This is a genomic window from Methanosarcina sp. UBA411 (genome assembly GCF_002495725.1).
In the GTDB taxonomy this organism is placed as follows: domain Archaea; phylum Halobacteriota; class Methanosarcinia; order Methanosarcinales; family Methanosarcinaceae; genus Methanosarcina.
The window spans coordinates 1-57,671 of record NZ_DAGK01000035.1 but is presented as its reverse complement, the minus strand read 5'-3'; the positions used below and the strand labels follow the sequence as shown (position 1 = coordinate 57,671).

General features: G+C 40.9%; 50 protein-coding genes, 2 tRNA genes and 1 CRISPR repeat array. Of the genes, 21 read left to right on the top strand and 31 right to left on the bottom strand.

The features are described from left to right. Positions 1–208: 208 nt before the first annotated feature. Positions 209–1,778: direct repeats of the CRISPR family, unit length 37 nt; unit sequence GTTTCAATCCTTGTTTTAGTGGATCTTGCTCACGAAT. A 609-nt stretch (positions 1,779–2,387) separates the two neighbouring features. The 6 genes from BP861_RS15160 to BP861_RS15135 all read left to right on the top strand — a co-directional run bounded on the left by BP861_RS15160 (position 2,388) and on the right by BP861_RS15135 (position 10,064). Beyond that, positions 2,388–3,983, top strand: a complete 1,596-nt coding sequence (locus BP861_RS15160) for an ABC transporter substrate-binding protein (RefSeq protein ID WP_292376848.1) — start codon at positions 2,388–2,390, stop codon at positions 3,981–3,983. 511 nt (positions 3,984–4,494) lie between these two features. Beyond that, a complete protein-coding gene (locus BP861_RS15155) occupies positions 4,495–6,114 on the top strand; it encodes an ABC transporter substrate-binding protein (RefSeq protein ID WP_292376847.1) in 1,620 nt (539 codons plus the stop codon). A gap of 353 nt (positions 6,115–6,467) precedes the next feature. Then, positions 6,468–7,460: an ABC transporter permease gene (locus tag BP861_RS15150; RefSeq protein WP_292376846.1), complete on the top strand. Its 993-nt coding sequence runs from the start codon at positions 6,468–6,470 to the stop codon at positions 7,458–7,460. Further along, on the top strand, positions 7,457–8,314 hold the full coding sequence (locus BP861_RS15145; protein WP_292376845.1) for an ABC transporter permease: 858 nt from the start codon (positions 7,457–7,459) through the stop codon (positions 8,312–8,314). Before BP861_RS15150 ends, BP861_RS15145 begins: the two co-directional genes overlap by 4 nt. A 117-nt stretch (positions 8,315–8,431) precedes the next feature. After that, positions 8,432–9,463 carry an ABC transporter ATP-binding protein gene (locus BP861_RS15140; RefSeq protein ID WP_292376844.1) on the top strand — a complete coding sequence of 344 codons (1,032 nt, stop codon included), beginning with the start codon at positions 8,432–8,434 and terminating at the stop codon, positions 9,461–9,463. Continuing rightward, complete coding sequence (locus BP861_RS15135; RefSeq protein ID WP_292376843.1) at positions 9,453–10,064, top strand: ABC transporter ATP-binding protein; 612 nt, start codon at positions 9,453–9,455, stop codon at positions 10,062–10,064. The genes BP861_RS15140 and BP861_RS15135 overlap by 11 nt, the downstream gene beginning before the upstream one ends. A gap of 307 nt (positions 10,065–10,371) precedes the next feature. Here BP861_RS15135 and BP861_RS15130 read toward each other — a convergent pair whose 3' ends face one another. The 3 genes from BP861_RS15130 to BP861_RS15120 form a co-directional block, all read right to left on the bottom strand. Next, complete coding sequence (locus BP861_RS15130) at positions 10,372–11,499, bottom strand: isocitrate/isopropylmalate dehydrogenase family protein (protein ID WP_292376842.1); 1,128 nt, start codon at positions 11,497–11,499, stop codon at positions 10,372–10,374. Between the two features lie 93 nt (positions 11,500–11,592). Then, entirely contained in the window at positions 11,593–12,081 is a 489-nt protein-coding gene (locus BP861_RS15125; RefSeq protein WP_292376841.1) for a 3-isopropylmalate dehydratase small subunit, read from the bottom strand. A gap of 290 nt (positions 12,082–12,371) precedes the next feature. Then, positions 12,372–12,587 carry a hypothetical protein gene (locus BP861_RS15120; RefSeq protein WP_292376840.1) on the bottom strand — a complete coding sequence of 72 codons (216 nt, stop codon included), beginning with the start codon at positions 12,585–12,587 and terminating at the stop codon, positions 12,372–12,374. A gap of 278 nt (positions 12,588–12,865) precedes the next feature. Between BP861_RS15120 and BP861_RS15115 the strand changes: the two genes are divergently transcribed. Then, positions 12,866–13,959 (top strand): IS1 family transposase gene (locus tag BP861_RS15115; RefSeq protein ID WP_292376839.1). Its coding sequence is split into 2 segments (ribosomal slippage): positions 12,866–13,289 and positions 13,289–13,959, totalling 1,095 coding nucleotides; the frame shifts between segments, so codons are not numbered across the junction. 160 nt (positions 13,960–14,119) lie between these two features. On the opposite strand, the gene BP861_RS15110 is transcribed toward BP861_RS15115, so the two are convergent. Next, on the bottom strand, positions 14,120–15,190 hold the full coding sequence (locus BP861_RS15110; RefSeq protein WP_292376838.1) for a formate--phosphoribosylaminoimidazolecarboxamide ligase: 1,071 nt from the start codon (positions 15,188–15,190) through the stop codon (positions 14,120–14,122). A gap of 188 nt (positions 15,191–15,378) precedes the next feature. Between BP861_RS15110 and BP861_RS15105 the strand changes: the two genes are divergently transcribed. Both BP861_RS15105 and truA read left to right on the top strand, forming a co-directional pair. Next, on the top strand, positions 15,379–16,296 hold the full coding sequence (locus tag BP861_RS15105) for an ArsR/SmtB family transcription factor (protein WP_292376837.1): 918 nt from the start codon (positions 15,379–15,381) through the stop codon (positions 16,294–16,296). Between the two features lie 8 nt (positions 16,297–16,304). Further along, complete coding sequence (gene truA / locus BP861_RS15100) at positions 16,305–17,114, top strand: tRNA pseudouridine(38-40) synthase TruA (protein WP_292376836.1); 810 nt, start codon at positions 16,305–16,307, stop codon at positions 17,112–17,114. A 121-nt stretch (positions 17,115–17,235) separates the two neighbouring features. Here truA and BP861_RS15095 read toward each other — a convergent pair whose 3' ends face one another. The 10 genes from BP861_RS15095 to BP861_RS15050 form a co-directional block, all read right to left on the bottom strand. Further along, complete coding sequence (locus BP861_RS15095; RefSeq protein ID WP_292376835.1) at positions 17,236–18,303, bottom strand: TRM11 family SAM-dependent methyltransferase; 1,068 nt, start codon at positions 18,301–18,303, stop codon at positions 17,236–17,238. Positions 18,304–18,813: 510 nt separating this feature from the next. Then, positions 18,814–19,095, bottom strand: a complete 282-nt coding sequence (locus BP861_RS15090) for a hypothetical protein (RefSeq protein WP_292376834.1) — start codon at positions 19,093–19,095, stop codon at positions 18,814–18,816. Between the two features lie 102 nt (positions 19,096–19,197). Beyond that, on the bottom strand, positions 19,198–19,485 hold the full coding sequence (locus tag BP861_RS15085) for a YunC family protein (RefSeq protein WP_292376833.1): 288 nt from the start codon (positions 19,483–19,485) through the stop codon (positions 19,198–19,200). 26 nt (positions 19,486–19,511) lie between these two features. Then, positions 19,512–20,315 (bottom strand): hypothetical protein, encoded by an 804-nt coding sequence (locus BP861_RS15080; protein ID WP_292376832.1) that lies wholly within the window; start codon positions 20,313–20,315, stop codon positions 19,512–19,514. Positions 20,316–20,433: 118 nt separating this feature from the next. Then, positions 20,434–21,324 (bottom strand): type II methionyl aminopeptidase, encoded by an 891-nt coding sequence (map, locus tag BP861_RS15075; RefSeq protein WP_292376831.1) that lies wholly within the window; start codon positions 21,322–21,324, stop codon positions 20,434–20,436. Between the two features lie 171 nt (positions 21,325–21,495). Next, the gene (locus tag BP861_RS15070) at positions 21,496–22,665 is read right to left on the bottom strand and encodes a M24 family metallopeptidase (protein ID WP_292376830.1); all 1,170 of its coding nucleotides are present in this window, start codon (positions 22,663–22,665) and stop codon (positions 21,496–21,498) included. Between the two features lie 38 nt (positions 22,666–22,703). Continuing rightward, positions 22,704–23,264 (bottom strand): hypothetical protein, encoded by a 561-nt coding sequence (locus tag BP861_RS15065; protein WP_292376829.1) that lies wholly within the window; start codon positions 23,262–23,264, stop codon positions 22,704–22,706. A gap of 537 nt (positions 23,265–23,801) precedes the next feature. Continuing rightward, positions 23,802–23,874 (bottom strand) — tRNA-Asp (locus BP861_RS15060). 113 nt (positions 23,875–23,987) lie between these two features. Next, positions 23,988–24,103, bottom strand: a tRNA-Tyr gene (locus BP861_RS15055). Positions 24,104–24,354: 251 nt separating this feature from the next. Continuing rightward, positions 24,355–25,551: a methionine adenosyltransferase gene (locus tag BP861_RS15050; protein ID WP_292376828.1), complete on the bottom strand. Its 1,197-nt coding sequence runs from the start codon at positions 25,549–25,551 to the stop codon at positions 24,355–24,357. A gap of 477 nt (positions 25,552–26,028) precedes the next feature. On the opposite strand from BP861_RS15050, the gene hisG reads away from it, so the two are divergent. From hisG to BP861_RS15015, 7 genes are all read left to right on the top strand, one after another. After that, positions 26,029–26,898, top strand: a complete 870-nt coding sequence (gene hisG / locus BP861_RS15045) for an ATP phosphoribosyltransferase (protein WP_292376827.1) — start codon at positions 26,029–26,031, stop codon at positions 26,896–26,898. A 77-nt stretch (positions 26,899–26,975) separates the two neighbouring features. Then, the gene (hisA, locus tag BP861_RS15040; RefSeq protein ID WP_292376826.1) at positions 26,976–27,713 is read left to right on the top strand and encodes a 1-(5-phosphoribosyl)-5-[(5-phosphoribosylamino)methylideneamino]imidazole-4-carboxamide isomerase; all 738 of its coding nucleotides are present in this window, start codon (positions 26,976–26,978) and stop codon (positions 27,711–27,713) included. Between the two features lie 149 nt (positions 27,714–27,862). Beyond that, positions 27,863–28,438 carry an imidazoleglycerol-phosphate dehydratase HisB gene (hisB, locus tag BP861_RS15035; protein WP_292376825.1) on the top strand — a complete coding sequence of 192 codons (576 nt, stop codon included), beginning with the start codon at positions 27,863–27,865 and terminating at the stop codon, positions 28,436–28,438. A gap of 380 nt (positions 28,439–28,818) precedes the next feature. Continuing rightward, entirely contained in the window at positions 28,819–30,411 is a 1,593-nt protein-coding gene (gene dgt / locus BP861_RS15030) for a dGTP triphosphohydrolase (RefSeq protein ID WP_292376824.1), read from the top strand. 187 nt (positions 30,412–30,598) lie between these two features. Continuing rightward, entirely contained in the window at positions 30,599–31,240 is a 642-nt protein-coding gene (locus BP861_RS15025) for an NAD(P)H-dependent oxidoreductase (protein ID WP_292376823.1), read from the top strand. A gap of 211 nt (positions 31,241–31,451) precedes the next feature. Further along, entirely contained in the window at positions 31,452–32,243 is a 792-nt protein-coding gene (locus tag BP861_RS15020; protein ID WP_292376822.1) for a nicotinate-nucleotide pyrophosphorylase, read from the top strand. Between the two features lie 85 nt (positions 32,244–32,328). Next, positions 32,329–33,120: a Rossmann-like domain-containing protein gene (locus BP861_RS15015; protein ID WP_292376821.1), complete on the top strand. Its 792-nt coding sequence runs from the start codon at positions 32,329–32,331 to the stop codon at positions 33,118–33,120. Positions 33,121–33,316: 196 nt separating this feature from the next. On the opposite strand, the gene BP861_RS15010 is transcribed toward BP861_RS15015, so the two are convergent. Then, the gene (locus BP861_RS15010; RefSeq protein ID WP_292376820.1) at positions 33,317–33,472 is read right to left on the bottom strand and encodes a hypothetical protein; all 156 of its coding nucleotides are present in this window, start codon (positions 33,470–33,472) and stop codon (positions 33,317–33,319) included. Between the two features lie 269 nt (positions 33,473–33,741). Here BP861_RS15010 and BP861_RS15005 point away from each other — a divergent pair, with 269 nt between their 5' ends. The 3 genes from BP861_RS15005 to BP861_RS14995 all read left to right on the top strand — a co-directional run bounded on the left by BP861_RS15005 (position 33,742) and on the right by BP861_RS14995 (position 36,214). Continuing rightward, positions 33,742–34,245 (top strand): hypothetical protein, encoded by a 504-nt coding sequence (locus BP861_RS15005; RefSeq protein ID WP_292376819.1) that lies wholly within the window; start codon positions 33,742–33,744, stop codon positions 34,243–34,245. 307 nt (positions 34,246–34,552) lie between these two features. After that, positions 34,553–34,996, top strand: a complete 444-nt coding sequence (locus tag BP861_RS15000) for a cytochrome b5 domain-containing protein (RefSeq protein WP_292376818.1) — start codon at positions 34,553–34,555, stop codon at positions 34,994–34,996. 483 nt (positions 34,997–35,479) lie between these two features. Then, the gene (locus tag BP861_RS14995) at positions 35,480–36,214 is read left to right on the top strand and encodes a class I SAM-dependent methyltransferase (protein WP_292376817.1); all 735 of its coding nucleotides are present in this window, start codon (positions 35,480–35,482) and stop codon (positions 36,212–36,214) included. A 311-nt stretch (positions 36,215–36,525) separates the two neighbouring features. Here BP861_RS14995 and BP861_RS14990 read toward each other — a convergent pair whose 3' ends face one another. The 7 genes from BP861_RS14990 to BP861_RS14960 form a co-directional block, all read right to left on the bottom strand. After that, on the bottom strand, positions 36,526–36,861 hold the full coding sequence (locus BP861_RS14990) for a PKD domain-containing protein (RefSeq protein WP_292376816.1): 336 nt from the start codon (positions 36,859–36,861) through the stop codon (positions 36,526–36,528). A gap of 877 nt (positions 36,862–37,738) precedes the next feature. Then, positions 37,739–39,040 carry a formylmethanofuran dehydrogenase subunit B gene (locus BP861_RS14985; protein WP_292376815.1) on the bottom strand — a complete coding sequence of 434 codons (1,302 nt, stop codon included), beginning with the start codon at positions 39,038–39,040 and terminating at the stop codon, positions 37,739–37,741. A gap of 2 nt (positions 39,041–39,042) precedes the next feature. Continuing rightward, positions 39,043–39,432: a molybdopterin dinucleotide binding domain-containing protein gene (locus BP861_RS14980; protein WP_292376814.1), complete on the bottom strand. Its 390-nt coding sequence runs from the start codon at positions 39,430–39,432 to the stop codon at positions 39,043–39,045. Positions 39,433–39,442: 10 nt separating this feature from the next. Further along, complete coding sequence (locus tag BP861_RS14975; protein ID WP_349681032.1) at positions 39,443–40,348, bottom strand: formylmethanofuran dehydrogenase subunit C; 906 nt, start codon at positions 40,346–40,348, stop codon at positions 39,443–39,445. A gap of 4 nt (positions 40,349–40,352) precedes the next feature. Further along, the gene (locus BP861_RS14970) at positions 40,353–42,107 is read right to left on the bottom strand and encodes a formylmethanofuran dehydrogenase subunit A (protein WP_292376813.1); all 1,755 of its coding nucleotides are present in this window, start codon (positions 42,105–42,107) and stop codon (positions 40,353–40,355) included. Further along, positions 42,108–43,148: a 4Fe-4S dicluster domain-containing protein gene (locus BP861_RS14965; RefSeq protein WP_292376812.1), complete on the bottom strand. Its 1,041-nt coding sequence runs from the start codon at positions 43,146–43,148 to the stop codon at positions 42,108–42,110. Positions 43,149–43,166: 18 nt separating this feature from the next. Then, the gene (locus BP861_RS14960; RefSeq protein WP_292377013.1) at positions 43,167–43,778 is read right to left on the bottom strand and encodes an FmdE family protein; all 612 of its coding nucleotides are present in this window, start codon (positions 43,776–43,778) and stop codon (positions 43,167–43,169) included. Between the two features lie 999 nt (positions 43,779–44,777). Between BP861_RS14960 and BP861_RS14955 the strand changes: the two genes are divergently transcribed. Beyond that, the gene (locus BP861_RS14955) at positions 44,778–45,017 is read left to right on the top strand and encodes an MTH865 family protein (RefSeq protein ID WP_292376811.1); all 240 of its coding nucleotides are present in this window, start codon (positions 44,778–44,780) and stop codon (positions 45,015–45,017) included. A 111-nt stretch (positions 45,018–45,128) separates the two neighbouring features. Here BP861_RS14955 and BP861_RS14950 read toward each other — a convergent pair whose 3' ends face one another. The 7 genes from BP861_RS14950 to BP861_RS14920 form a co-directional block, all read right to left on the bottom strand. Further along, the gene (locus BP861_RS14950) at positions 45,129–45,764 is read right to left on the bottom strand and encodes a type IV pilin (RefSeq protein WP_292376810.1); all 636 of its coding nucleotides are present in this window, start codon (positions 45,762–45,764) and stop codon (positions 45,129–45,131) included. 146 nt (positions 45,765–45,910) lie between these two features. Then, complete coding sequence (locus tag BP861_RS14945) at positions 45,911–46,768, bottom strand: DUF5803 family protein (protein ID WP_292377011.1); 858 nt, start codon at positions 46,766–46,768, stop codon at positions 45,911–45,913. Positions 46,769–47,153: 385 nt separating this feature from the next. Continuing rightward, on the bottom strand, positions 47,154–48,650 hold the full coding sequence (locus BP861_RS14940) for an HsdM family class I SAM-dependent methyltransferase (protein WP_292376809.1): 1,497 nt from the start codon (positions 48,648–48,650) through the stop codon (positions 47,154–47,156). Next, on the bottom strand, positions 48,643–50,106 hold the full coding sequence (locus BP861_RS14935) for an RNA-binding domain-containing protein (RefSeq protein WP_292376808.1): 1,464 nt from the start codon (positions 50,104–50,106) through the stop codon (positions 48,643–48,645). The genes BP861_RS14940 and BP861_RS14935 overlap by 8 nt, the downstream gene beginning before the upstream one ends. Next, the gene (locus BP861_RS14930) at positions 50,103–51,590 is read right to left on the bottom strand and encodes a restriction endonuclease subunit S (RefSeq protein WP_292377009.1); all 1,488 of its coding nucleotides are present in this window, start codon (positions 51,588–51,590) and stop codon (positions 50,103–50,105) included. The genes BP861_RS14935 and BP861_RS14930 overlap by 4 nt, the downstream gene beginning before the upstream one ends. 156 nt (positions 51,591–51,746) lie before the next feature. Continuing rightward, complete coding sequence (locus tag BP861_RS14925; RefSeq protein WP_292376807.1) at positions 51,747–54,500, bottom strand: DEAD/DEAH box helicase family protein; 2,754 nt, start codon at positions 54,498–54,500, stop codon at positions 51,747–51,749. A gap of 709 nt (positions 54,501–55,209) precedes the next feature. Beyond that, complete coding sequence (locus tag BP861_RS14920) at positions 55,210–55,455, bottom strand: hypothetical protein (RefSeq protein WP_292376806.1); 246 nt, start codon at positions 55,453–55,455, stop codon at positions 55,210–55,212. A gap of 162 nt (positions 55,456–55,617) precedes the next feature. Between BP861_RS14920 and BP861_RS14915 the strand changes: the two genes are divergently transcribed. Further along, positions 55,618–55,923, top strand: a complete 306-nt coding sequence (locus BP861_RS14915; RefSeq protein WP_292377007.1) for a signal recognition particle protein Srp19 — start codon at positions 55,618–55,620, stop codon at positions 55,921–55,923. A gap of 139 nt (positions 55,924–56,062) precedes the next feature. Here BP861_RS14915 and BP861_RS14910 read toward each other — a convergent pair whose 3' ends face one another. Both BP861_RS14910 and BP861_RS14905 read right to left on the bottom strand, forming a co-directional pair. After that, complete coding sequence (locus BP861_RS14910) at positions 56,063–56,386, bottom strand: ribonuclease P protein component 4 (protein ID WP_292377005.1); 324 nt, start codon at positions 56,384–56,386, stop codon at positions 56,063–56,065. A 63-nt stretch (positions 56,387–56,449) separates the two neighbouring features. After that, a complete protein-coding gene (locus tag BP861_RS14905; RefSeq protein WP_292376805.1) occupies positions 56,450–57,112 on the bottom strand; it encodes an MBL fold metallo-hydrolase in 663 nt (220 codons plus the stop codon). Positions 57,113–57,671 lie beyond the last annotated feature (559 nt).

The following is a 57,671-nucleotide window of genomic DNA, read 5'->3' as shown; positions in this document are numbered from 1 at the left end:
ACAGCTGTAATAGTTCCACTTCTAAACCTACGGTATTATGGCATTTTTCAAAATTAAACGGCTATGCTTCAATTCTTATTTTTGTGGGGTTTGTTTTTGAATCCATGTAGATTACAAAATATATGATACATTAGTTGAGCCTCATTCCTTTTATTGGATCTTGCTCACGAATAACTCTCATTTTAAAGGAACGTGTGGACTTGGCATTGTTTCAATCCTTGTTTTATTGGATCTTGCTCACGAATGTAGGTATATTTTAGGATTTGAAGATTCGAATGGATCTTTAGTTTCAATCCTTGTTTTAGTGGATCTTGCTCACGAATTGGTTGGAGCTGTCGGGTTTAATACCTATTCATCGAATAGTTTCAATCCTTGTTTTAGTGGATCTTGCTCACGAATTGAGGAGGCACTGGAGGAACATAATCAGAACCAACCTGGTTTCAATCCTTGTTTTAGTGGATCTTGCTCACGAATGATACACGCGGAAGATTTTCCAGCGTGTGCCAAATTGTTTCAATCCTTGTTTTAGTGGATCTTGCTCACGAATGTTAGCAACTTGCAACACTTACGTTTCAACATCTATGTTTCAATCCTTGTTTTAGTGGATCTTGCTCACGAATTCTCCGGTTTCGCCTCCTGGTGCCTGAGCCTTCTGTTTCAATCCTTGTTTTAGTGGATCTTGCTCACGAATAATTCTTCGAGGCTGTAAACAAACCAATGAAAAAGTTTCAATCCTTGTTTTAGTGGATCTTGCTCACGAATCGTTCATTTTGGACGCCGAGCCCCATTAATTTTACCGAGTTTCAATCCTTGTTTTAGTGGATCTTGCTCACGAATGCATTCCCCTTTTACCAGGAATTGTGATGGTTTTTTGTTTCAATCCTTGTTTTAGTGGATCTTGCTCACGAATACATCCCTCGATTGCAAAAATTGTGGACTTCTAGTGTTTCAATCCTTGTTTTAGTGGATCTTGCTCACGAATGGCGACATTCGAAAACAAGATTCGTAGCACCATGTTTCAATCCTTGTTTTAGTGGATCTTGCTCACGAATGGATTTCCCATGTTATGGACCATTGTGTTCGAGAGAGTTTCAATCCTTGTTTTAGTGGATCTTGCTCACGAATATAGTCAAATCTCTTCTGTAAAGATCATCCTCTATGGTTTCAATCCTTGTTTTAGTGGATCTTGCTCACGAATCCTCAGCTAGCGCCGGAAGAGTCAATACGGACAAAATGTTTCAATCCTTGTTTTAGTGGATCTTGCTCACGAATCTTACTTCGGTGAACGTCTTGCCCTCGACAAATCCAGTTTCAATCCTTGTTTTAGTGGATCTTGCTCACGAATCCTCGAAGCTTTCCAGGAATACCCGACAGCGCGCTGTAGTTTCAATCCTTGTTTTAGTGGATCTTGCTCACGAATACATCACTGCAATCCCGAAAGCATTATGGTACAAAATGTTTCAATCCTTGTTTTAGTGGATCTTGCTCACGAATTCCTTGAAGCTGTTGATAGCAAGGGCTCTGGAGGTTTCAATCCTTGTTTTAGTGGATCTTGCTCACGAATGTCTGGAATTATCAAAGAGGTTAAAGATGCAATTGGGTTTCAATCCTTGTTTTAGTGGATCTTGCTCACGAATCCGTCACCGAGGCTGTTATTGAATTCCAGATTGGTTTCAATCCTTGTTTTAGTGGATCTTGCTCACGAATCTTTTGACGTTTCATAGTACCTTATTTTGTTCTCGTTTCAATCCTTGTTTTAGTGGATCTTGCTCACGAATAGGGCAAAAATTTCCTTTATTTAGCTAGAAAAGGCCTGAAATGAACTAAATTTTAGGACTAAAAATCTTGTTGGAAAATTATCAAACCCTTTATAAATACAAGAAAAACAGGGCTTCTAGCGGTTTGGAAACATTCTATTATATGCCTTTCTTTCTATTTAACTTTTATATTTTAAGGAGTTTTAAGTAAATCTAAAGGCCGGTTTAATTCAATAATGTTTTTGCTATTTTTAAAACATCGAGTTTAAACTATTTTCTTTACCCAGAAAAATCTATTCAATCCAAAACTAACAAACGAATGATAATAATATTTTGTACTATTTAATTCTATACAATCACCATATTAGTGTTACATACATTTAGGAATGTATTTATAATAAAAAGAGTTTAGTTTAGTTCATCTTAATTTTTGTAAAAAAAGTATTACTATTGCACTATATTTTCTTCGAAACATGTTATTTTTACGGATTTGAGATTACTGAAAGCACTATTGTAGTAGTACTATTTCAATTTTAATATTATGAGAAAGGAGGAGTTTAGATTAAGAAAAACCAGCAATATTTCTTAATAGGGGCAATAACCATAATTGTTGCGGCCGCTTTTGTTTTTATGTCGACTGGTGAGCCAGACAACCCGAATTATCAGGTCTCTGATGAATCTGTTTCCGGGGGTTCGGATGAATTAATTTCTGAGGGCTCGGATGAGCTGGTGGCTGCAGTAGGAACCCACGGCGGGGAGCCGGAAACCGGTTTTAACCCAATTACTGGATGGGGCTCTAGTCGCGAACCGTTAGTTCAAAGCACTCTCTTTAAAAAAGATAGTAATGGCTCTCTGATCCACGATTTAGCAACAGGATATTCTGTTAGTGAGGATGGGTTGACCTGGACTGTTAAAATCAGAGATGATGTTAAGTTCCATGATGGGGTACCTTTAACGGCCAGCGATGTAGCATTCACTTTTAATAAAGCGGCAAATTCCAGTGGAAAACTTGATCTCTCCATGCTGGACAATGCGGTAGCCCTCGATAATTACACGATTGAATTCAAATTAAATGATCCGCAGACAACTTTCATTCACAAGCTTGCCGTGCTCGGAATTGTGCCGGAACATGCTTACAATGAGAGTTACGGAGATAATCCAATAGGGTCGGGCCCATACAAATTCATACAATGGGATAAAGGCCAGCAGGCAATCTTTGAGGCAAATCCGGATTATTATGGCCAGAAACCATACTTTAAAAAATTGACTTTACTCTTCATGCAGTCCGACACAGCTTTTGCGGCGGCGAAATCAGGACAGGTTGACCTTGCCGAAATTCCTTCTTCTTACGCTAATCAAAAAGTAGATGGAATGAAAATGATATCCTTTGATTCCGTTGATGCGCGGGGAGTAAGCTTCCCAATGCAGCCCGATACAGGCAAGAAAACGGAAAATGGCTACTCAATCGGAAATAATGTAACTTCCGATCCTGCGATAAGAAAAGCCCTGAGCATTGGAATAGACAGGCAGGCTTTAATCAATGGTGCATTAAACGGACAAGGTGAAGAGGAATTTACGGGTGTGGATAAATTACCGTTCGGAAATAAGGAAGCTGCTTTTGAAGATGGAAATATCGATGAAGCAAAGAAGATTTTAGCGGATAGTGGTTGGAAAGACACCGACGGTGATGGAATCCTTGAAAAGAACGGGTTGAAAGCCGAATTTACTTTATTGTATTATTCAAATGCACAGGATAGACAGGCATTAGCCGTTTCATTGAGCGAGGAAGCCCGAAAACTTGGCATAAACATTAAAATCGAGGGCAAGAGCTGGAATGAAATCGATACTCTGGCGCATTCAACTCCGATAGTTTTCGGTTTCGGTTCACTTGACCCGACTGATTTATACCTGAAATACTACAGCAAAAGCTACAATCCTTCAAACTACAACAATATAATAATGTACAACAATTCGATCGTGGATAATTATCTAAGGACAGCCATAACCAGTACTGATCAGGATACTGCCAATAAAAACTGGCAGCTGGCTGCCTGGGACGGAACAACAGGCTTTTCTGCAAAAGGAGATGCTACTTGGCTCTGGATTGCAACTGTTAATTACCTGTATGTTATGGATGAGGATTTGGATATCGGGACTCCGAAAATCCAGCCTCATGGTGCTGATGCCTTCGGTAATATCCTGGAATGGAAACGCACAGCAAACTAAACCCAAAGCTGGATTTCAGCAAAGCTGAGGAGCAAAACTCCTCAGGTACTTTTTTGACGAATTTGCTTAAACTAGTATTTGTCAGTTTTTAGATTACTGTTCTCTTTTTCTATAAATTCGTCAGCTTGCAAGGGGCGCGTCAACGCATCAACTACTTTAATATGCAGAAAAACACGTAGAATTCTTTATTTAGTATTACTAAACTCCTTAAAACTACGAATTAGTAACACATAAATTTCGGAATGTATTTATAGTAAATTGTTTTTAATTAATTTGTCTTAATTTTACTACTAAAAGTATTACTTTATTGCCATCATTAGTTAAAAAAATCTTATCTAATATATAAAACTCTGAATCATATGAATAAGTCAAAAATCCTTGCTTTACAGTTCAACTCTTGCTTAAATGTTCATGACTCTGGTAAAATAGAGGAGGTATCTAAATTAAGAAAAACCAACAGTATCTACTGGTAGGGACAATAGCCGTAATTCTTGTGGTCGCTTTTGTTTTTATGTCAACTGGTGAGCCAGACAATCCCATTTCCCAGGTTTCTGATGAATCAGTCTCCGGCGGTTCGGATAAATTGGTTTCTCAGGGCTCGGATGAATTAGTGGTGAATGTAAATTCGCATACTGGTGAACCAAAAACAGGATTTGATCCGCTTCTGGGATGGGGGTGCGGGCATGTAAATTTTGAGCCACTGATACAAAGTACTCTTTTTAAATCAGCTGACGATGGAAGCATAATAAACGATCTTGCTACAAATTATTCTGTCAGTGAGGATGGGAAAACTTGGACTGTGCATATAAGAGATGATGTCAGGTTCACTGACGGTGAAAATTTAACCGCAGAAGATGTAGCATTTACGTTTAATACCGCAATTGAAAGCAACTCCGAACTGGACATGAGTAATCTCGAAAAAGCCACGGCAACAAATAATACTGCAGTTGAATTCCAATTGAAAGAACCTCAATCCAGCTTCATATGGAGACTCAGATACGTTGGGATTGTGCCAGAACATGTATACAAAAAAGAAACCTACGGATCGAATCCGATCGGATCGGGACCTTATAAATTCGTACAATGGGATAAGGGGCAGCAGGCAATCTTAGAATTAAACGAAGATTATTATGGCGAAAAGCCGTACTTCAAAAAAATAACCATGCTATTTTTAGACAAAGATACTGCGTTTGCAGCGGTAAAATCCGGGGATGTGGACGTAGCTGAGATTGAAATTAGCCATGCTAACCAGACCGTAGAAGGATATAAGTTAGTAGCTCTTCCGGCAGCAAGGGCACAGGGACTTTCCTTCCCTATGCAGAATAACACTGGTCAAAAAAGCCTTCAGGGAGATCCGATAGGCAATAATGTCACAGCCGACATAGCAATTCGAAAAGCCTTGAACGTCGGCATCGACAGAAAAGCCCTGCTTGAAGGAGTAATTTATGGAAAAGGGGCCGTAGAATATACTGGAGTAGACCAGCGGGACTTCGGAAACCCTGAAGCCAAAGTCAATGATTCAAATCTCGAAGAAGCCCGAGAAATATTGGAAAACGCAGGCTGGAAAGATACCGATGGCGACGGAATCCGGGAGAAGGACGGAACTAAAGCCGAATTTAAACTATACTATTCTGCTTCTGATCAAACAAGGCAGGCTCTATCGGTAGCTGTAAGTGAACAGGCCCGGAAATTAGGTATAAAAATAGACCTTGTAGGCGCAAGCTGGGACGAAATATATGCTAATCAATACAGTTCCGCTGTCCTATACGCTTACAGCAGTATAGATACCTTTAATCTCTACCTGCAGTACCACAGCAAGGTAGCCGATGACACCTACAAAAATCCCGGGCTTTACAATAATTCTGTTGTAGACGGCTATTTGGAAGCAGCTTTAAGGTCTACAGATCAGGATCAGGCTACGAAATACTGGCAGCTAGCCGCATATGATGGAAATACCGGTTTTGGGCCTGCAGGTGATACGACCTGGTTATGGCTCGTAACAATTGATTACCTCTACATGGTGGATGAAACCCTGGATATGGGTACCCCACAAAGAAACGCAGGAGCAGATGTTTTAGGAAATATCTATGAATGGAAAAGGATAGACGCAGCCAGCTCGGCCTCAAAATAAGGAATTATCCTGCAACTATGGGAAATTAATCCTATAACTATGGGAAATTAATCCTGCAATTGGCGAGTAATCAATCCTGTAATTAGTGAGTAATTGAGCCTTCAGTTAGCGAGTATCTGAGTCTGGATATCAGAATACAGACTCAGCTATTCACTTTTACCTCTCTTTTATTCACATCTGGGTTTGATGCGACTGATTGGAAAAGGTAACAAAAACTTCTATTTTACCGAATTTAGTTCTATTCTGGCTTAAAAAAGTACGAAAACACTTCACAATTCCTGGAAATTGTCCACAGACTGGTAGTCATGTTAAAAGGGAGACCATTATAAAATAATTACGTACGAGGGAGTAACGTGTCAAACAATGAAAAAATAGCAGGCTTTGTCGGAAAAAAGGCCCTCAGGTTGACAAGTCTTTTGATTGTAGTTTGTTTTGCAAGTTTCATGCTTATCCAGTGTTCACCTATAGATCCCGTTAGAGCTTATATTGGGGAAATGCCAGTAACCGCAGAGCACAAAGCTAAACTTGAAGCTTACTGGGGGGTTAACACCCCTCCGCAGGATAAATTCCTGAACTGGGCTGGAGATATTCTTAAAGGAGACTTTGGGACTTCACTGATTTTTAGAATTCCAGTTATTGACGTCATTAAAGAACGATTTACCGCCTCCCTTGTTCTTATGGGGGTTTCATGGCTGTTTTCAGGAATTTTAGGTTTTGTTTTAGGAATAATCGCGGGTGCAAAGCAAGGCACATGGGTCGATAAGGCAATAAAGACTTATTGTTACGCTCTGGCTGCTGCCCCAACCTTCTGGCTGGCACTGGTGCTTCTCATGGTGTTTTCTGTGTATCTGGGCTGGTTCCCAATAGGATTAAGTGTACCTATAGGGGTTACAGCCGACGATGTGACATTTTTTGACTGGTTTAAGCGTTTAATTCTCCCTGCACTAACTTTGAGTTTATTAGACATTGCTAAAATTACAATGTTCACTCGGGAAAAATTAATCGAAGTTCTATCCAGTGATTATGTCTTATTTGCAAAAGCAAGAGGTGAAAAAGGGCTGGATCTGGTATTGAGGCATGGAGTTCGAAATGTTGCACTTCCGGCCATTACCCTGCAGTTTTTAGGATTCAGTGAGTTGTTCGGGGGCACAGTCCTGGTTGAACAGGTCTTCTCATATCCTGGGATCGGGCAGGCCGCAGTAGCAGCAGGACTGAGATCCGATGTACCGCTGCTTTTGGGAATCGTCATCTTCAGTGCTTTATTCGTTTTCTTCGGAAATCTGATTGCTGATATTATCTATGAATTCGTTGACCCCAGGATAAAACAACAGGAGGCGTCAGTATGAGTACGGCTGTTGTGACCATTAACAGGGGATTATTTCGAGGATTAAACCTGAGGCAGAAAACGCTTCTGATAATAGGCTCTACTTCACTTTTATTGCTTGCAATTGTGCTTTCTAGCGTGTTTTTAGGCGGGGAAGCATTACAGACCAATTTTGGCTCAAAAAACCTTGCTCCTTCTCTGGAACATCCATTCGGGACAGATTGGATGGGAAGAGACATGCTTGTAAGGACTCTGGAAGGGCTGGGGCTAAGTATTTTGGTTGGAGGACTCGCTTCCACGATAAGTACTATACTGACCGTAATTTTAGGATTACTTTCAAGTGTAGGAAAGACCGCAGATTCCTTTGTGTCCTGGCTGGTAGACCTCTTTCTTTCAATTCCGCACCTGCTTTTAATAATTCTCATTTCCATAGGGCTCGGAGGGGGAGCAACAGGGGTCATCATCGCAGTAGCATTAACACATTGGCCGAGCTTAACAAGGGTCGTAAGAGCAGAAATCAAGCAGCTGAAAACCCAGGAGTATATTCATATCTCCAGAAATCTTGGCAAATCGAAATGGTGGATAGCTTCAAAACACATTCTGCCTCATCTGGTTCCCCAGATCCTGTTAGGCACGATTTTAATGTTCCCACACGCTATTTTGCATGAAGCTTCAGTCACATTCCTTGGGTTTGGGCTATCACCCCACGAACCGGCAATTGGTATAATTCTGTCTGAATCTATGAGGTACCTCTCAGCAGGATACTGGTGGCTTGCATTTTTCCCAGGATTGTCCCTGTTAATTGTGGTCCTGGCATTTGATATGATTGGAGAAAATTTAGGAAAGCTGATGAATCCGAAAAATGCCCATGAATAAATTTCTTCCATTATTGGATTAGAGATTTGCTGGATTCCGTTATTGAATTATTAATTTGCTGGATCAAAAATGGATCGGGTAAAAATATATTAGAGTTACATTTGGAGAGTGTGAAATATGGGAAATAAAGCTGAAATTAATCCTGAAAAAGAATTAAACACTGAAAAAGAGTTAATCACTGGACTTGGAACAACCTCTGGAAATATGAAAAAAACTGAGGCTCTGTTAAAAGTAGAAGACCTTTCACTTTCGTTCACTCAATATGAATCTGGACTTAGACAAACCGAATTGAAAGTAATTTCTAATTTGAGTATTCAGGCTTATAAAGGCGAAATTCTGGCTATTGTAGGATCAAGCGGATCCGGTAAAAGTCTTCTGGCTCATTCGATTCTAGGAATTTTGCCTTCAAACGCGAAGCTCGATGGGAGGATAGAGTACAATGGCACAGAACTTACCCAGGAACGAAAAGAAGAAATGAGGGGTAAAGAAATCGCCCTGATTCCGCAAGCCACAACCTATCTTGATCCTTTAATGAAAATCTCGAATCAGGTTATAGGATGTGTTGAAAAGAAAAATGAAGGTTTAATGAAGAAACTTCAGAGAGAAATTTTCCAGAGATACGCTTTAAAGCCCGAGGTCGAAAGAATGTTTCCTCATGAGCTCTCAGGAGGGATGACCCGAAGAGTTCTGGTTTCCACTGCTGTAATAAGCTCTTCAAAGCTCATAATTGCAGATGAACCAACCCCGGGCTTAGATGAAAAAACTTTGAATGAGACCCTGAGTTACTTTAAAGACATGGCAGACAAGGGCTGTGCAGTGATACTTATAACTCATGATATCGAGGCTGCATTAAAAATTTCTCACAAAATTGCAGTATTCTACGCTGGTACGGTTTTAGAAGTCGCTAATGTTGAAGACTTTAAAAATAATGGTGAGAATCTAAGGCACCCATACACCCGTGCACTCTGGAATGCCCTTCCTCAGAACAAATTCCAGGCAATCAAAGGCCATCAGCCAATGCAGGATGAAGTCATTGATGGATGTATCTTTTATGAAAGATGTTCCAGAAAGAAAGCTCTCTGTGCTCAGGGGCTTCCCCATTTGAAACAGGTAAACGGAGGAATGGTGAGGTGCAATAATGCGTCTTAAAGGTGAGAACGTAAGTTTCGGATATAAAAGAAACAACTTGATTTTAAAGGATGTTAACATTTCTTTGGGTAGTGGAGAAGTATTAGGTCTGATTGGGGATAGTGGAAGCGGAAAATCAACTCTCTGTAAGATCTTGGCTGGCTACGAAAATAAGTATCAGGGGAAAGTAACTCTAGATAAAAAAGAAATTCCACCAAAAGGCTATAATCCGGTCCAGCTTGTCTTTCAACACCCTGAAAAAGCTGTAAACCCTAAATGGAGAATGAATGATATTCTAAATGAAGGACATTTTGTTTCACAGGATATTTTAGAGGCGTTTGGAATAAAAAATAACTGGCTTAATCGATGGCCCAATGAGCTTTCCGGTGGAGAACTCCAGAGATTTGCCCTTGCAAGAGCTTTAAGCCCTAAAACCAGGTTTTTAATCGCTGATGAAATAACTACAATGGTAGACTCTATTACTCAAGCTCAAATCTGGAATATAGTTTTGGATATAGTCGAAGAGCTTAATATCGGAGTACTGGTCGTAAGCCATGACAGGAATTTAATCAATAGATTATGCAACGATACCGTTTATTTAAAAGATATAAATAATACTTAATAAAGCCCTTTACTTATGGAATGAAGGGTACATCCCAAGGTTTTTAATTTGGATATGTGGCACCAACACGGCATTTGGCCTTGTTCCTGTCTCCTCTTTAGGTAACCTCGATCTCGAACATTGCCTCTGTTGCATCAGGCCCCGCATATCGAATATCCTTTCACGGAATCATGTCTCTTATGAATCATGTCTCTTATATCTGTATAAAACGGACTGAAAGCGGCCTTCAGTATTCAAAAAATGAACTTTATAATTCCAGAAATTCTATTTTAATTAAAAAGAAAATGTAAATGAAGGGAGGATTTAGTTATTCTCCCTTTATTATCCTTACAATTTCGTCCCCTACATCTGAAGTGCTGCTCTTGCCACCCATATCGTAGGTTTTTACTTTGCCGTCCAGGATATTTTTCTGAATTGCATTAACTATTGTGTCTGCGGCTTCCTTTTCTCCGAGCTGTTCTATTAACATGGCACCTGCCCAGATTGTGGCAATGGGGTTGACTTTGTTCTGTCCCTTGTACTTCGGGGCTGAACCGTGAATCGGCTCGAACATGCTTGTGCCTTTCGGGTTGATATTCCCGCCGGGAGCAAGGCCGAGGCCTCCCTGGATCATGGCTCCGAGATCGGTGATGATATCTCCAAACATGTTCGGGGTTACGACCACATCGAACCATTCAGGGTTTTTCACAAACCACATAGTGATTGCGTCTACAAAGTTAAAGTCCGTAGTCACATCTGGATGATTTGCAGAAACTGCATTAAACTCCTCTCTCCAGAAGCCGTAGATGTCGGAAAGCACATTTGCCTTGTCAACGGACGAAACATGCTTTTTCCGTTGTTCGGCAAGATCAAAGGCGTACTCGATAACCCTCTTTGTGCCTTCTTTGGAGATCAGGCCTATCTGGTATCCTATTTCTTCGCTGTCGGTCTCGATATCAAGTCCAAATTTTGCGGAGTAGAGTGTTCGCTTGACTTCAAGAAGGTCTTTGCTTTCTCCTTTTTTTGCCCTGCCGCCGATCCCTATGTAGAAGTCCTCGGTGTTTTCTCTGACAACTACGAAATCGATATCTTTTGAGGTTTTGTCTTTGAGGGGAGTCCAGACTCCGTCAAGGAGTTTTATCGGGCGAAGGTTGACATACTCGTCAAAGTAAAAGCGTGCAGTTAATAAGATTCCCTTCTCAAGGATGCCAGGAGCAATCCTGGGGTCTCCGATAGAGCCAAGGTAAATGACAGGGTATCCAGATAACTCTTTTAAGGTATCTTCGGAAATTAATTCTCCCGTCTCAAGATAATGATCTGCTCCATGCGGGTATTCAATCCATTCTACATCAAAACCAAATCTTTCGCCAGCGGCATCTATGACCTTTCTGCCTTCGGCGATAATTTCTGGGCCAATCCCGTCGCCCGGGAGGACCGGAATCTTATACTGCGTCATATTTATACTCCTTTCTTATTTACAGGCAAAGCTGCCTTTTTATTGTGAGATATCAAACGCGGACAGGGCTGTCTCAGGACAGCTTTCTCTTTGTTAACGCTCAGAGACCAGTTTCCTGGCATATTCTATAAGTCCTCCCTCATCCACGATTTCACGCACGAAATCAGGGAGAGGGGTTGCCTGGTAGGTCTCACCTTTTGTCTTGTTTACAATAACTCCTGTGGCAAGGTCTACTTCAAGCTCGTCTCCGTCATCGATCTTGTCAGTATCAGGGCATTCCAGGACAGGAACTCCGATATTAATTGCGTTCCTAAAAAAAATCCTTGCAAAAGACTTTGCAATTACACAGGCTACCTTTGCTCCTTTAAGGGCTAGGGGCGCGTGCTCACGTGAGGAGCCGCAACCAAAATTGCTTCCCGCGACCACGATATCATTTTCATGAACGTTTTTTGCAAATTCGGGGCGCACGCCTTCAAACGTGTACTTTGCAAGCTCTTCAGGGGTATTGTAAATTAGATACCTTCCGGGAATTACTGCGTCAGTATCAACGTCATCTCCGAATTTCCAGGCTCTTCCTTTCATAACATCACCGGTCTTTTGTTGCAATTAAATGCTGCTCAATTAAATGCTGTTATATTAGAATTCTTACAGCCTGAACTTAGCTGCATTCATAGGGTTGAAGTGTCACAGGTAATATTTAAATTATTTTCTGGCATGATATAAAAATTGGTTAACAATCCCGACCTTTTTACTCCTGAATTCCCCCGGAAAATCTACAAAAGTCAGTTCCTTTTATTGTTTAACTGCACTTTATCTGCTTATCTCTTCAGTATGAGGTTCAGGAATACTTGGTTCTCTTTCTCCGTGCCAATTTAGTCTCGGGCTGATGCGCACAAGATAGCATAAGGTTTCAGGGCACCAAGATAAGCGGTAGCTTCCTGTGAGTGGTCAAGTGCCACGTAAGTTTCAATGGATTTGAACCCCTTCCAGGGATTCTCTTCACTTCCTAGTACAAGCAGTGTCCCCGTAATTTTTCCCCAAATATAGGCCCGATCTCGCCTGACCTCTTTGCTTTCGATTTTCGGCATTTAATAGTATCGGACTGAAAACAATTTAATATAATTTATTCACGCTGCCTTGTATAAAAAGGATACGTCTTTTAAAACTCTAAATTCCTAGAAATGACTCTTAAATAACTCTATAAATTCCTAAATAGATTCTCAAGATTTAAAATGACTCTAAATTATTTTCAAAAAACTCTAAAAACTCGCATACTAAGATACTCTAAATTCAGAATATTTAAAATTTAGGTGCTCCTATTATATTTAGTTGATTTTATATATTAGATTTGGTATATATTATTACAATGGGGAAACGAGGAGCAAAACCAAAGTTTACTGACGTTTTTTGTCCTAATAAAGAATGTAAATTCTACGGTATTTCTGGAAAAGGAAATATCATAGGCAACGGTACCTATCAAATCAAGGACAAGAGAGTTCGGAAATATATCTGCCGCGAATGCGGCAGAGTATTCAATGATCGAACTAATACCTTCTTTGATAATGTTCGAAAAGACGAATCTGTTATCATATTAGCCTTAAAGATGGCTATCAAAGGAATGTCAATACAAGCCATTGCTGATGTACTGGAAGTTCAGCCAGCTACAGTTAGTAACTGGTTGTTTCGCGCAGCGAAACAATGTGAGAAGGTAAATGAAGATTTGATGAAAGACCCCAACATTTCAAAAGTTGAAATGGATGAATTGTGGGTAATAGTCGAAAAAAAGTTGCGCCAAGAACAGAAAATGAAGATGAGGGGACCTGGATGTGGGTAAGCTTTGCTCCTGAGTTCAGGTTAATTATTGATTTTATATTGGGACCAAGAAAACAGTATGTAGCAGATGAATTGATAAAAACTACAGATAAACATCTTTCAGATTCAAAACCTCTTTTCGTTACAGATGGATTAAAATTCTATGCAGAAGCTTTTCTGAAAAAATACGGAGAATGGATGGAGTTTCCTAGAACAGGAAAGAAAGGAAGACCTAAGAAACCAGCAATAATACCTGATGAAAATTTGAAATATGCTCAGGTTGTCAAAAACAAGAAGGGAAAGAAGCTCCAAAAAGTAGAAAAAAGAGTTATTTTTGGTGAAAATATAGATCAAAGTGAAATATCAACGAGTTTACTTGAGAGACAAAATCTAACTTTTAGACAAGATAATAACAGAGTTTCAAGAAAAACGATAGGATTCTCAAAGAAAATCAGGTTTCTCTACAATCAAATGAGACTTTACTGCACTCATTTTAACTTTTGTAGAGATCACATGGGATTAAAGAAAGAAAAGGAAAATGGAAGTATTGAGAAAAACACACCTGCAAAAAAATATGGAATAACTAAGAGTAAATGGACTTTAACAAAATTGCTAAATTACAGGTGTATTAAAATATCAACTAATTAACAAGGGAGCACCAAAATTTAAAATATTTAAAATTTAGAATATTTAAAATTTGGAGGTTGAGATATAAGCTCAACCCTGAAAAGTAAGCACAACTAATTCGCCTGATAAAAGTTTTCTCTCAAGCCTTTTTAAAAAAGACTTACTTAGGATAAAGGCTTACTTAGGATATTATCTTATCCAACTGACCTGTTTGAGCTGCGATTTTGATTTCCCGAGCTATTCTCCTTCCAGTTGAGAGATTCTCCTCCATCAGGTCAGCATAAGGAGAACCTGAAACGTAAAGGTTTGTCCCTGCAACAATTCTGGCCGATATTTCAAAGACTTTAATCTCAAGCGTATCCGTAAAGACGGTTTCAAGACAGAAAGCCCCTATCATCCCACCAAAAAGGCCCAGAGATTCTTCAACTACCCTTTCTCCAAGAGAGAAAATCAGGGGTAAGAGGGACTCTCTTGCTACAAGGGGCACATTTCCTGTAACTACATATGTTGGGCGGATTCCAGCTTCTACGAGTTCTTTGGGTGAACCGAGCCTGAAGATTTCGTCCGCATTGGATTCTACCCTGCGGTCCATGCTCAGAAGTTCAAGGCTGCCCTGGCTTAAAGTGTATCCTTCGTTTCGGATTGGAGAATAGAAGTAGTGCAGATAATAACGGGTTCCGGTGATAAATTCCTGAATCGTGTACTTCTGGGTTTTATCCACGAGTTCATTGAATTCTTCATAGGTTTTAGCGACGAAGAAACCTTTTCCTCCCTTTGCTCCGTCGTACTTAACCATTACAGGTCCATTGATGTCGTGAGGATCGTCGACTTTCTTCGGCATATGAATGCCTGCTCCAAGCAGCCACTCACGTTCTTTATCCCTGTCCGACTCCCATTCGAGCACAGCCCGGTTTCCAAAAGTAGGCACGGCCATCTCTGCAAAATTTTCCGTACCAAGATAAGCAACGACTGAGCCGTGTGGAATAATGATAGTATTTTTCTTTCTAAGCTCCTCAGCCTTGTTCATTATATCGGCATAGCTATCAACGATAAGGTACTCATCAGGTTTTGCTTTGGGAAATGCCTCATAAAACTTTGGAGGCTTGCCGACGCAGATTCCCAGAGTTCTGAAGCCTTCTTTGCGAGCTCCGTCAAAAATTTGAAGGCTCGAGTGGGAGCAAATTGTTGCGATTGTAATATTTTCTAAATCATAATTTTTCAGAAATTCAAGAACCTGCTGTTTTGTGATCATGATTGGTACCAGCGGAAAATTTAGATTAGTATATACAATGTTATATTTAAGGTTAAGGGCTGGATTCTATATCTAGATGTAGTAGTGGATGTATATTCACCCACAAAAATAAAACTTTATATTGGTTTGCGGGAACTAAAGTATACTTTGAATTAAAAATAGACAGGTTTTTAATCTAGGACGTAATTATGGACGGGCTTGAAGATCAAGAGGGCTTAACGGAAACAGACGAGCTCCCACAGGGGTCTGAACAACTGGAGCGAGATGGCAAGGTTCTTGTTCTCCCGGTAAATGGAGAATCCAGAAAGATCACTCAGATTCTTTCCAATGAAACATCATTAAAGATTCTGGAATTGCTCGGGAAAAAAAGTATGTCTGCAACCAATATTGCAGAGGAGCTTGAACTTCCCCTTACTACTGTCAAGTATAATCTTGACTCCCTTATAGAATCCGATCTTATAAAGATCAAACAAATAAAGTGGAGCAAGAAAGGAAGGCAGGTAAAGATCTACGAGTCAGTGGATAAACTGATTGTCCTCGTTCCTTCGAAAAGCTCTATAGATAAACTCTCTCTCGTAAGCCTGCTGCAAAAGTATCTCGGAGTAATCGGAGCTGCCTTTTTTGCAGCTGCAGGTATAGAGTATTTTTCAGCCTATATGCAGGCAAAAAGGATAATTGATGCAACTGCTCCTTTGAGAATGAGGATAACAGAAATACCTGATGAGTCTTCTCCGGAGCAAATGGCTCTGGGAATAAACGAAAGCAATAACATAAGCCCGAAAATAGCTCTTGACCAGCAGGTATCTGAAGAAGCTTCGAATGCAAGTTCTGAGGCTCTGGAAGCTGGAGCAGGAAATCTCTCCTCTGGGATGGAAGCTGACCCAACTCAGGGAGTTTCTGAAGTCCCAATGTCCGTACCGGAGGGTTTAGATTCTGTGCAGGGAGTTCCTTCTATCTCTTCTGAAGGGTTAGTTCATGTAGGTGGAATTCGCGAGCTTTATGACACGCTTTCTCTTCACCCCGGATTTTGGTTCCTTTTAGGGTGTATTTTTATAGTAGTCCTGCTGATTGTAAGAGAAGTCTATTATAAGAAAAGATCCAAGTAGAGATTCTTATGAGAGTCGCTTTAAAACTTGCATATATAGGCACCGAGTTTCACGGCTCCCAGATTCAGCCCAATGTCGAGACCGTGGAGGGAGAACTTTTCAAGGCTCTTCGGAATCTCGGAATTATAGAAAGCCCCAAATCTGCGAATTATACCTGTGCCGGAAGGACCGATGCCGGAGTTCATGCTCTTGGACAGGTTGTCGCTTTTGACACGGACAAACTGAACCTGGCAATTCCAAGGGTAATAAATTCTGAACTTCCCTCAGGAATCTGGGTCTGGGCCCATGCTGAAGTGCCCCGAAGCTTTGATGCCAGAAGAGATGCAGTTTCCAGGCATTACCGATATGTGATGAGCGGAAAAGAGTACGATATCTCTAGAATCCGGGAAGCTTCAAAATTGCTGCTTGGAACGCACGATTTTGAAAATCTTTCGCGAACCAATGGAGAAAAAAGTACAGTTCGAACCATAGAAAGGATCGACGCCCGCGTAGATGGAGAGCTTATAAAAATAGATGTTGTTGGGAATAGCTTCCTCTGGAACATGGTCAGAAAAATCGTAACTGCTCTTTCCATGATAGGAAAAGAGGTACGTGATAACGACTGGCTGCTCCAGATGCTGAATCCGGAGATTTATGAAGAAGGAATCGAGCCTGCTCCTGCTTATGGATTGACCCTTCTGAAAGTGAATTATAACGAGAAAATAGACTGGATTGATGACAACTACTCTATCAGGAGAGCAGGTGAGCAGAACCAGAAACGCATCCTCAGGCACAGGGTTATGGCAGAAGTGCTGGAAGAACTGATCTCCCATGATTAAAAAATGCCTTTACAGGGATCCTTAATGTTTTGAATTTCATCTTGATTCTACTTTTTATTTCCCTTTTTTGATTTTACTTTTGCTTTGATTCTTCATTCCTTCTAATTTCTTACTTGATCCTTCATTCCCGTTTGCCATTCTCATTCTTCAATTCTTTCTGAAAAATAGTTATTGTCCGGGTAAGACTTCTATGTACTCTCTGGGCATAAATATCGAGAACCTTAAGCCCTGCCTTTTCTCCATATTCTGCTGCAGCTTTATCTGAGACTACAACTGCGATACCCCCGGGCTTAAGAACACGCTCGATCTCGTTAAGCGCACAGGAGTAAAGTTCTTCCAGGGACTCGGCAACAATTGCTGCCGATCTGCCGTAGGGTGGGTCAGTAACGACTGCGTTTATTGTCGCTTCCTTTAACGGAACCCTGCAGGCATCTCCTTCCATCAGGACATAATCCAGTTTAAAGGCCTCAAGGTTCATGAGAGCGCCCTTTACAAGTTTTTCCTGGGCATCGATTCCTATAACCCTTGCTCCCACAAGCCCGGCTTCAATAAGAATTCCTGCAGTGCCGCAAAAGGGATCCATAACGAGGTCTCCTGGTTTTATTCCCGACAGGTTTGCGAGGGCACGTGCAACTCTCGGCATAAGCACGCCAGGATGGAAAAATGGTTTATTTTGTGGAGTTCGGGCTTCATACGCACTTCTGTCAACAGAGGACAGGAGAGTTCCGAACACGGCTTTCTCACTCAGGATCACCCTGAATTCTACGTCCGGATTTTTCAGGTTTGCTCTGAAGCCTTTCCTGTAAATGCATCCTCCTACTTTCTGTTCCAGAAATTCACCCGGAAAATCCACATGGTGTTTGATTCGCTTTGCTCTGACCACAAAACTTTGCCCTTCCCTGATGTAGCCTGATGAATCAAAGGCTTCTGCAAGCTTAAGGATTGCATCCGGAGTATTTTCGGTAATCCCTACAACTTTCAGGATATGGTGGGTCATTGCCAGCCTGTCAGTTATTGGGCCTCGAAGGATTTTTTCCACATTCTCTTCTTTACCAGTTATTTCGACCACAAGGCACTGGTCAATAGTAGTATGGGGCCGGAAATCAAGTCCCTCGATTTTGAGACAGGCAAATACTTCGGCAGCGGGCAGTTCTTCATGTTCTCCAGAAAGTTCAAAAGCGTATAACATTGGTGATCCGTAATGGGTTGATAATTATAATTGGAAACGATATTCGTACTATAATGGTGAGGAAATAAATATAAAACTCCGTGCGTGAAACGTGAAAGTAGTTATTAAAAGTAACTGCGGTAGAGTATTAAAATTTTAAATTTCTGTAAAAAATATGAATATTTATATTCAAAGTTGTATCCTGAAAAGTGAAATTGGGAAATCTTAAAACTTTACCTTTTTGACTTTACATCTTGAAAACTTTAACTGAATGAATATCAATTAAAAAATATTCTTTCAGTTAAAGACCATTTCTCAGCTAAGGAATGATAAAAATATAACCTCAAATTTTCAGTTTGGGAATTGATCTATAATTCCATTTCTCTAAATAATCATTTTTAGCAACATAAATCCTTGATATTATATTTAAATCGTTTCTATGCAATAAAATAGTCTGGAATTTATCAACGAATTGTGACCGATTACTTGTGATCTTTTAGATAAATAGACGCAGGTAGGATTTCTAGAACATTATTCTGAGGACATATTTTTAAATTCGATTGTATATCCGCGAAAGTTATCTGTAACTCTTCCACAATTACCTGCAAAATCAGTAAGTTCTTCAATAACCTCTTTAGGAATACGGTTGATATCCTCTCCTACGTCAATGAAAATATGACCCCTGTAATTGGAACCTCCAGAAGTTATTTTATATTTAGCTATAGTTATTCCATAATCCGAAAGTAAAAATTTTGCGTATTTCAAAACAGAATCAAACAATAAAGTATTGTCCTCAGAATCTATCTCTATCATGTTCTCAATTACTCCTGTATAATTGTATATTTTATAATTTAAAGCCTGACAACTTCTAAAAGTAATTTTGCAGTTGAACGCAGTTCCTTTTCTTAACTTTCCTTAAAACATCCTTTCCAGAGCTTCCCTGCCAGTCATTCCGGGTTCGACCCCAAGTTCCTTGGCGAACTGGGTCACTTCAACGACCTGGGCTTTGAGCATGTCTTCAAAATTTTGTACGCCTTTTACCTTCGCTGCCGTGTCCCCAAGAGCCTCTGCAGCACTCACATTCAGGTATCCGCACATAAGAAAGCCTTTCTCTGCCCTTATAACCAGAAGAGGGTATTTTTGCATCTCAAAGCGGAGGCCAAGAGCACACCCATTTTCAAGCTGAATCTGTTCGATAAGCATGTTTTTCACAATAGCTTCAAGCCAGATTAACTTTTTGGACTCTGGTAAAAACGTGTAAAGATGCCTTTGAAAAATTCATAGGATTTCTTGGCTTCTACAATCTTTCCGGCAGCTTCTATCTTATTTTCCTCTTCTTTACTTTTATTTGCTGCTTCTTGCTCAATGCTTTCTTCTCTTTCCTGTAACCCGGCTTTATAGCTTTCATTTTCCGAAATCCAGAGAGTTATATTTTCTTCCGGACCGAAACTGCCTTTAAGCACTGTATGGTTATTTCCTGGTTCCTGACTCTTGTTATTCAGCCCTTCTGTCCGCTCTACATTGAAGTCTAAAGGCAAAGTGATCGTAATATTTGAGTTTGGAGTGCCCATAAGCCAGACATTCGTACCCTGATTAACCTCTTTCTCGAAAATATAATTTACACTCGCATAATTAGTAATTGATGAATCTTTTAAAACATTGCCCAGAGCTTCTTTTGAGAGATAGAAGTCAACATCCGTCACTTTAACGGGGTCTGAAGTGCCATTGAGTTTTACATCAGGTTTGGTTTTTAAGGCCTCTTTCGTTTGATCCCTGAGAAAGGTTTCCGCTTTCAGGATTTCCCATGCATTGACAAATTTATCCTTGTTTCCTGTTTGCAGGTCTATGAAACTCCTGAAAATAATAGATTCGTTTCCTGTAATTTGTTCTTGATATTCCCAGGTCATTCCATTCCTTTCCAGTGTAATGTTATTACTGGGTACAAAGGCAGCAGTACAGGGTTCTGCCAGAAAAACAGGCATAAAAAGGCTTAATAACAGAAAACCGGTTAAAAAAAGGTTGTATGCTTTCAAGGCGCTCAACTCGTGTCTTTTTCAATATTTGACTCCTTGTTAACCTTTACACTCTTTTTTTTCTTTATTCCCGGTTTTGTTTTCTCTTTATCTTCAATTCTATTTTCTTTTTCGGATTTTACTTTGTTGTAACCTCGCAGCCGTCATGGGTTATTATTATAGTATGTTCGGCCTGGGCTACAAGCCCGCCAGTACTTTCTAGAAGCACAGGATAGGCGTGAAGAATTCCTGCTTTTTCAAGCTGGAGTAATGCAAAATCCAGTCTGTCGGATTCGAGCCAGCGCTTTGCAAAAGGCAGCTCCCTGTATTCTTCTACCTGTTTCAGGACATTCCGGACTGCAGGCATACGGACCGGCTTTTTCCTTATAAGGCTGTATATCTCGGCCCAGTTCCCGTCATGGACAGTACCTGCTCCATCCGTTGCGAAAGGCTCGATTGCAAGCACGTCGCCTTCCTTTAGAATCGCTCCTCCTTCCACATGCCGGTTAGGAACAGCAGGATCATCATGAGCTTCGTACTCGGAAAGCCCATGGCCTGTCAGGTTTATTATCGGGTTAAGTCCGTAACTGCGAATGCTGTTCTCTATTGCAGCTCCAATTTCCCCTGTAGAAATTCCTGGCTTTGCAAGGTCAATGGCTACGGCAAGAGCTTCCTCGGCGGCTTTTAAGATATCAGAATTTCCTGACAGATCAACAGTCACAGCCGAGTCTGCAATATATCCGTCCACATGGACCCCTAGATCCAGCTTAACCATATCCTTTCCAAAAACGTCAGTATCTCCTATCTTTGGGGTTGCATGTGCAGCCTCTTGATTTCTTGAAATATTGCAGGGAAAAGCCGGTCTGCCTCCCAGCTCTATAGTCCGGTTTTCAACAAACTCTGCAACTTGAAGCAGAGGGTTTCCGACCCTAATCATTTCCACAGCTTCGGCCCTGACAGTTTTCAGGATCCTACCTGCTTCTCTGTATTTCTCAAGGATCTCTTGCTTATTGTGCACATTATCAGTCATGTTACCCCTTGTCAATGATTTTATTAGATCTTCTAATTCCTGAATAATTGATTGAGATTTTACTGAAACATATTTGAATTATTGATATTTTTACTGCAATTTTATGAGCAGGCTAATACAGTTAGATGAAATGTAATCGAAATATAACAGATCCTTTAAATTGTAAACCTGTTATACTACAAATCTCTTTTCCAGCCCTGTAAAATTCTGGTATCCATTTTCAGTGACCAGGACCATATCCTCGATTCGTATTCCTCCTATTCCAGGGTAGTACAGCCCAGGTTCGATAGTGATCACATTTCCTGCCTCAAGTAAAACTCCGTTTTCTCCTACACTTGGTAATTCATGTATATCAAGTCCAACTCCATGTCCTGTTGAATGAATAAACCCGACTTTTGCATCACTTCGGTAGGTATCGTATCCGTGCGCTTCGAAGAAGTCGCAAACGGCGTTATGAACATCAGATGCTTTTACTCCTGGCTTAACCATTTCAAACCCTTTTTTCTGGGCTGCAAGCACAGTTTCGTACATCTTTTTGAGCTCTTCCGAAACCTCTCCATGCAGGACTGTGCGTGTCATGTCCGCAAAATAACGTTTTTTCTTGCTTCGCGGGAAAATATCCAGGATAATTGGGGCATTTGCCCTCAGAGGGCCGTCCGTAGTTCCATGAGGATTTGCCGTGTCCTTGCCGCATGAAACAATAGTCTCTTCGGCCTCGCACCCATAGTCAAGAAGAGTATGATCTATAACCGAAAGCACTTTAGTCCCTGTCAGTACCTCCCCTGCGCGATAAAGAATTCCTTCTCTTTCTTCTGCTTCTGCTATTAAGGTTATAGCAGCTTCCATAGCCTTTTCTCCTGCCATCTGGGCATATTTTATGGCTTCAAGCTCTTCCGGCCTTTTCAGGCTCCTGATTTGTCGGAATGGACTTTTTATAGGCACTATTGAGAAGCCTGCTTCCGTGAGAAAGTTTGATTCAAATACTGGGAAATCGTAAGGTACTGCGACTTTTTTAATCTCTTTTCCTGCAAGCAGCTCGGATATGCAGGCTGCATAGGCGATAGACGGGTCTTTTTTCTCCTTTACCTTTTCCCTGTAGCCCAGATCCTGAGTTGTCTTTATTGTCAAAACTCTTGACTCTATTTCGGCTCTTCCTTTTTCCATATCCGAAATAAAGAGTACTTCTTCTCCGGCTGCTGTTTGCAGGTAAGCGAAATCGTCAGAAGCCAGGAAGCGAGTTACATAATAAATATCGGAATTATGAAGATTCCCTATCATAAGATAGGCATCGGTTCCTGCCTCTTCAAGGGTCTTTTTTATGCTGAACTCTGGTTCGGTCATGCAAGATAATTCTGGCTTTGTGCATAAAGGTCTTATTGTCAGGCCTTTTTTCCTTCCATTCGTAAGATGTCCTCTTTTAACTCATGGTTCAGAATAAGAAACTCTTCAAGCATCGCAAAATAACGGTTAAGAGAAGCTGTCATTTCATCCGAGAACCTGAGAAAACATGCATACTTTCTCCTTCCCAGCTCTTTTACCCAGGATTTATTCTCAGGTTCCACTTCCCGTAGCTCCCAGAGAATTTCTGTGGCACAGCCAAGGATTCTTCGAACGCTTGAGATCACTTCCTTTCGAATTTTTTCCTTTTTAAATTCCACGTAGTCCTTGGAAATATCCGGCTGAAACATTGCATTTCTATGAATCCAGTAATCATCGCGGTTGAGATAAGTTTCTACGATGTTTGAAATTTTGGGGAATAACTCCTTTAGGTCTAAACTTGATTCACCTTTTGATCCACCGGGATCTTTGTTGTCATATCTTAAGTTCTTGGGAATAGACGCATTTTCTGGAAAATGTACGGTCATTTCAATTTCTCTTTGAATCCATTCTGAGGTGAAGTTTTTGGTAGCTTCAATAAAGACGAGGGCTTCAATCTCCATTTTTCCCCTAGTAGCGTCCAGTCTTTCACATGTGCTGTTAATTTTTTTCCTAGAATCGTTCGGGATATCGGATTCAGTCTCTATTCTCGTGCCCTCCTTCCCTGTTAATTTTCTAATTTTTATGTATTTTCTCGCACATAATTTCCTTTTATATTATTCTCAGGATTATTTCCTAAGTCTCTAATATCCTCTCTATAGGTTTGGGACAAGCTTGAATAAGTGAGAGAAAAAATAGATTGAAGGGATAATATTGGAACTTAACTGATTTAATCTGATCAGTAGGAGTAGGTTAGATAAAAAAAGAATAGAAGAAGAATTGATAAGAGAGACAGAATAAACAATGGTAAATTTTTAAGAAATAATGAATAACGGTAAATTCCAAAGAAAAAACAAGTGAATGATTAAAACAAAAGTAAGCGTAAAGATTAGAAATTGCTGATATTGACTTCCAATCTTTTAAACTAAAATATAAAATGTTATTAATCTTTATATTCTTTAAAACAAATTAAATAATGTCCTAAATTTAAAAAAATAAAGCGCCCGGACCGGGATTCGAACCCGGGTCGGAGCCTCGACAGGGCTCCATGATAGGCCTCTACACTATCCGGACACTTTGGTCTCTTCTGCTACTGTTTTTCGCTCGCATTGCGAGCAAACCTTAAATGCTTTTTTAATATATAAATGTTCCCGTTGAAGCTTTTCGATTCTGGATACTGCTTTAGGTCCCGCCTCCCAGACTCGAACCGGGGACATCGCGGTGCCTGCGCGGAAATGTACGGGTAATTTTACCCGCACGAGCCGAACTACAGCCGCGCACTCTACCACTGAGTTAAGGCGGGACGATGTATGTTAATCCACTGCTACACTTCTTGAGTGCACCATCTCATATATGGTGATGATATATATGTTTTACGCTGGATGTGGACTATATGGGCACTTTTATAAAATATTTATGTATCTAAGTTCATTCCATAGCCTGTTTCATTCGTGATTCTGATAAGTTTTCAGGAGTGTTCTCATAGCTCGATACATAGTTACAATAATATTATGAAAAGAACCGGAAGGTTCTCCTCAAAAATATATATCTTATTTAGAAAGTGTTTAATTCTCCTTTAATTACCATCTCGGTAATCTTTGTCACATTGGAAAGCCAGTCATCCATAACAACTTCGGCTTCGGCTTTGACCTTCGCAAAAGAAGTGCCTTCTTTAGGAATAATCTGTGCACTTGCTACAAGTGGCTGGTCAATTGGTTTTCCGATCTGGGAAAGCAGCCTGATATAAACGTCCTGGACTTCAGGAACCTGCTTTACAATATCGCGTGCCATCTGGGTTGAAAGGAGGTTGTAGATCTTGCCTATGTGGTTAATCGGGTTCTTTCCGCTGGTAGCCTCCATACTCATAGGCCTGTTTGGCGTAATAAGTCCATTACAGCGGTTTCCACGCCCTACCGAGCCGTCGTCTCCCATTTCAGCTGAAGTGCCTGTAACTGTGAGGAAAACACATTTTGTTTTCAAATTATCTCCGGTGTTAATGCAGACCTTCACATCGCGCTCAGTATACCTGGGGGCGAGTTCTTCAACATATGTCTGCATTTCCTGGATCATATTTATATAGCTGTCAAAGTCGTCGATGTATCTTCCGATCATGCCGCTGCATATTGTAAGGGTTATATCCTCTCCATCCCTGAGCCCCATGACCTTCATATCTTCTCCGATTGCAGGCATGCGTGACTTAAGGTCTGTGAGCAGTTGCCTTTCGGTATTATATACGAGGTTTTCAAGCTCGGAAAATGGAGCGTGACCAACACCGAATGAGGTATCATTTGCAACTGGAACTCTGTCTCTTTTGAAGACATCTCTGAGGTCTGAAGACCCTGTTCCGAGTTTGCAGTCCATGATAACATCTCTTTCGAGATCCATATTTACAAGGGTATTCTTAAGATATTGTCTGGCAGCTTGTAGGGCCACAGAATCGATAGCAAGCTCGACCCCTTCGAACTCCTTTGTTGCCCTGCCTACTAGCAGAATATATATTGGCTGCAGGATTTCCCCGCCCCCGAATTTGGGACTGGATCTCCCGGCTACAATCTGGGTTTCGTCGGTATTATGGTGAAGTACGGCTCCACATTTGCTTATGTATTCCCTGCATAGTGCGCGACTTACAGCCTCGGCAAGTCCATCTGATATGCTGTCAGGATGCCCTATCCCTTTACGTTCTACAAGCTCTATCCGTTGCTTCTCAATAGGGGTTTGGAAGAGCTCCTCCACTTTGATATTCCGGGCCATTTGGATCCTCTTTTTTCAAAATCGATAATAGTTTTATTATTAAATGTTGATGTTATTGATTTACTATTTTTCGGTCAGTTGTATCATCAGTCTGCTATTCTTAGCACCCTGTTCTGATCAATTCTTCTGTTGCTATGACATTAATAATATTTATAACTCGAGAGCAAGTTTCTATTAAATTACTATGCCTATATAATTTTTCCTCTGCGTTCATTACTGGAAGTAATAATCCCTCTCAAAACAACTTCCTAAACACCGATTTTACCTTCAATATTAAACGCTTACTCCTGCCTCTCTTAATTAATTAACAATGAATTGGCTTTTTATCTATGACCCTGCCTTTCTTAAAGGAAAACTTCCATGAGATCTTACCGTGAAGTCTATATTAGACAAGAGTATTCTGGATAAATGTTTTTACTTGGATGAGCTTACCCGAGGAAATATTTCTCGGCAGATTACTAATAGAGGACATAACAGATGATTCGCGTTGCAATACCCAATAAAGGGCGCCTTTACGAACCCACAATCTCTATTTTCAAAGATGCAGGGCTCCCTGTCAGTGGAGGGGCTGAAAGTCGAAAGCTTTTCGCAAAAACTACAGATCCGGATATCCATATTCTCTTCGCCAGGGCCGCTGATATCCCTGAGTACGTACAGGACGGAGCTGCAGACGTTGGTATTACAGGCATAGATCTGATTACGGAAAGGGGAGCAAAGGTTGAAACCCTCTTGGACCTTAAATTCGGGAAAGCTAACCTTGTCCTGGCAGTCCCTGAGGATTCTGATTTCCAGAAAGCCCAGGATCTTGAAGGCCGAAAAATCGCAACTGAGTTTCCGGAAATTACAAGCCAGTACTTCAAAAAGCTTGGAGTTAACGTTGAGGTTATAAAGGTCAGTGGAGCCTGTGAAATGACTCCACACGTGGGGATTGCGGACGCAATCGTGGATATCTCAAGTTCCGGAACCACCCTGATGATAAACCATTTAAAAGCTATTGACACCGTTTTTTCTTCCACAGTCTACCTGATCGCAAATAAAGAAAGCCTCAAGACAAAGGAAAAAATTCTGGATATCAAAACTGCACTGGAAAGCGTGCTCAATGCAAAGCAGCGGCGTTATCTTATGATGAATGTCCCCGAGTCATCACTCCAGTCAGTAAAAGAGGTCCTTCCAGGAATGTCAGGCCCAACGGTTATGAAGGTCGAATCCAGTAAATTGCCCGGAGAAGACATTCTTGCAGTTCATGCGGTTGTGGATGCAGACCTGATTTTTACCATTGTAAATAAGTTGAAGAAAGTTGGTGCACGTGACGTTCTTGTCGTACCTATCGAAAGAATAATGCCCTGAAGAAAAATGACCTGAAAATGAGGCTTCAGGAAAGATAAATAAAAGAGAGTTCTCTAAGACGTGTCGGAGATGTGACTTTGGTTTTTGAAGTGATTCCTGCGGTGGATATGAGGGGCGGAAAATGCGTTCAGCTTGTTCAGGGAATACCTGGAAGTGAAATTGTATCCCTTGACGATCCTGTTGAAGTCTCCCTTGACTGGGTTAGAAAAGGGGCAAAGACCCTTCACCTGGTAGATCTGGACGGAGCAATTGAAGGAGAGCGCAAAAATGCCACTATAATTGAAAAAATAGTCAATGCATGCCGAGAAAAAGGGGTACGAATTCAGGTTGGAGGGGGCATTCGAAGCTTTGAGGATGCAGCTTCTTTGCTTGAGCTTGGGGTTTCGAGGGTGATTCTTGGAACTGCTGCTCTCCAGAACCCGGAACTTGTAAAACAGCTCTCCAGTGCCTTTGGAAAAGACAGTGTAACCGTTGCCCTGGATGCAAAAAACGGAAAAATATCAATAAAAGGCTGGACTGAGGAATGTGCACAAACTCCTGTAGAAATGGGCAGAAAGTTTGAAGAACTTGGTGCAGGTAGTCTGCTTTTTACAAATATAGACACTGAAGGACTTTTGCAGGGAATAAATCCTGCCCCTACAAAAGAACTTGTAGAGTCTGTCAGTATTCCTGTAATCGCATCCGGAGGAGTAAGTTCTCTGCAAGACCTGCAGGTTCTGAAGAATACCGGAGCAGCAGGAGTTGTAGTAGGCAGTGCTCTTTACACAGGCAGGTTCACACTTGAAGCTGCAATTGAAATAATCCTGCATGAATGAAATGAACCTTGTTTTTTGGCAGAGGTTTTGACATAATTTCGGCATAATGCGTAATTATACTCCTTCAATCTTCCGCAAAAGCATTGAGAAAGAATTAACAGGCAGCTAGATAGAAAGTATTTATAAATTTAAAGAGAATGTGGTGCTGTATGAGAACAGGCAAAATTTCCCGCAAGACAAAAGAGACTGATATCCAGCTTGAACTGAACCTTGATGGCTCAGGGATTGCCGATATCAATACAGGGATTGGGTTTTTTGACCATATGCTTACTTCTTTTGCAAGACATGCAGAATTTGACCTTAAGGTACATGCGGATGGTGACCTGTATGTCGATGAACATCACCTTGTGGAAGACACAGGAATAGTTCTCGGAAAAGTGCTTGCTGAGGCGCTAGGAGATATGGCAGGAATTGCTCGTTTTGGAGAAGCCAGAATTCCAATGGACGAAGCCCTTGCCGAGGTTGCCTTGGATGTAGGCGGGCGCAGTTACCTTGTCCTGAAAGCCGAATTTACAGCTCCTCAGGTGGGACAATTCAGCACCCAGCTTGTAAAACACTTCTTCGAAACACTTGCCTCAAATGCAAAAATTACTATCCATGCAAGTGTCTATGGTGATAACGACCATCATAAGATAGAGGCTCTCTTCAAGGCTTTTGCCTATGCTATGAAACGAGCTGTAAAAATTGAAGGTAAAGAAGTAAAGAGCACTAAAGGACTTCTCTAACGGCAGAGTTGCGGCTCTGCAGTGCGCTGCCCTTTTCGCTTCGCTCAAGAGGGCTGAATTATGGGCAAGAGAAACTGGTTTTTCGCTGCGTTCAAGTGGACTAAATTATCCAAATTCCTCCTCGCTCGATTTCCGCTTTGGGAGGAGAGAATCCGTTTCAATCTTAGAGCCTATCTGAATAGTCAATGATGACACTCTGTAAAGTTACAATAAGTCTATAATATCCTGCATCATTTCTGATTATAATAATGCCTTTAAAGATACAGCAAGGTCACAATTTTTTCAGGTGGGCTCTAAAAAGACAATTGCACTTGTATAAAATGGTCTAATTGTCTGGACATTTGTAGCTAAAGATATTAAGTTTTGAAGGGTTGAACACAATGTGTCCTTTAAGTAATTTTAAACAAGGATTCAAAAAAGAGGATAGATTAGATCCAATAATTGATAATGATTCTTATCTCATGAGAGATGAATTAGATATTAAGAGAGATGGTTTTTCTAGGGATAGAGATAGAATTGTATTTTCTACAGCGTTCAGAAGGTTACAACATAAAGCGCAGGTATTTTCTAATGAACGAAGTGACCATGTACGAACTCGTCTTACTCATACTTTAGAAGTAAGTGGAATTTCCAGAAGTTTAGCATGTTACTTGGGAGTTAATGAAAATTTAGCAGAAGCGATTGCACTTGGTCATGATATTGGACATACTCCTTTTGGCCACGAAGGAGAAAGGATACTTGATGACGTATTAAGTGGAAAAGATGATCTTGGGGAGCAACTTCCTGTAAAAATAAATTATGGCGGATTTAAACATAACTTCCATAGTGTACGTGTTTTAGATGTTGTCCAGAAGAAGTATGAAAATAAAAAAGGTCTGAATCTAAGTTGGCAGGTACTTGAAGGTATTTTGAAGCATACTAAAACGAAGCGTTGTAATAATGAATGCAGAGATTGTGGTAAATGTTGGGATATCAGACGTTTTGTAAGCGATGAGAGAGTAATTCCACGTTTATACTTAGATTTTCCTTTTTCCGTTACAATTGAAGGTCAAATTGTATGTATTGCAGATGAAATAGCTCAAAGAGAACATGACTTGGACGATGGATTTCGCAGCAGGACAATTAAGAACGATATTGGATTAGAAATAATTCATTACTGCGAGAAAATAATTAAAAAATATCATCAAATTAATAAAAAAGAATCTGAAGGTAACCAGGTAAAGAATCTAAAATTACTTGAGAATTTAGTTGAAAAACTCAAATTAAATAGAGCATCAAAAGACAGTTATTACAAAAAAGAAACTTTGATTAGAAACATTATTGATTATTTTATACACGATGTTTATTTTGAGGTTCAAAATCAAAAAGAAAATATTTTATGTGAGTATAATTTGCATGGAGATTTAATTCTTAAAAAAGAAGTTGTTAAATTTTCACCAATTGCGAGTGAACTTAATGAAAAATTAGAAAGTTTAATAAAAATTCAAATTCTCAATTCATGGGATGTTAACAAATTTGATGGCAGAGCAAACCATTTGATTAAACAATTGTTCAAAGCGTACTATAACAATCCCTTACAAATGATGCCTTATGGTTTTCCAGCATTAAAGAAAAAAATAGAAGAAAATAATGCATATTATAACATTATATTAGAGGAAGATAATTTTAATATTAAGGATATAGATTTTAAAAAAAGTAATAAAAGTGACATTCAATCTGTATTTTCTGTACTTAAACTCGAAAACATAGATAAATTAAATTTACCATCTGAGTTACAAAACACAAATTTAAAGGAACTGGCAGAAAAATATGATAAGTTATCTAAGTTAAATTTATCAGAATTGAAAGATGACCAAGACAAATTTATAAAATGTCTTTTTGAAAATAACTATGCTTTTCTTTCCACAATATCCGATTATATCGCAGGAATGTCGGATAATTTCGCTATAAAATCCTATGAAGAGTTATATTAACTTAGAGTCTATCCGAAAAGTGGTTATCTATTGTAACTTTTCAACATGCATGACTGATTTTTCGGATAGGCTTTTAGCCGATTCCATTGTTTAGATTTATATTTTTCATTTGTCATTGGCTCAAAAAGGCAACCCTACTTTTTTATTCAGGGAAGTATATTTCATAAATATAATTTGGGGGAATGGAATGAAAATTCTTTATGTTTATGCACACCCGGAACCAAAATCTTTTAACGGTGCTTTAAAGGATACAGCTCTTGCTGCCCTGCAGGAGAAAGGGCATGAAGTGAAGCTCTCAGATCTTTATGCAACGAATTTCAATCCTGTACTCAATGCAGGAGATTTTACCGAAAGAAAAAAACCGGATATTTTCAAGCCGTTTTTTGAAGCGATCCAGGCCTCCAAAACAGGGGCTTTTGCGCCTGATATTAAAGAGGAGATGGAAAAAGTAAAATGGGATAACCTTCTGATTTTCCAGTTTCCGATTTTTTTCACTTCCATGCCAGCTATAATGAAAGGCTGGATTGATCGCATTCTGGCTCCTGGGTTTGGATTTAATCCGGTTACTAACAATGTCTACGATACCGGACTCTTTAAAGGAAAATCCGTAATGCTTGTTACAACTACTGGAGCTCCGAAAGAAATGTATTCTGAGGGAGGAGCCCACGGAGACTTGAATAAGCATCTGGAGTCGATAACTCACTGCATTTTTGAATATATGGGAATGAAAGTGCTTCCATCTTATATCATTTACGAAGTGGGCAGCATATCCAGGGAAAAAGGAACTGAAATATTGGAAAATTACAGGCAGAGAGTATTTGAACTTTGAATAGGAAGGATAACATCTTTCTTTTTTTGAGAATTCAGAGCTGGTGAGCAGCCCAAACATTCTAACTACTTTTGTAATGTTTTCACCTATATTTTATAAAAACCTATATTAACCGTTATGTATGTTCAGACATATCACAAAAGTCCACATACAGATATGGATCTAAAGATTTGCTCTAAAGAGTTTATGAAGGGAATTTTTGAGGTAAAGTATGATAGATTTTTTTGAGTTTTATTTTTACGAGGATTGCCCCTATCAGGATGAAAGCGCAGAACTGCTAGGGCTTGAAGGCAGAGGAAAACTGAGGATAATTTCAAGAGAAAATGGAACTTGCGCCTGTGCCAGCGACCTGGCAGAATATTATGAAAGAAAAAATCTGAAAGCTTTGAATTTTCTTCGAGATGGGGAGCCTTTCAAGTCTGGGGATACGATTTTTGAAGCCGAAGGAGACCTTAAACTCCTGTTCAAGTTTTGGAGGGTTTCCCAGACATTTCTCTCCCTCATGTGCGCTATTGCCACAAAAACAGCATCTATGGTAAGCTCAGGCAGAAAGGCAAACCCTGACCTTATCATTGCAACAAGCCGAAAGACCCACCCCGGGTCCCGGATATTTGAGCTTAAAGCCGTCCGGGCAGGTGGAGGAGATATCCACCGAAACTCCCTGAGTGATTCCATCCAGATCAGCCAGAATCATCTGGATGTTGCCGGAAAACTGGGAAAACTCAGGTCTATGAAAAAGATAGAAATCGAGCCCAGAACGAAGGAAGAAGCATTTAAATACGCCAGAATATCGGATATCATGCTCCTTGACCACCTTTCTCCGGAAGAAGTTCAAGAACTCGGGCCTGAACTTAAGAAACTCAATCCGAAACTCGAACTTGCAGTCGGAGGAATCAAAGCGTCCAAAATTCCTGAATACGCTCCTCTTGTCGATATTATTGTCATAAGCGCTCCCTATTATGCAAATCCGCTTGACTTCACGACGAAAATAGAAAGGATATGAATCGAGGAAAAAAGAGAAACGGAAGGAGAATATCAAGGAGAAGAGATCTCTATCAAAAAACAGAGTTACGGAGGAAAGTAGAGGTATGGAAGAGTACAGTGTAGTAGCAGCCCTCATAAACGAACTCAGGCAGAATCTCGGGTCTGCCCTTGAAGAAATAAAAGCCGAAGATGTCCGCATAGGCCTTGCCTACACCGGAGTCCTGATTTCCGGAAATTACGGAGGTGTTGCTTGCACTCCGCTTTACGAATTTTCCGGTTGTCCTGCTCTGGGTTTTACGGAAACCATAAAAGGCAAAACTGCGGATAAAATGCTTGAACTTGCCCTGTCCGAAAATCCACTTGAAGCCGCGGTCGGGATTGCAACCGTAAATGCGCTTTCCCAAATGTTGAGAGAGCTTGAACCTGAGAACTTTACTATATCAAACGTAGATGTCCTTGATCTTATAAAACCCGAGGATCGGGTTGCAATGGTAGGCTATTTTGGTCCCCTTGTCCCGAAGATCCTGAAAATAACCGAGAAATTCACGGTCCTCGAAAAGCGTGAAATCGAATCTCCTGAAACCCGGACTCTATCTTCGGAAAAAGCCAGAGAAGTCCTCCCTCAATCGGATGTGATAATTATCAGTGCGAGTACTCTTGCCAACAGGACTTTTGACGAGCTCCTTTCCCTCCGGGGTACAGCAAGGGAAGTTGTCCTGCTTGGCCCAAGCGCCCCTCTTTATCCTGCACCGTTTTTCGCGAGAGGAATTACTGCATTAATGGGAACCAGAATTCTTGATCCTATGACTATGCTTACTTTGGTAAGTGAAGCAGGAGGAACAAAAAAATTGCATCAGTGCTGCGGAGCAAAGGTTGCGTTTAGAAGAAGCGAATAAAAAGAAAAGGAATTATTCTTGAGGGAAAAAAGGTATAAGTAGCCTGAAAAATCTTTGGAAATCTCTGGCAAAGTAAAGCTTAAAAAATAACTGTGAGCGCTTAATGATCAGCAACGATAAAAGCCCTAAGGTAACCATTATTGAAATCAAGCCTGGAGTTTGATTGGTTGTCTTGTTGTCAACCGTTTCCTCTTCGTTATCCAATACGTTGGTTTATTATAAGCATCGTTCGTCGAGTGGCTATGGATCCGGAATTATTTTTGACTTCCTCGAAGATCTGAAGGTCATAGTCCGGTAGGTCATAGCCCGGTAACGGAAGATCCTCCTCATCCGGTTCCCATATAAAAACCACAGGTACCTCCCTTATACCTTCCTGCGGTTTGCAGTAACTATCAATTTTCTGATAAATCTCGTCAATTCTTGAGTCATCTACTTCTTCTATGCAGTAATTTATGGGAAAACTACTACATTTTCTGGCTTGCTCTCTAGCATCTTCTGACCTGTTTCTCTCCGCAAGGCTAACCCTCTGAGAGAATACGGGTATATACTCACGATTATGAATAAAAAAGGCCTTATAAGAATTAGAGATAATATTGACGCTTATCAAGGGGAGTGATTAACGTGGTGCAGAATGAGCAATTGTATGATAAGATCAAGGAAGCTGTTAACGCTATTCCGATGAAGATTGGCTTTGAGAACATAGATGGAATTTCTGAGTATGTTACAAAGCGCGTTTTAGTTGGATATGCACTTGTCCAGTATACAGTACAAGAAAAGGATTTAGGCAACAGGGAATTTACGAAGGTATTTGTTAAATCAAATCCAGTATATCAAGATGGCTCAGGTAGTGGTATTTACGGTGTTGACACTTATATCGGGAATGAGGAGACTGTAATTGGTATTGTGCCGGCTACAGGTTCAACGTATGGAATTTTTGGGTTAATGCCTCTTGATGACATATCACTCGAGCAAGTCGCTTCACTTTCGTTTAGTCACTTTGGCAAAGACAAGTTTTTAGGATTCGAATATGAGGGTGTTGAACATCCCAACTGGATTAGTATGCTTCGTGAAAAGTGGATAGAGAAAGTATATGATAATGAAAAGGATCGTGAGCTGTGGGGTTAACTACGAGGATAAGGGACAAAAAGTCAAAGAAATTTAATTCGGGGGCTTAGAAATTAAGCAAGCCTCCTATCTTGCTTTCGTTATCGATGGAATTAAGATGCGAAGGGAATCAGCAGTTCTGGAGATACGCCACATAAAGGTGATAATGTAATCTCTACATGGGATTTACAAAATAATCTACAGTGCCAGATGTAATTGGAATTTACTCAACGTTTAACTTTTTCTTTGCCTGCTGTTTTATCGTGCATTGAACTTTTAACTGGTTTTGAATCTGCGAAATCATTTCAGGATACAACAGTCATATTGTATGGGTGAAATAGTGAGAAAGGCGCTGATTATACTGATAGTATTGCTTGGCGTGTTCCTTGCAATAGGATGTGCGGGAAATAAACCTGTAACTCCAAATGAAACAGGAACCCCAGAAAAGGCTGTAACTCCTGCTCAAGCAGTTACTCCAGCTGGAGAAAAAGCAACTGAAAGGCAGATTGCAACTGAAATGCATAATGTGACCGAGAAATCGAAGACAAAGGAATATACACTTAAAGAACTGGCAGAATACAACGGTGAAAATGGGAAGGCATACGTTGCCTATCAAGGCCAGGTCTATGATGTTTCTGACAATGATATTTGGATAAATGGTAGTCATAAAGGATGCAAAGCTGGGACAGACCTTACGGGAAAAATGGACAAAACACCACACGGGGCTAAGATATTAAAGGGTTATCCTGTCATCGGGACTTTGAAGAAATAACATAACTTTGCAATCTAAGGTTAACTAGGGTTCTCTAAAACTCACAATCAAACTGAAGCTTATTTCTATTTTTTTCCCATAATTAAGGTGAATAATGATTTCCAAAAGTATATTTTATTTCCTATTTAAACTTAGATTTAGGTCATAAATGAGGGATAATTGTAAATTACGGAATTCGACAAAGAAATAGCTACAAGTCTTCTCTGAGTGAAGAAATAAAGACAAGGCTATATTTTTACTAATATTAATTGAACTCGTAAAATGAGGGGTATGGGGCAGTAAAATTAAAAATTAAGGCTTATCAGTTACCTAAATGGACTATAACTGATTAACATACTGCATTTTTATTAACGAAGCAACAAGAATTTATTTAAGCCATTAAATAGGCTTTATTGGCTCTTAAATGATTTATATATTTGGGGGTCGTATAAAAATATATATAAAACGATGTAGAAAAAAACGAGATTTGGGGGTACAAAATGTATGTTTGGGGAGAATGAAAAAAACTTGTCCAAACAAAAGGATTTCTGGATAGAGTTTTTCGCAGGTAGGAGAGACGGTGGCCACAGATCTTCGGCTGAAGAATTTCTATCTATGGAAGCAAGAGAAAAACTGTTTCATCTGGATGGGGGCAAAACCCTGCTTGACTTTGGATGCGGTGCAGGCGAACTCCTAGTTTACTACGCGCCGGAATATGAAAAGATGATAGGAGTTGATTTCTCAGCATCCATGCTTGACGAAGCAAGCAAAAGAATCAGGGAAAGAAAATGTAGGAATATATCGTTAATCCAGGCTGATGACAAAACTGTCTGGAATAAACTTGAATGCTCCTTTGATCGAATAACCGCAGCTGGGGTGATTCAGTATTTGACATTGCAAGAAATTGATAACTTTATCTTTAATGCATCAAGTTGTCTTAATAAAGGGGGTAAAATAGTGCTGTTCGACATACTGGATCCCAGATTATACCCATTGTGGAAAATAGGACTGTTCTCACAGGATGCAAGCTTCTGGAATATTTTACGCAAAATCGGTTTTGAGTTTAAGGTTGTATTAGCGGCAAGCTTGAATAACCGCCCAAGAGACATTCTCGGGTTTGCCCACAACCCAAACGCAATTAAAAAAGTAGCTGATAAATATAGCTTTGAAACTACTTTTGTAAAATCAATGTATTATGAGTACAAGTATCATGCAATAATAGAGCAGACTAAAGGATGAAAAACCTCAAGATAAAAGTCTTAAAAAAGGATTATAATAGCTAAATCACTACCTTAATTTTCCCAATCAGACAAATAATGAAGTCACACTACTCATCTTCGGATTTCATATTGCTGATCGTGTACCGTCAAAAGTTTTTCTTCAATCAATCTCCACAGTCCTCATCACCGGCATCAAACACTTATTTTTTCCTTTAAATAAAAATCAAGGGAAAGATTGAATAATAAATGAGGGAACTGTATCTAAAAATAAGCATAAGGAGCAGAAAATAAATCCTTAACCTTTAACCAAGTGTACTATATTTCGACTACTTATATATTTAGTTTAAATGTGTCTTCACTGTCATCCGTGTTATCAGTTACTGTTAATTGGACTTTATGTAGCTTACAGTTTGTGTATATATGACTTGGATTTTCACTTGTAGACGACTTACCATCTCCAAAAGTCCATAAATATTCGTCTCCCTCACTACCTGCAGAAGAACATTTTATTGTGTAAGTACACCCAGAAGTCTTAGCAATCTTAGATGTAATACTACAAGAAGCAGCAGCATTTGCTTCTGCGTTTACCGCTGCAGCTGTCAATGATACTACAAAAAGGACTGCTAACAAAATAGCCAGTCTCTTTTTTATTGTTGATTTCCACATTTGTCTACACTTCCTATTTTTATTCGATTTGATACAACTTTAAAGCCCTTGTTCTCAACCCACTTTCCACTGGTAGAGGTTCACTCTGAGAGTATCGTTTTACCATGAGCCATCCAACTTTATTTTTGCATGAATTTATTTATTGGTAAACATAGTCTTCATATCAGATGCTGATTTTACATACCAGTGAAAATGATTCCAAATTGTACCAATAAAACATTATTATTGAGGAAATATAATATATGTAGAATTATAAATTAGGAACCTATAAAAAGTAACAATAGGTGTGGTCTAGCCTGGTTTTAGAAAATATCCACTACTAATGGAGTTTTTAATAATCTCCTACTATTTTTCCGGGATCTCGCAAAATAACTGTCTATTAGTCAATATGACATTAGATTAAAGTTCAAATCTTCGTATACAATACTGAGCAAACAAGTGAGTAAAGATGATAGCTGTATAGAAATTAGACAGCTACTATAATTTGAAAACTTCATAATTATTATTAAGAATAAAGTTTGATATCCTCATACATGAAAAAACAGTGAAAACTTGTGCTATTTTAATATAAATTTATATTAAAATAAAAACTTCGTACACAAATTATCAAGTTAAACTTTAATTAATATAATTATTTAATCAATATAATTAAGTTATTTATATATAAACTTAAATAAATTTATTTAAGAACGCTGAAAATAATTCTCTGAAAAATATAAGTATGGATCTGAAAGTCTCAAAATTAATACTTTAAAAAAGATCAGAAAATTCTAAAAGTTCTTTAAATTATAGTCAGGAAAGTAGGAGGGCATTTGCCTCCTACTTAAGTTATTTCTTCGTTTTCTCCTGTGATTAGAGATGGAGGGCAGTACAAAATTTACTTCCTCGCTTTTATCTTCTCAAAGAGCTGCTTCAAGGTGTCTTCATTGCTCTTCGTAAATTCGAAAGGCGAAGTCGTAAAAGGTTCGAAGTGAACTGCTACGTCATCAAGCCTGTAGAAAGTTCCATCACATTCCATGGCGTCAATGACTCCCGGAAGTACAACATCCGAAGCAGCTGTGCTTGGGCATGGAGCGATATCCAGACAAACCATGGGGATTTCGGCAAGATAGGAAGCACAGTCTGCAGGGATATGACACACAAGGTCAGCACACATCACGAGGGCTGCATCCACGTCTTTTTCTCGAAGTACATCCACGGTTGTAAATTCTCCTGGGTTGTAGCGCGGGAGTCCGCGAGTGAAATCAAGCCCGAAGGGGTAGCCGTACATGTAAGAGGCTACCTGGTTAAAACCTGCTACATTGCAGTGACCTCGAAGAGCTCCAAGGGTGAACTTAGCAAAGTTATTAAGTTCCTTTACAAAATTCATGGCAATTTCGGCATTCCTGTGTTTTCCGATTGAAGACGAAAGCCCGAGACCCACTGACACGGCTCCGAAAGTGCAGTTCTTCATCATATCGAGCATCTCTTCCATAACAGGAATGGGAACTCCTGTGATCTCTTCTACCGATGGATGGGGAGTTTTTCCGTGAAGCAGGGTCATAAGTGCACTGATCAGTTCGTAGTCCGAGCCGGGTTTGAGCTGCACATGCAGGTCGGAAGCTTCAGCTGTTGGAGTTTTTCTTGGGTCTACAGTGATAACTGTCCTGTCGAAACGCCCGCGCTTTGTCCAGTAACCTCTTGGGAAAACTGCATATCTTGACATCTGTCTCGGCATGGATTCAAGAGGATTGGTTCCCCAGTAGACTAAAAGGTCAGCCCTGTTTTTCTTCTGCCCTTCCGTTGCACCGACTTTTCCGGATTCCTGGATTCCCATAGCTGTTGGCCCGTGGCAGATAGTAGCATTGGAGTCAACAATTGCACCAAGGTATTCCCCTATCTTAAGCCCTATTTCATGTGCTTCACAGGAGGTTTCACTGCCCATGAAAAGCAGGGGACGCTTTGCCGAAACAAGGATATCGGCAGCTCTTTCAAGAGCTTCATCCCAGGCTGCGGGGGTCAGTTTTCCTTCGCTCTTTATGAGAGGCTGCCTGAGCCTGTGGGAACTTACAACTTCCTTAAATTTGGCGTTTCCCATCTTACATGCATTTTTTGCTTCAATCTTCCCGTCTCCGAATTCAACCTGGATGTCATCACAGGACGCCCCACAGACCGGACAGACTATGTTTTTGTAAATCATGCTTACTGCCCTCCGATATATACTTTCAACACCACATCTTCGGCGCTAAGAACCTCTTCTTCAGTAGGCTCAATCGTTACCGGGGCGCCCTTATAGAGGGGAGAGCCCGTAGAAAGGGTATCAGGATCAATGATAACATTCGACCAGATGGCCCTTGGCATGAACACTTGCCCTGGCTGGACTGAATCCGTACATTTCGTATAAACTGCAATCGAATGTTTTCCGTTCCGGCTTGTTACTTTTACTTTCTCAGGGCAACAGAGTGCTGCAAAATCTACAGGAGAAATCCAGCATGATGCACACTCCGTGATGTAATCGTCCGTGAACTTATCCCCGCCTTTGGCAAGCCTGCCTTCATTAATCGTACTTCCTGTAATGAGTATTACTTCCATGCTTCTCACCTCAGAGTTCCGGGTTTGCATCTGCAACCACGTAAAGCGCTCCTTTTGCCCGCTTGCTGATCGCATAATCCCCTGTGAATTTCTTGAAGTCGCCTATCAGCTCAACCTCACCACATTTGACACTATTTTCCATAGAAGCAAATTCAAAACCTGGAGAGAAGCGCTCGATTTTGCCTCCTATGACTATGGTACCTCCTGCCATTTCAGCGCCTACTGCACGAAGAGCTCCTCCTTTTACGAAGATGAGCCCACCGTTCTGGCGGATTCCGCAGAAGCTTTCAACATTGCCTTCTACTATGATTTCGCCGCCGTCCATGCCGCCTCCGAGCTGGTGGCGTGCTGAGCCTTCGATGACAATGCGTCCGCCTTTCATGCCGTGCCATTTTCCTCTGTAAGCACAGCCCACATGGTCTCCGGCATTGCCTTTAATGTGCAGAAGTCCGCCTGTCATTTCCATGCCTGCCCAGGAATCAGCATCTCCGCAAACGACAATCTCGCCTCCTTTCATCTCGGTGCCTACGTGCATGCCAGCAGAACCTTCAATCTCGATTTTTCCTGCACTCATGCCTTCCCCAATCCTTTTAATCCGCATTGCGTCACCTTTTATGCGGATCAGGGTCTCAGCTGCAGAACTGCCTCCGTTGCCTATTACTTCAAAAAACTCGGAGAGAGGATAGGTCTTTGGTCCCTGCCAGACTTCCAGGTTTCCGATTTCTTCGGCTTTTTTGCCTGCAAAAGCATCAGGAGTTATAACGTCAGCTTCCACTTTGATGTCAATCTCTTTTTTAGGAATAAGCACCACTTCTGCCATTTCTCCAGCACTTTCGCCGGTAAATGAGCCAGGCTTTATAACTACCTCGAGTTTACTCTCAATTTCATTTTTATTAATAAGTACTCCCTCTGTCATTGCTTCACCTCTCACCGTTAACCTTTATGGGAGTCGGGTTTGCCAGATACTTCTCTGGAGTCGGATAGTTGGCAAAGCCCAGGGTGTAATACCTGAACCACTCTTTCACGTCAACCAGCATCTCCTTTTCCCGCTCGTTTTCTACGTGCACTTCAGAATAGTAAGTCCGCTTCTCAGGCAAGGAAACAATTTCCCCTTTAACAGACACGATTTCGCCGTCCTTAACGGTATATTCTGCCTTCCTGAAGGCCTGGAGGAGAGCCTCGTAGTTGTTTGGATCAAGCTGCTGTGGGTTTATATTGTAAACAGTAACGTCTCCATCAGCGCCCACGCCAAGAGAACCTTTCCTGTGCGCCATGCCTATTGTCCGGGCAGGGTTAGCTCTAGTCAGAATTGCAAGATCATATAGGGAAAGTTCCCGGTTTATACCTCCGAGTTCACTCCTGTCGTTTGCCCACTTGTGACACTCACTGAAGGTCTGCTTTCTGAAAGCCTCGGACATGATCCAGGTCATAACCTCAGGATATTTCGTAAATGGCCCACCATTGGGGCTGTCCGTGGTCATAATTGTCTTCCAGGGGTCATTGATCAGCAGGAGGCATTCAAGGCCCATTGCCCACTGCAGGCTGTGTACCGGGTTGGATTTGAGGTAAGTGAAGGGAATGACACCTGACCCACCTTCCATCTCAACGTCAGTATTTGACCACTTGTTTCCTGTAAGCTTGTACATATCCTGAATGGCAGGTCCATCTCCTGTCATAACTGTGGCTTCTCCGAAGGGCGTGCAGCCACTGTCGATTACTACATGGTCTTTGTTGTTGATGTAGGCTGCAATATCTTTTACTCCAGATTCACAGTCTCCCCAGGTAGTGCCTGCAAAGCTGTTGAACATCATGTGGGCGAGGTATACGGAACAGTCCCTTGTAGAATCCATTTTGGTTTCAGCCCATTCTACATCCATGTTCTGCCTGGGCTTTACGCCGTCGAGGATTTTGAGGGAGTCTTCAGTAATTGTAAAGCAGCCAGGATGTCCCAGGTTATTTGCATGCAGGTGAAGAGGTACAGGCATACCGAGAAGTTCATTGATCTCACTAAGCCCTTTTATAGTCTCCCGTGGGGTAATCTCGAAATGGATGTTGGCTTCATCAAGAGAGTGTACGTTTTTACCCCAGCCCCAGTTTTCTACGCCTGCAGGGTTGACACACTTAATTCCATAGGACTTGTGAGTTTTCATCATCCAGGCTACATAAGCAGCAGCCTTTTCTATGTCTCCATCCCGGAGATAGCGCATCAAAAAGAAGTTGTTTCCAAGTATCAGGTACCCTCCCATATCAAGAAGCGGAGTAGCACGCATCTCTTCATGGGTATGGCGAGCTTCAAGAGGGGGAATTGCAGCTTCAAAAACAGTTGTGTAACCCATTGCTGCGTAATCGTATCCCTGTTTGTATACCGAAGGGACAGTGTAACCTGAGCCGGAATGAGTAAGTTCAGTCTTCTGGAGAGTTGCCTTATAATGGTCTTCTGGACGCATCGACCTGCCGGCGTTAACCTTTGCACCTGCAACGTGAGAGTGAGAGTCTACTCCTCCGGGCATTACTGTCATACCGGAGGCATCAATAACCTTTGCGTTTTTCAATTCGGCTGCAGAAAGCTCTCTTACAACTTTTCCGTCTTTGATAAAGACATCCATTATTTCCCCATTTACTTCATTGAGGGGATCAAAGACGTATCCGTTCTTGATTGCAATTGTTCCTGCCATTTATTCCACCTCTTTTTTTACAAGACGGATCGCATCAACAGGGCAGATAAGGGCGCACGTACCGTCTCCGCCACAGCGTTCCTGGTCTATGACTGTAATTCTCCCGTTTTTAACTCCAAGAAGAGCTTTCTCGTCCATGTTGTTCAGGTGCCCTGCAGCAAGTTCGCGGTCAGAAAGGGCATTCACCGGACAGACAATCACACAGTTTCCACAGCCCAGACATGCATCTTCATCGGTTTCCAGGCGAGTGCGGAGCAGAGCTTCCGGAGCGGAGGCTTCAAGCAGCTTTTTCTCAAGCAAACCCTTTTTCTCCACATCCGGGAGAATTGCAGTTTTTCTGACATCAATAGCATCAACAGGGCAGGCAACCGCACAGGCCCCACAGTAAATGCAGGCATCCGGGCGGTGAGTTATCTTCTCGACTCTTTCTCCGGGCTTAGCTCTTTTGTTAAAAATGGCATTTGCGGGACAGACATCAATACAGGTATGACAGGTCTGGCAGACATCCTCATCCCTGGTCCAGCGTCCTTCAAAGGGTTTTTCCACGGAAATTGCCTGCGTTGGACAGAGGGCTGCACACCAGCCGCAGTGCACACAGCACTCGGTATCAATATTAGTCTTTCCGACAAGTTTCAGTTTTCCGTCCGTTGAAATTTCACGAGTAACCTCAATACAGCCTTGCGGGCAGATATCCTCACAAAGCCCACAGTGGACACAGCTTTCATTTACTGACGTTGGCTTCATGGCCCTGAAAAGATAGGACATGTCAGTGAGGGTTTTTCCTTCCTGCTTCATTTCAAGAGCACCTGTGGGGCAAACTTTTGCACAAATTCCACAGACAAGGCAGGCTTCACTGTCTTTTATTTCCAGAAAATCAGCGTCCAACAAGCCTCTTGTTATAGCTCCCACGGCTCCCACAGCAAGGTTACCTTTAGGGCATGCCTGAACACAGGTCCCGCAGCCGATGCATTTTTCGGGGGAATAAATCAGCTGCTTGTCTTTTTTTTCGGCAAAGACAGACAATCGCATATTATCTTCCATTTTGCTTACCTCTCAACGTTATTCTGTGCATCCACCGCACAGTAGTTCATCATCATGCTGAATGAACATTTCACCACATTTTTTACAGCACTGTATCCGCTTTTTATTTCTAACCGGAACTTCTAAGTCCACAAATTTCCAGGAATACACCTTTTCTCCTGCAGCCAGAAGGATGGGTACAATCTCCAGGTGAGAAAATTTTTCAGTATTAAGGAACCAGGCGTGGAGTTTGGGATAGTCCTTTGTCTTCTCTGAGTCGAGAAGTATTCGGATCCCTTTTATGCTGGAAGCGCCTTCAGGCGCCTGCTTGTTTACCGTGACCGCCATCTTTCCCCAATTCATGATCTTTAACCCGTTGTTTCCGATAGTAGCTCCGGCAAGGATCTGGAATGGGTCAGGCATGCAGCTTTTCGTTTCGCAGGTCACAAATATGCGTTCCCCGTCCTGGGCATCAAGCTCCCTCCTGGCAATATTGAGCATCTGAATGCCGATTAATGCCCCGGAGGTAAGGAAGCCGTGAAAGGGGACAACTTTTTCAATCTGCGATAGTAGCTCAGGGTCCTTTACCTGCTTCAAAATTGTCTCCATCTGAGATTTTTCTTCTTCTGAATTTTTACGCAATGTGTACACCACCGTGGGGTTCACCGTTATGTTTAAATAAACATAACGCTAAAGGTATCGAGTACAGATAGGATTAATGTAATACAGCCGGGTTATTTGGAGGAACTATATTCTTAGGATTTACGCGGTTGAAATGTAAAATCAATAGCACTAGATTTTTGACTGTCTAAAATGCTTATTGAACTGCGACATTTATTGTATTTGATTTTTGTATCTCAAGTGCATAAGTCCTAATTATGTAAATTCCAACATAACGCAGAAGGATACACTGTATTTATAAGTAACTTTTTTTACAGGAGTTTATTGATTTATAACCTGAAACAGGGGTAAACCTTCTATATAAGTGATAGAATTCCTCGTAATTGGCCGGACACAGAAAAAAAACACCAGCCAGAACTCTACAGCTTCCAGATATGTTACGTTCAACATATCTGTAAATACTGAACAGAACTATTGCACTCAAAATATATAAACAGGTATTTTATAAAATTGTCGATGAAAAGGACTTTTCCTTCAAAAATGGAGCAATCTCAAAACTTTTAATTATAACTGGCAGTCCCCCATAAGAAATACGAACATATTTTTATCCTGAGAAAGCCTACTTGGAATCTTCAGGCTTCTTCTGTCCTGCGCTTCGGCCTAGGCGGAACAGTCTCGTTTTTGATCGATCTAAATAATTAATCTCAGAAAGGGCGCTCCTCGTGAAGTATCGATCGCGAACTTCCCTACCGACTGGAGTCCTTCCTGAAAAAATACTTGAATATTTCAGGGCTGCTAAATTCAAAAATATCAAGGATCTCTACCTGAAATATATCATGGAACTTCAGGAAAAGAATATCTCATTTCGGAAACGGTCGCCTATAACTATAAATAATATTATTTAATCTGCGGGGAAATATAAGCCTGACAGGAATGTAGAAATAAAATGGAAACAGGACTATAGGCAGGAATCAATATTTACAGGCTCTCTGAGGCACGAAATAAAAAGACAGAAATGGGAGGTAAAGGATGAGCGTAAAGGAAGAGGTTTACGAGCAGATAATAGCAATACTTAAAGATGCAAAATTTCCCATAAACACGATGGATGAATTGATTGCTGCCCTACCTGAGGGGCTAGACACCACGTGCATAATAGGTGACGTTGAAGTTACTGCAAGAGAGGCGGAAAGCCTGATTACTGAAAAGGATTTCCCGTTCAAAGATTCAAAACATGTGGCAGATCTACTGATTGAAAGAGCTGGACTGTAATTTTACTTGTCAAATCCAATAAAGGCAAAAAGTAAGGATAATGGAACAAAATTTACAGAAAAAAGCTTAAATTTAATCATAAAAAGAAAACGGAGTTTGTCCTTTCTTTTTTCATCCTTCTGCATGTTTTACAATAACTCTTTGTTCAGCAATGACATTGCTTCTTTTGGTGTCAATAACCTTAAGGGTAACTTCAGAACCCACCTTGAAGCCGTAGTTGTCAGAGGTATTATAGTCTCCATCCACACTAACTTTTACGCTGGATTTAGTGGCCCCTACTGCACTATCCTGCCCGCAGAGAACAAGCCTTTCCCCAACATCCCATGAGCCCTCTTCAATAGTGGCTTTGTTGTTAACAACATAGCATGTGGAATTTTTTCCTCCTCGGGTTAAATCCAGATAAAAGACTGAGAGATTTCCAGTAAGAGAACCCTGGCCAAAAACAGGCCTGTAGGAATTTCCATATCCGGAAATCCTTATCGAGATAGAGTCTAATGGAAGAGAATCTCCTCCCTCATGAATAAGGACAATCCTGTTTTCTTCACACCTAGCTCTATCAGCTGTCGGCCCAACTCCATAAAGTCCTCCCTCGCATGATTCAAGTGAAATTTTTGCCATCAGCGGTTGAGAACTTTTGCCTTCTTCGGCAATATTAGAAAAACTGATAGCAATAATACTTGCGAGTACGACCAGAATAAGCAACATAAGAAGGGAACCTATTATCGGAGTTACGGCTTCTGATGTCAATCTAAATGAAAAGAAATGTTTAGCTTGGATTTTTCCCCAGGCTTTCATCAATAAGGAAATATACCTAAACTGTCATAAATAATTTATCGACTTCTAAAAAGAGTTGTTATGCGGAATAAAATCTGGAGGAAAATATCCTCAGAAGGTCATTTTCTTTTCCGCTGTTTCTTCTCATATTCTTTTTCGAGGTCAAGAATTCCTTTAACAGCCTCAAGTTCCTTTCTGCTTTTGGCATAATGTAAAAGTACAAGGCCAACTCCGCAGAGCAAGGCTATAACTACGGCTGAGAATAGCAGGGGCGCTGACTGGGTATAATATTTAACCTGAATAGCTTCTTCCCGATTTCCCAGCTTCGAGGAGATCCACAGGAGAGTTTGCCTTCCTTTTTCGTCATAGGTTATACTAGAAGGCTCAGGCCTTGCTATCCCAAATACCCTGCTGCCAGTAACATATCCTTCTGGAAGTACTACACGGATGTATTCGGAATCAGGTTTAATAAATGTAAAACTCTGATCTCCCGAACTCTGGAGAGTATATGCAACAAAACCCGTAACAGGCTCCTTGAACTCCAGGTTTATAACTTTCACACCCTGGATCACTTCCTGATTTAGGGTATAATTAATAGCCGAAGTTTCATTTCTTCTCGAAAGCTCCTCAAAAGTTTGTGGGCTCGGTGTAGTCTCGTTTGCCGGGTTCACAAGCAATACAAAATTTTGAATAGGACTCTCCTCTGAACCGCCACCCAGGATGTCGGGAGGATAGATCTCAAGCTTGCTAGTATTTACTACGATGTTGACAACCTGTACTTTTTTGTCATTTTCCAGCAAATAATATGTGGTGGTATTTGCAAGCGTTTGATTGCTTGATTCGTTCAGAAAAATGTCGAATTCATAATTAGAAATATTGCCAGGCTTATCTACGACAATTTCTTTTTTTTGATCCATACAGCCCGATACGAGGACCACCAGCAGGGCAAGGAGCATAAACACAATTTTCGTTCTCATTTTCACAGACAAATTCTCCCTCGAGCTTGAAGAAATCTCTTTTCAACTTGCGGTAGTTTACTCTCTCTTGAGGTAAAGCCTATACAGGGGCTGGAACAGGTCGACATTATCTTATGATTCCTCTTCTTAATAAACAACACGGATAGACATCTCTAAGAAATATGACTAAAAGCTCAATTTCTCAAATAAAAAGAGTAAGTTCTAGGTGACAAACTTCAGATATTGAGCTCTCCGGAAGAATTCAGGAATTTGGCTCTGTAGAAATCCTCTGAAATAAAGAATTTTCATTAATTTGAATTGAATAGCTTGACCTGTTTTTACTTCCTTATTTTCAGCCTATTGTAGCTGATTTAGATAGGTTTTCTACAGAGCCAGGAATTTATTTTTAATTCTCTTCACTTTCACCATTAATAGTAGCCATAATCTCCTTAAAGCTCGCTAAGGAAGCTTCCATATTCTCTATTATTTCATTTGCAAGAATATCAGGGTCAGGAAGGTTGTCCAGATCAGCTAGGCTCTTATCTTTGAGCCAAAAGATATCCAGATTTATTTTATCCCTTTCTACAATTTCATCATAGTTAAATTTCCGGAACCTGCCTTCTGGAGATTCTTCGCTCCAGGTTTCTTTACGGCTGTGGCGATTTTCGGGGTTGTAGCATTTGATGAAGTCTCCCATATCTGAATATTTCATAGGATTCTTTTTCAATGTATGATGCACATTTGTGCGGTAATCATAGATCCATACTTCTTTTGTCCAGGGTTCTTTAGCTGCGGGTTTTGCTTCAAAGAAAAGCACGTTTGCCTTTACGCCGTTTGCGTAGAAAATGCCTGTCGGCAGGCGCAGGATTGTGTGAAGGTCGGTGGTTTCAAGGAGTTTTTTGCGGATTGTCTCTCCTGCTCCGCCTTCAAAGAGGACGTTGTCCGGAAGTACCACTGCTGCCTGACCGCCTGTTTTGAGGATTGTATGGATGTGCTGCAAAAAGTTTAGCTGCTTGTTACTTGTGGTCGTCCAGAAGTCCTGGCGGTTGTAAGTGAGTTCTTCTTTTTCCTGCTCCCCTTCTTCGTTTGTGAAGGTCATACTGCTCTTTTTTCCAAAAGGCGGGTTGGTGAGGATGTAATCATAGCGGTAACCCGGATCGGCTATGAGAGCATCGGAATTTGAGATCATGGGCTCACCGTCGATTTCTCCGATGTTGTGCAGAAACATATTCATCAGGGCAAGCCGCCGGGTTCCGGCAACGATTTCGTTCCCGCCAAAGGTTTTGTTTTTCAGGAAACGGCTCTGCTCCTGGTCCAGCCGGCAGTGTGACGTAAGGAAGTCATAGGCTGCTAAAAAGAACCCGCCTGTGCCGCAGCAAGGGTCTCCGATTGTTTTCATGGGCTCGGGCTGGAGGCACTGAACCATGACTTTAATTAGCGGCCTTGGGGTGAAATACTGACCGGCTCCGCTTTTTGTATCTTCGGCATTCTTCTGCAAGAGCCCTTCGTAGATCTCTCCTTTTGTATCCACACCCATCATGACCCAGCTTTCTTTGTCGATCATATCAATGATCTTATAGAGCATTGCAGGATCGCTGACTTTGTTCTGGGCTTTGAGGAAAATCTGCCCGAGCATCCCCGGTTTTTGACCAAGCTCTTCCAGCAGTTCCCTGTAGCGAGTATCAAGTTCGGCTCCGCGCTGCTGTTTCAATTTGTCCCAGGTATATTCCTCAGGGATGCCGATATTTCTGTTGTACGGAGGCTTACTGAACTCTTCAGCCATTTTCAGAAATATGAGATAAGTCAACTGTTCCAGATAATCTCCGTAGCTCACGCCCCCGTCACGCAGGACGTTGCAGAAGCTCCAGACTTTGGAAACGATGGATGAGGTGTTTTCAGACATGGTTTGAATCCTTGGGGTTAGAATAATATTTTTGTTTAGGGCTTGTCGGTTTTTCAGGAATGATCATATGTAGAATACCGCTCTCCAAAAGTGGTTTTAATATGTCTTTTCGGAAATGTTCTCGATGTGTTAATTGCAAGTATTCCATAATTTCACTAGTTGTTTTAGGCTCTTTGCAAAATTCGATTATAATATCCCGTTTATCGACTTGCGTGGTTACTTGCGCGGTATCTTGCATGGTAACTTGCGCGGTTAGTTGAATAGCAGCTTGAACGATAAGTTCCTGGGGAACAGGAATATAGATCCTAAAAATATCTTCTTCAATAAGTTGAGGGTCAGCCCTACCGGAATAAATCTTTGTGTACTTGTAGAGATTTCTGACACCGGAACCTAACTCATCTGCTCTTCCAATCTCTTTGAAAAAGCTGGCAATTACCGGATTTTTAGGATATGGTGTAAAATTAGAAGGAATTATTATGCCATATCCATGAGGACGGTTTGCATTCTCTGCAACAACCTGATCAATTCCAATTACGAATTTTGCAGGAAAATGATCTATGTATTCCCTGTGGACGAGCATATTTGTAACTACTTCTCTGAAAATCAGGTCTCTTAGACTGATTCTATGATCCTTCTCCAGATAGAAAGGATCAGGTAGATGCTTTGCAACAAAAGCCATTAGCCTGTCATAGCTTTCGATAAGGTTAGTACGTATGTCGTCCCTGTCGTCGTAACGGTCAAGGTTTACTCTACGAAGGATGGCATCAGTCTTGAAATGGGGAAGTACGCTCTGGATAACTTCATCCTTGCCTAATAAAAGAATAGCAGCAAGAGTGTAACCTTCTTTGCCGGTCTGATAATCACGCTGATATAACTTGGCGCTGCTTAAAAGCTCCTCATCAGTCAAGGTTCCCCAGGGGTGATCAGGGTTCTCAGCACGAACCATTTTCCGTACTCTCTGGAGAAGGTCACTCCTGAGATCTTCAAGTTTGACATAAGGATAGATACGATTCTCAGAAAAAGAGCTTTGTTTACGAATATAGAGATGAGCCACAGCATCAGGATGGTTGGTTATATCAAGATCTCCATCTTCGTTTCGGTCAAATATCTTTCCATTACAGCGGTGAACCTGTGAACTTTCAGGAATGCCAAGATAGAGGAGGGTTTTTCCTTCGAGTTCCAATGTTTCTGGCGATATATACAAAGGTGGATTGATTTTCTGAGGGTTGTTCAGTGCAGTAACCAGGTCTTTTTTAATTTGCGGCAGAGCATCTTTATCAATTCCTGTAATATTCCCCTTGTCATTGACTCCAAGAACTATATGCCCTCCATTGCGGTTCAAAAAAGCACAGACTGTCTCATATACATCACGGTTTATCTGAGTTCTGCACTCTTTGAATTCTACAGTTAACCCCTCACCATCTCTAATTATATTTTTTAATTGCTCAGAGATCAAGTTTTATCACTTCTTTCCGTTTTTGCCCTTTCAGCCTTTATTCTCTCTAATAAAACCTCAGCTGGCTCCCAATCCTCTGCCCCTCGAACCTCTGCCAGCTCTTTTTCATTAAGCAACTTCCCCTCAAACGCTTTTTTCAAAATACTCTGCCGCAGAGCTTCGGCTTTTTCCAGATTCGTTTCAATATCCTGCTCTATCTTATCGCAGACTGAAAGGCGGGTTTCGATTTCCTGAACGATGGTTTGTTGTTCGGGAAGAGAACAGAAGGGAATTAAAAGATTTTCAAGAATGTTTAAATTTATATTTTTTTGGGCAGTCGCAGGTGCGAATGCTTCTATTTTTGATTGATTTCCCATAAAAAAATAGTATACATATTCTTTAACAACTAAATTTTCTATAGCTGTAAAACCAACTATGCTGTCAGGAAAGCATCCCTCAAAGCCAAGAAAGGCAGTTTCGGCAATATTTGCAGCGATTGTAATGCATAATGTTCCTTTTGGCCATAACTTGCTTTGAGCTAAACCAAAATCGGAATATGTTTTTTCAAAAGATTTGATGGTATGATTGGCTGCTTTTACCTCACCGGTTTGAATAAAAGGATATTTCCCTCCAAAAAGTATTTTGTCATTTCTTGGTCTATGTTTTGATTTTCCTCTACCCAAATCGCCAAGGTAATCCAACTTTACCCACATCCATTCTTTTGGCATAATTGGCAACTTTGCCAATTCCATTTCAGTAGGAGGCTTAATATTCTTCACGTTCTTACCGGCAGATTTTGCAGCTTCTTCTCTTTCTTTCCTGATTTGTTCCAGCAAATCGCCTTCATCCGGCAAATCTGTCTGCTGCTCCCGCCATTTTTTAGTGAGCTCTCCTTCAAAAGCTTTCTTCAGCACCGCCTGCCGATAAACTTTGAGCTGTTCCTGTGCCAGTTTAAGGTTAGCAATTCCGTTATCCAGTTCGCTGAAGAGAAGATCGATTTTGGTGACTATGGCGCGTTGTTCGGGGAGAGGAGCTATGGGAAATGGATACTCTTGCAGATATTTCGTTGAGACCCTTGGTAAATTTACACCACTTGAGTTCTGGGTCATATCATTGACAAACTTATATGACAAAAAAAAGTATTTTGAGTAATTGAGATTTAAAGAAGGAGTTGATTCAAAAACAAGGATATCTGTAGAACATACTCCATCTTCATTAGCTAAATACACCTTATTCAAATAAGGTCTAAGTTTTCCGTAAAGAAGATCCCCCTTCTTAAAACTATTTTTTACAGTATTAATCTCATCAACCTTAACATCTTCTGTCAAAGTTCCTTTATCTTTATTTATGTGCTCTAAACCAACGTAAAATAAAGACTCTCCAGATCCCTTATACTTATCCGATTTTAAAATGTGAATTTCGCCTATTCTTGCCCATTTCCATTCATCTGGCAGCTTGGGTAATTCTGCTATTTCGGCTTCAGTTAGTGATTTAATCGTTTTCATCTTAATCAATCAAAGCCTCTTTTGATTTGTTAATGTACTGCTCAGAGCCGGATTATTTTCTCCGAACTTTTCTCCGAACCTTTCACCACAGTTTTCACCACAATTATCTCTTAACCTTCACTTCCACCCAATTATTCTCTGAACTTTTCTCCGAACTCACGCCGCCAGAGCCTCATTCAATTCACTGATAACCATATTCATCTCATCCCCGAAAAGCTGGTACATTCTTCCGCGCCCGCCAAGAGCATCAAAGGGAGTGTAATCAAGGTCGTCGATTTCCAGATGGAAGCTGGTTGCAACATAATCTTTTATCATACGGAGCCAGTTCATCTGGTCTTCATTAAATTTCAGGGTTCCGGCTTGCTTTTTAAACACCCAGTCCTGAAAGTTCCGATTCACGGTCTGATCGTATGCCGTCAGCACAGGGTCGATCTCGGTTATCCTGCGGATCAGGGAAACCAACGCCGTCAGTTCGTTTTTCGGGGAATTACCGTTCACCTTTTCCAGCTGCTCGTAAGCCTGCCAGACTCTCAAAGGAGCGAATTGGGGCTTCTCCAGCCTCAATTTTTCCATCACTTCTTTTAACATCGCAAAAGTAACTTCCCTGCGCCTGTAGGGCTGGTTGTAGAAAATTCTCAGGGCTGTAAGCTCGTCTTTATTAGCTTCCATATACGCCTTAAAATCATTGACCAGCTCATCTGCCCTTACCACAGCGTCTTTGTCCCATTCGGCTCTGAGAATTGTGTCGGTGTTCACGGTATCAATAATCTGCTCATGGACTCTTCGGACATTTTCGATGTATTCGTTAAGCTCGCCGGAAAATGTTGATCTGGCAATATCAATCAGGTTTTCCTGTGCCTTTTTCTTTGCATCGGCGTCTGAAATCTCCGGCTGGCTTTGTTTAATCTCAGAAGCTTTGAGATCGATAATATCAGGATTATACGCATTTAACAGATCTTTAATGGTCTGATTGATTGTTTTTCCGTTCGCTTTCTCCACAAAAGTAGCTCTTTCGGCCTCATTTATCTGCCTGTCCAGTCTTGCAAGCCGATTAGCCAGAGAAACATAAAGGTCTTCATCCTGAGCCCCAAAAGTTACTGCTGCAAGCAGGTCTTTCAATGCCGTACTTTTCTTGCGTTCCAGAGGCCGGCTGTCGGTTTTCATGGTTTTTGTAACGCCAACGGCGTCCACAATTACAAAATGCGTCTTGGCAGAAATCGCAGAAGGTGTCACTTTTTGCAGGTCATCAAAACCCAGGGTTCGTGTACCTCGACCCTTCATCTGCTCAAAATAATTCTTGCTTTTTACATCCCTCATAAAGAGCAGGCATTCCAGCGGCTTGATATCCGTGCCCGTGGCAATCATGTCCACTGTGACTGCTATTCTGGGATAGTAAAGATTGCGGAAATCTCCCAACACCGATTTAGGGTCTTCTTCGGCTTTGTAGGTCACTTTTTTGCAAAAGGCATTACCTTCTGCAAACTCTTCCCGCACTATATTGATAATATCGTCGGCATGGCTGTCGTTCTTAGCAAAAATCAGGGTTTTAGGGACTTCTTTTCTGCCAGGAAATATATCCAGTAACTTTTCCTTGAATGTTCGTATCACACGTCGTATCTGGTTGAGATTGACTACGTCTCTGTCCAGATTTTTGGAAGTGTATGTGAAATCTTCGTCCAGCTGTTCCCAGCGCTTTTTGCGGGTAAGTTTCTCCCTTTTGTCCACAAACTCCCGCGCATTTATTTTTGCCCCATTTTTACTGATTTCAGTCTCGATAGTGTAAACATCATAACCTACATTCACGCCATCTGCCACTGCGTCTTCATGGCTGTACTCACTTACTACGTTCTCATTAAAAAAGCCGAAAGTGCGCTTGTCCGGCGTGGCTGTCAGGCCTATCAAAAAAGCATCGAAGTAATCCAGAACTTGCTGCCACAGATTATATATGGAGCGGTGGCACTCGTCTATAACTACAAAATCAAACTCTTCAATGGGAACTTTCTTATTATAAGCTACAGGAACCGGTTCCTTTGGCTGCCAGCCTTTCTCGGCGGGATTTTCTTCTTCGATTTTCTCGTCCAGCTCCTCACCCTTCAATATAGAGTAAAGTCGCTGGATTGTGGAAATGTACACTTGGCTGTCCGATGAAATATAACTGGAACGTAAGCGCTGTACATTGTACAGCTCAGTGAATTTGCGATTATCGTCACTGGGCACATAAGCCATGAATTCCTGCTCTGCCTGTTCGCCAAGGTTTTTGGTATCAACAAGAAACAGCACCTTTTTTGCATCCGCAAACTTCAGTAACCGGTAGATAAAAGTTATGGCAGTATAGGTTTTTCCCGAACCTGTTGCCATCTGGATAAGAGCTCTTGGGCGGTTGTCCTTAAAGGATTTTTCAAGATTTGAAATTGCTGTAATCTGGCAGTCTCGAAGGCCATCTGTTCTCAATTCAGGAATATCCAGCAGCCTTTCCCTCAAAGGACTCTTTTTAAGGTATTTCTCAAAAGTTTCAGGCCTATAAAATGAAAAAACAGGTCTGGACCTTGGTTTTGGGTCGCGGAAGTCTGTAAAGCGTGTAAGTTCCCCGGTACTCTCGTACACAAAAGGCAATGGGTCGTTGTTAAGGTATTTTAGCTTACTTGTAGCATACCCGGATGATTGTTCCTCAACGACGGTTAACCGGTGACCTTCCTCGTCCTTTTTTGCTTCAATAATCCCAACGGGCTTTTTATCAACAAATAATACATAGTCAGCAGGTCCCACATCAGTCAAATATTCCTTAACTGCAATGCCCCTGGAAGCACTCCAAACGATTTTGTTCTTTTCCTGCACTATCCAGCCAGAAGCATTTAATTTTCTATCGATATCATTTCTAGCCTTCTGCTCCGGAGTCTGGTTATTATTCATATATTTTTACCCTTTGAGGTTAATATCTTCTTCATCTTCTTGATTGGGATACTAAAATCGGTATTTCCTTTGAATGTGATTTGTACCGATAAATGTTTCTAATTTATGTGCAGTGTCTCCATATCTTGGAAACTTGCGTGAATTATTTCTCTGATAACAAGTGCAGAAGAAGAGTTGAGGACTGGGAGATATAGAACCAATATTAAAAAATTTGGCCTGTTTTCAGTCTCACCATTGAGTCTTTAGAACAGTTTAGGGCGTTTTAAACTAACTTTGAAAGCGCTTTAAAATGCCTTAAAAATGGCTCGGTTATTTGCTCATGAAGGTAGCAGTTTTAGGTTCCAGCCTTACATTCGAAGCTTTAAACGCTAAGGCAACCTTATGACGTTGTAAAATGATTAAACCATCTTTAAAAAAATTGTAACTTTTGAGTAGCGTCCATTAGAACAGATTAAAGGCGCTTTGAACAAAAACTTAAAAGCCCTGTGCTTGATCCTCAGGCGAAATTATCATTGCTTGGGCATTTACGGCCACGCAACCTAGTAATTACAAGCCACTCACTTTACTGGAATGTATCAAAGATGCATAATCTTATGCTAATCAATCCTTAGAGCTTGAAACGGGACTGAACCTATCGCTTTTGACCTGACTTTTCTACCTTAATTATATTGCCAAGTTTCACGTTCTGAGATTTTGAGTTTGTCTACAGTTAACTTTTTTGATTCAGGAATCTTTCTATCATCGGCCATTCAATTTTCTTTATGTATTTTGCCTGAAGCTTTGAAACATAAAGAACGTTGCTACCGATCAGGATTTTAAGGTCTGATGGTTTGGGCTCGGCTGTACCGAGTGGAAGAAGCACAGGGCCCTCAGGTGATGTGCAAAGCCTGAAATCCTTCCCGCTCTTTCTTATATAAGCTCTTACCTTTTCATCAATTGTAAACGACGGAATCATATTAACACCATGCAGAACTTGCCCGGGGAAGATAAATAATTACAGGTTTCAAATTCATAATAATTAAATTCTCATAAACAGGAAAAGAGTTCTGGCCTGTAGGAGGTTTCCGGGGCAGTTTTAAATCGCATGACAGCAATTTAGGACAAAGATAACATGATGATGAGAGATAGGGGAAAACTTGTAATATGGCCGGTATATCTCGACCAGACAAAGTCAAGGAGCAGCGGCAGAATCATCTCCCGTAAAAATGCGATAAAAGAGCCGCAACTTAATGAGATAAAAGAAGCAGCCCGACAACTTGGCCTGAATCCCGAAGTAGAGCCTGAAAAAGCCTATCCCAAGTCTTGGTGGGAAGTAAGCGGCAGAGTGCTCGTGGATGATAACGGTCCGAAATCCGTTATTGCAAAACAGATAGCTTTAGCGATAAAGAAGATGCGAGGCCCGGAAAGTCCTGCCAAATCTTAAAGTCAATATTGCTTCTTAATAGAAAAACATTAATCGAGAAAAAGAGGATTTGAGAAATCCCAAGAGATATAAAAAGCCTCGGATATCTGGGAATCTCTTCTTATATGCTTCAGGCAGCTGCTATAAGCTCAGCTAGATTTTATTTTAGTTTTTTGTAAGGATATCTCATTTCTTTTCCGCAATGCTGACAAGAAACAACGATATATCCTTCTTTTAGCCTATAAAGGGCATTTTTTCCGGGTACGAGAAAAGCATAGCAGTGTTTGCAGATTCTGCTTTTTATCTCTCTTGGGATACTCATTCGGTTTCTCATAGAGATGTTCCTGATAAGCTGCACATAACGCTCGCTGCGGTCAGGATGCTCTGCATGCTCGCTTTTTGCAAGCTCAAAAAGCCGCCACATGCGCTGGATTGTGATTACCTGAATCAAATTTTTCTGCTGTTTTCTTGCTATTCTGGACATGAGTAGACCGATCCTGTGTTTTCGTCCCAAATCTCGATTTTTAAGTTTCTTTATAACTTAAAATCAGGAATCAAGAATAATCACATTGATATCAGGGTTCTTGCCGTGTACAAGAGCTTTAAACTTTTCGGGGTCCCCGTCTGTTACATCTGGTTTTCCGTAGTGCATCGGAATTACGTATTTTGGGGAAATGGCTGCAGCTGCACTTGCTGCTTCTTCTTCGTCCATTGTATAAGTGCCTCCTATAGGCAAAAGGGCGACATCAGTCCTGATATTCTTCATCTCAGGAAAAAAATCGCAGTCTCCTGCATGATAAATCCGAATTCCTCCAAGTTCTACTATATACCCCACTCCCAATCCACGGGGGTGATAGGGTTTATCGAGGTTATAAGCAGGAACTACTTCAATTCGGGTTCCCTTGATTTCAAGCCCGTCGGCCAGCACATCTCCCTCAGTAATCCGCCTTGCATCCCCCTTGAATTGCAGGGATAAGTTTTCAGGGATCAGTGTGGTTGAGTCCGACCGCCGGACTTTTCGGATATCCTCAGGACTGCAGTGGTCAAAGTGCTCATGGGTGATCAGCAGGATATCGGCTTTATCTTCGAAAGCCGGCTCTTCGCTGAGGTCGTAAGGATCAATATAAATCTTCTTTCCATCCCCCTCAAACAAAAATCCAGAGTGGCCCAACCATTCAATATTAACGCTTCCAATCTTTACATTGTTCATTCCATACACCTGCGGTCTATTTGATCTCAATTTGTAAGAACGCCCTATAACGAATTATTTAGATTATATTAATAATACCCGATATATTTGAATTTCAGCAACCATATTCCTCCCCTTGCCACTGAAGAAACTTATTTTAAAACTTGTTTTAAATTTTTGTTTTAGAACCTGCGTTGTCAATTTACCCGGATTTCATCTAAGTTATTAAAGATGAATGGAAATGGAATACCTGCTTTTGCCATAGTTTCTTATTTTGCGAGTTTTAGACACAACGCTGTGCTAATGTGCTAAAGTTCTATGTTTAAGCCCTCTTTGAAAAATACGAAGAAAATATGGAGTTTTAAGAATTTGAATCAGAAGAAAACCAGAGAAACCAGCAATAATCTCTAATAAATACCTGGATTCTGCCCGGATAAAAAAGCTCTGGGATTCCTTATCTATAGACTGGTTAGCCGTCTTTTTTGACAAAACTTGGCTCAAGTAATCTATTATAAAGCACTTTCTGAAGGTAACAGATCAGAGGTAGTTTTATTACCACTGCTTCCCTTTTGTCCCCTGC

Bases quoted from the DNA above. Each gene is read 5' to 3' on its own strand.
- BP861_RS15160 (WP_292376848.1), top strand. From the start codon at position 2,388: ATGTCGACTGGTGAGCCAGACAACCCGAATTATCAGGTCTCTGATGAA.
- BP861_RS15155 (WP_292376847.1), top strand. From the start codon at position 4,495: ATGTCAACTGGTGAGCCAGACAATCCCATTTCCCAGGTTTCTGATGAA.
- BP861_RS15145 (WP_292376845.1), top strand. From the start codon at position 7,457: ATGAGTACGGCTGTTGTGACCATTAACAGGGGATTATTTCGAGGATTA.
- BP861_RS15140 (WP_292376844.1), top strand. From the start codon at position 8,432: ATGGGAAATAAAGCTGAAATTAATCCTGAAAAAGAATTAAACACTGAA.
- BP861_RS15135 (WP_292376843.1), top strand. From the start codon at position 9,453: ATGCGTCTTAAAGGTGAGAACGTAAGTTTCGGATATAAAAGAAACAAC.
- BP861_RS15130 (WP_292376842.1), bottom strand. From the start codon at position 11,499: ATGACGCAGTATAAGATTCCGGTCCTCCCGGGCGACGGGATTGGCCCA.
- BP861_RS15125 (WP_292376841.1), bottom strand. From the start codon at position 12,081: ATGAAAGGAAGAGCCTGGAAATTCGGAGATGACGTTGATACTGACGCA.
- BP861_RS15120 (WP_292376840.1), bottom strand. From the start codon at position 12,587: ATGCCGAAAATCGAAAGCAAAGAGGTCAGGCGAGATCGGGCCTATATT.
- BP861_RS15110 (WP_292376838.1), bottom strand. From the start codon at position 15,190: ATGATCACAAAACAGCAGGTTCTTGAATTTCTGAAAAATTATGATTTA.
- BP861_RS15105 (WP_292376837.1), top strand. From the start codon at position 15,379: ATGGACGGGCTTGAAGATCAAGAGGGCTTAACGGAAACAGACGAGCTC.
- truA (WP_292376836.1), top strand. From the start codon at position 16,305: ATGAGAGTCGCTTTAAAACTTGCATATATAGGCACCGAGTTTCACGGC.
- BP861_RS15095 (WP_292376835.1), bottom strand. From the start codon at position 18,303: ATGTTATACGCTTTTGAACTTTCTGGAGAACATGAAGAACTGCCCGCT.
- BP861_RS15090 (WP_292376834.1), bottom strand. From the start codon at position 19,095: ATGATAGAGATAGATTCTGAGGACAATACTTTATTGTTTGATTCTGTT.
- BP861_RS15085 (WP_292376833.1), bottom strand. From the start codon at position 19,485: ATGCTTATCGAACAGATTCAGCTTGAAAATGGGTGTGCTCTTGGCCTC.
- map (WP_292376831.1), bottom strand. From the start codon at position 21,324: ATGACTGATAATGTGCACAATAAGCAAGAGATCCTTGAGAAATACAGA.
- BP861_RS15070 (WP_292376830.1), bottom strand. From the start codon at position 22,665: ATGACCGAACCAGAGTTCAGCATAAAAAAGACCCTTGAAGAGGCAGGA.
- BP861_RS15065 (WP_292376829.1), bottom strand. From the start codon at position 23,264: ATGGAGATTGAAGCCCTCGTCTTTATTGAAGCTACCAAAAACTTCACC.
- BP861_RS15050 (WP_292376828.1), bottom strand. From the start codon at position 25,551: ATGGCCCGGAATATCAAAGTGGAGGAGCTCTTCCAAACCCCTATTGAG.
- hisG (WP_292376827.1), top strand. From the start codon at position 26,029: ATGATTCGCGTTGCAATACCCAATAAAGGGCGCCTTTACGAACCCACA.
- hisB (WP_292376825.1), top strand. From the start codon at position 27,863: ATGAGAACAGGCAAAATTTCCCGCAAGACAAAAGAGACTGATATCCAG.
- dgt (WP_292376824.1), top strand. From the start codon at position 28,819: ATGTGTCCTTTAAGTAATTTTAAACAAGGATTCAAAAAAGAGGATAGA.
- BP861_RS15025 (WP_292376823.1), top strand. From the start codon at position 30,599: ATGAAAATTCTTTATGTTTATGCACACCCGGAACCAAAATCTTTTAAC.
- BP861_RS15020 (WP_292376822.1), top strand. From the start codon at position 31,452: ATGATAGATTTTTTTGAGTTTTATTTTTACGAGGATTGCCCCTATCAG.
- BP861_RS15015 (WP_292376821.1), top strand. From the start codon at position 32,329: ATGGAAGAGTACAGTGTAGTAGCAGCCCTCATAAACGAACTCAGGCAG.
- BP861_RS15000 (WP_292376818.1), top strand. From the start codon at position 34,553: ATGGGTGAAATAGTGAGAAAGGCGCTGATTATACTGATAGTATTGCTT.
- BP861_RS14995 (WP_292376817.1), top strand. From the start codon at position 35,480: ATGTTTGGGGAGAATGAAAAAAACTTGTCCAAACAAAAGGATTTCTGG.
- BP861_RS14990 (WP_292376816.1), bottom strand. From the start codon at position 36,861: ATGTGGAAATCAACAATAAAAAAGAGACTGGCTATTTTGTTAGCAGTC.
- BP861_RS14985 (WP_292376815.1), bottom strand. From the start codon at position 39,040: ATGATTTACAAAAACATAGTCTGTCCGGTCTGTGGGGCGTCCTGTGAT.
- BP861_RS14980 (WP_292376814.1), bottom strand. From the start codon at position 39,432: ATGGAAGTAATACTCATTACAGGAAGTACGATTAATGAAGGCAGGCTT.
- BP861_RS14975 (WP_349681032.1), bottom strand. From the start codon at position 40,348: ATGACAGAGGGAGTACTTATTAATAAAAATGAAATTGAGAGTAAACTC.
- BP861_RS14970 (WP_292376813.1), bottom strand. From the start codon at position 42,107: ATGGCAGGAACAATTGCAATCAAGAACGGATACGTCTTTGATCCCCTC.
- BP861_RS14965 (WP_292376812.1), bottom strand. From the start codon at position 43,148: ATGGAAGATAATATGCGATTGTCTGTCTTTGCCGAAAAAAAAGACAAG.
- BP861_RS14955 (WP_292376811.1), top strand. From the start codon at position 44,778: ATGAGCGTAAAGGAAGAGGTTTACGAGCAGATAATAGCAATACTTAAA.
- BP861_RS14945 (WP_292377011.1), bottom strand. From the start codon at position 46,768: ATGAGAACGAAAATTGTGTTTATGCTCCTTGCCCTGCTGGTGGTCCTC.
- BP861_RS14940 (WP_292376809.1), bottom strand. From the start codon at position 48,650: ATGTCTGAAAACACCTCATCCATCGTTTCCAAAGTCTGGAGCTTCTGC.
- BP861_RS14930 (WP_292377009.1), bottom strand. From the start codon at position 51,590: ATGAAAACGATTAAATCACTAACTGAAGCCGAAATAGCAGAATTACCC.
- BP861_RS14925 (WP_292376807.1), bottom strand. From the start codon at position 54,500: ATGAATAATAACCAGACTCCGGAGCAGAAGGCTAGAAATGATATCGAT.
- BP861_RS14920 (WP_292376806.1), bottom strand. From the start codon at position 55,455: ATGATTCCGTCGTTTACAATTGATGAAAAGGTAAGAGCTTATATAAGA.
- BP861_RS14915 (WP_292377007.1), top strand. From the start codon at position 55,618: ATGAGAGATAGGGGAAAACTTGTAATATGGCCGGTATATCTCGACCAG.
- BP861_RS14910 (WP_292377005.1), bottom strand. From the start codon at position 56,386: ATGTCCAGAATAGCAAGAAAACAGCAGAAAAATTTGATTCAGGTAATC.
- BP861_RS14905 (WP_292376805.1), bottom strand. From the start codon at position 57,112: ATGAACAATGTAAAGATTGGAAGCGTTAATATTGAATGGTTGGGCCAC.